Origin of the sequence: Rhodanobacter soli (assembly GCF_039523495.1) — a bacterium.
In the GTDB taxonomy this organism is placed as follows: domain Bacteria; phylum Pseudomonadota; class Gammaproteobacteria; order Xanthomonadales; family Rhodanobacteraceae; genus Rhodanobacter; species Rhodanobacter soli.
Window position 1 is genome coordinate 1,954,382 of record NZ_BAAAFK010000001.1, and the last position, 57,537, is coordinate 2,011,918.

Sequence of the window (57,537 nt, forward strand, 5' to 3'; positions counted from 1 at the left end):
ATCTCACTGAGGGCGCCATGGTACCGCGCGACGATTGACCCCGTTCGTGGCAAGCCTGCGTTTCATCTTCCACAACCGGAGGAGAACCGCCCCATGAACGTGAAAGCCCTGCTGCGCACCCTGCTGCTGGCCCTGCTGGTGATCCTGGCCGGCTGCGGCGTCTCGAAGAAACCCGTCGCGAACGTGCCGACGACGGGCGACGCGACACCGATCGGCCCGCCGCCGGTCGAACCGGTGCCTGTCAAACCAACGGCACCAGCCGACAAGATCGCAAACGAGGCGGCCACGCCGGCGCCGACGAATCTGCCGCCACCGGCGCCGCCGCAGCCCGCCTCCGCGATGCAGCGCATGGTGGCGAGCAAGGGCATGCTCGCCAACGCCTACCGGGCACGTCCGATGGCGATGCCGCCAATGCAACCGATGCCCGGCGACATCAACACCGAGAACTACACGCATCGCGACAGCAACCCGGTGCAGCTGGTAAGCGAGCAGCCGGTATCCACCTTCAGCATCGACGTCGACACCGGCTCGTACACCAACGTGCGGCGCATGCTGAGCGCAGGCCAGCTGCCGCCGGCCGACGCGGTGCGCGCCGAGGAGTTCATCAACTACTTCGACTACGGCTACCCGCCGCCAGCCGATCGCGAACAACCGTTCAGCGTCACCACCGAGCTGGCGCCGGCGCCGTGGAATGCAAGGCGGCAGCTGCTGCTGATCGGCATCCAGGGCTATCGCGTGCCGGCCGCGGAGATCCCCGCGTCGAACCTGGTGTTCCTGATCGACACCTCCGGTTCGATGGACGAACCGGACAAGCTGCCGCTGCTCAAGGCTTCGCTGAAACAGCTGGTGCGCGAACTGCGCAAACAGGATCGTGTGGCGATCGTCACCTATGCCGGCTCTGCCGGCGTCGCCCTGCCCTCCACCGCCGGCGACCGGCACGCCACCATCAATGCAGCCATCGACAGCCTCGGCGCCGGCGGCTCCACCAATGGCGGCGCCGGCATCGAGCTGGCCTACGCGCAGGCCGGGCAGGGTTTCATCAAGGGCGGCGTGAACCGGGTGATCCTGGCCACCGACGGCGACTTCAACGTGGGCACGGTCAACCAGGAAGCGTTGAAGACCACGATCGAGGATCACCGCAAGAACGGCGTGGCGCTGACCACGCTGGGCTTCGGCGAGGGCAACTACAACGACGCGATGGCGGTGATGCTGGCCGATGTGGGCAACGGCAGCCACCACTACATCGACAGCCTGCAGGAAGGCCGCCGCGTGCTGGTCGACGAGATGTCCGCCACCTTGCTGACGATCGCGAAGGACGTGAAGATCCAGATCGAATTCAATCCGGCACAAGTGCAGGAATACCGCCTGATCGGCTACGAGAAGCGCCTGCTCAAGCGCGAGGATTTCAACAACGACAGGATCGACGCCGGCGAGATCGGCGCGGGCGCCAACGTCACCGCGATCTACGAGATCACCCCGAAGGGTTCGGCGGCTGCACGCATCGACCCGCTGCGCTACGGCAACCCACCCGCACCGACCGGGAGCGGCAACGAACTGGCCTTCCTGCGCCTGCGCTACAAGCTGCCGGGACAGTCGGACAGCCAGCTGATCGAACGGCCGATCGCCGCCCAGACCGAAGCACAGGCCAGTGAGCGCCTGCGTTACGCCGCCGCCGTGGCCGCGTTCGCCGATGCCCTGCGCGGTGGCAAGTACCTGGACGGCTACGGCTACACGCAGATCGCGCAGCTCGCCAGCGGCGCACGCGGCGGCGATGCCGACGGCTATCGCGCCGGCTTCGTGCAACTGGTGAAGCTGGCCGATGGGCTGGTCACGCACGGCCATGACGACACCAGCGATACCGCAGCGCGTTGAGGTTTCCGGCCCGGCGGCGCGAAGGGTGGTCATGGGCAGACATTCCCCCGCTACCCTTCCCCGCCACCTCCGCGCCGCCGCGCCGGAACGGCCGCATCCCCCGGCCGCGACCCTCCCGAGCGGACGACGGCACGACGACCTATCCGCCGCCCGGCGATTTGGCTTACCCTCGCACCCCATGGATGCCGCGGTCGATCCCGATGCGATGCTGATGCTTGCCTACGCGCGCGGCGACCTGGCCGCGTTCGAGGCGCTGTATGCGCGCCATCGCGGCATGCTGTACCGGTTCCTGCTGCGCAGCGTGCGCGATCCGCACCGCACCGACGAGCTGTTCCAGGAAACCTGGAGCCGGGTGATCAGCGCACGGGCGCGTTACCAGCCGCAAGCGAAGTTCAGCACCTGGCTGCTGCAGATCGCGCACAACCTGATGATCGACAGCGTGCGTCGACAGCGGCCGATGGCCGACGGCGACGAGGCCGAAGCCGCGCTGGCCAACGTCGCCACGCCGGAGCAGGAACAACCGGACCACGCCCTGTCCGAGTTCGAGCGCCGGCGCGGCCTGCAGCGCGCGATCGAGCAGTTGCCGGACGAGCAGCGCATGGCAGTGCTGTTGCGGCTGGAACAGGAACTGAGCCTGGAGGAGATCGCCGCGGTGACCGGCGCCGGCCGCGAAACGGTGAAGTCGCGCCTGCGCTATGCCATGACCCGTCTACGCGAAGTGCTGTCCGAATGACCACGCCACTGCCACCACACGATCCACGCGAGCCGGACGAGACGCAGTCCGGCGAAGCCGAACTGGCCGCGCTGTATCGCCAGCTGCCGCAGAACGAGCCCGGCCCGGCGCTGGACGCGGCCGTGCTGCGCGCCGCGGCGCAGGCGCTGGAAACGGATGGAGCGCAGCGCGCAGTCGCGAGCGAGCGCCGCAAGGCGCCACGCGAACCTGGCGACTGGGTGCATCCGAAGCCCGTTGCTGCCACTTCCGCAACGTCCACTGGCTCCGCCAGGAAATCCCGGCCACGCTGGCTGGTCGGCTTGAGCAGTGCGGCCGCCCTCGTGCTCGCCGCCGGGCTTGCCTGGCGCATGCACGAATCGCCCCAGATCGAATCCGCGCCGGTAGCGAGCGGCAGCGTTGCGCCGGCGCAGGCCGAGGCAACGACGGCGGCATCGAACGCACCGATGCCACCCGCCCCGCTGCCTGCACCGCCGAAGCAACCACCGCCCCGGATCATCGCCGCAGCACCTCCCGCGCCCATGGCGGCCAAGTCACGCCAGGCCGTGGCCGACAAGCAGGCCGCAGCTGCCTCTCGCGATGAGCAGTTGGCAGGCGCGGCACTCCGCGCCCCAGCCGACGCGATGAGGCAAGCCCGCAACGAGGCCGCCACCACCGCGGCCAAGCCCGCAGTGGCTGAAGCCGCAGCCAGTGCGCCGTCCATGCAGGCCCCGATGGCCGCCGCACCGGCGCCGGTCGCGGCAAGGGTCGACGCGGACACCGCGGCGAACGTCAGCGATACGCCGACGCAGGAACTGGACAAGATCAGGCAACTGTTCGCGCAAGGCCACGACGACGAGGCACAGCAGCGACTGGCCGCATTCCGGCACGCGCATCCGCAATGGGAGCTGTCGCCGGAGCTGCAGGCAAAACTGCGCAAGCCATGAGCGAAACGTTGTCCACCCTGGCCCAGCCGTGTCGCCATCAGGAAGAGATCAAGAAAAGCCGCTTCCTCGCCCAGGCCGCCCCGGTCGAGTCCACCGAGCAGGCGCTCGCTTTCGTGCGTGATGTGGGCGACCCCACCGCCACGCACAACTGCTGGGCGTACCGCCTCGGCCAGGACTACCGCTTCAACGACGACGGCGAACCCGGCGGCACCGCCGGCCGCCCGATTCTGCAGGCGATCGAGGGCCAGCAGATGGACCGCATCGCGGTGGTGGTGACGCGCTGGTTCGGCGGCATCAAGCTGGGCGCCGGCGGCCTGGTGCGCGCCTACGGCGGCACCGCGGCGGAATGCCTGCGCCGCGCCGAGCGCGTGCCGATCGTGGCGATGGCGCGGCTGGGCCTGCGCTGCGACTTCGCCGAGCTGGCCCTGCTCAAGGCCCGCCTGAAGGACCTGCAGGCCGAGGTCGAACACGAGGCATTCGGCGCCGACGGCGTGGAACTGCAACTGCGCCTGCCGGACAGCCGCGTCGCCGAGGCCTGCCTGCGGATCAGCGACATCAGCCGTGGCCGCAGCGAGGCGCGGCGGCTGGATTGAGCCTCCATCACGCAGCCGTGGATTGAATCGGCGACAAGCCGCCCCACCTTGAACGGATCGCCCGTGCGCGGGCCGCGTGCATCCTTGATCCGCCTGCGAGAGCCCATGAGCGACCCCGCCCCCGACACCTCCCGCCCCGTCCACCGCCTCGGCGCGCTGCGCGAACTCTGGCCGTTCCTGAAGCCGCACCGTGCGCTCGCGCTGGGCTGGCTGCTGTTCCTGGCGATGTCCTCCGGCGCCTCGCTGGCTTTGCCGATGGCCTTCCGCCACATCATCGACCAGGGCTTCGGCCACTCCAGCCAGGCGGTGATCAACCAGACCTTCATCGTGCTGTTCGGCGTAGCGCTGGTGCTGGCCTTCGCCACCGCCGCGCGCTACTTCTGCATCACCCTGCTGAGCGAGCGCGCGCTGGCCGCGCTGCGGCAGACGCTGTACGCGCACGTGATCCGGCTCGACGTGGGCTTCTTCGAGAAAAGTCGCGTGGGCGAGCTGCTGTCGCGGCTAAGTGCCGACACCGAAGTGGTGCAGGCGCTGATCGGCTCGGGCGTGTCGGTGGCGCTGCGCAGCGCGGTGATGCTGATCGGCGCCAGCGCCATGATGGTGTGGACCGCACCGTCGCTGGCCGGCCTCACCGCGCTGGTGATCCCGGCGGTGATGCTGCCGATCCTGCTGTTCGGCCGCCGCGTGCAGAAGCTGTCGCGCGCCAGCCAGGACCGCCTTGCCGACGCCGCCGCGATCGCCAACGAAACCCTGAACGCCTCCACCGCGGTGAAGGCGTATGCGCGCGAGCGCATCGAGAGCACCCGCTACGGCAGTGCGATCGCCCGCGCGCTGGCCACCGCGCGCCGGCGCATCGGCATGCGCTCGCTGCTGACCATGGCGGTGATCGTGCTGGTGTTCGGCGCGATCACCCTGGTGCTGTGGGTCGGTGCACGCCACGTGCTGGCCGGCACCCTCGGCGTCGGCGTGCTGGGCCAGTTCGTGCTGTACGCGGTATTCGCCGCCGGCTCGGTGGCCGGCCTGTCCGAAGTATGGGGCGACGTGCTGCGTGCGGCCGGTGCGATGGAACGCATCGGCGAACTGCTGGCCGAACGCGCCGACATCGTCGACCCGGCGCAGCCGCAGGCGCTGCCGCAACCGATGCACGGCGAGCTGCGCTTCGACGGCGTGACCTTCCACTACCCCACCCGCCCCGATGCGGCGGCGCTGCGCGACTTCACCCTCACGGTTCGCCCCGGCGAAACGGTGGCCTTGGTCGGCCCCTCCGGCGCCGGCAAGAGCACGGTGTTCGCCCTGCTGCTGCGCTTCTACGATCCGCAGAGCGGCAGCATCCGCATCGACGGCATCGACCTGCGCGCCACCACTCTGGCCGGCCTGCGCGGCGCGATCGCGCTGGTGCCGCAGGAAACCGTGATCTTCGCCGGTAGCGCCGCGGACAACATCCGCTTCGGCCGCCAGGACGCCGGCGACGACGAGGTGCGCGAAGCCGCCCGTGCCGCCGAGGCGCACGAGTTCATCAGCGCGCTGGAGCATGGCTACGACGCCGAACTGGGCGAGCGCGGCGTGCGCCTGTCCGGCGGCCAGCGCCAGCGCATCGCGATTGCCCGCGCGATCCTGCGCGATGCGCCGCTGCTGTTGCTGGACGAGGCCACCTCGTCACTCGATGCGCAATCGGAAGCCGCGATCCAGCAGGCGCTGGCGCGTCTGGAACAAGGCCGCACCACCCTGGTGATCGCCCATCGCCTCGCCACCGTGCAGCGCGCCGACCGCATCGTGGTGATGGACGGCGGCCGCATCGTGGCCCAGGGCACGCACGAGAGCCTGCTGGCCGAGGGTGGGCTGTATGCGGAGCTGGCGCGGCTGCAGTTCGTGGCCTGACCCCCGCTTTTCCGTAGGAGCCCGCTCGCGGGCGATGCTTTGAAAGCCGGGATGACCAGATGTTCGTCTGTTGAGAGCCGGGATTCGGGATTCGCGAAAGCCAGGAGCATCGCCCGCGAGCGGGCTCCTACAGGGTGTGATTCATCAGCCCGCCAGCGTCGCGTTGTCGATGACGAAGCGGTATTTCACGTCGCCCTTCACCATGCGATCGTAGGCCTCGTCGATCTTCTGCACCGGGATCATCTCGATGTCGGAGACGATGCCCTTCTCGGCGCAAAAATCCAGCATCTCCTGCGTCTCGGCGATGCCGCCGATCAGCGAGCCGGCGATCGCGCGGCGCTTGAAGATCAGGTTGGCCACGTTCGGCGAGGGATGCGGGTGCGACGGTACGCCGACCAGCACCATGGTGCCGTCGCGCTTGAGCAGGCCGGTGAAGGCATCCAGCGAATGGCTGGCGGCCACGGTGTTGAGCATGAAGTCAAAGCTGTTGGCGTGCGCCTTCATCTCACTCTCGTTGCGCGACACCACCACTTCGTTTGCGCCCAGATCCAGCGCCGCCTGGCGTTTGCCTTCCGACGTGGTAAACGCCACCACGTGCGCGCCCATCGCATGCGCAAGCTTCACGCCCATGTGGCCGAGCCCGCCGATGCCGACCACACCGACCTTGCTGCCGGGGCCGATGTTCCAGTGCCGCAGCGGCGAATACGTGGTGATGCCGGCGCACAGCAGCGGCGCGACCGCGGCGAGCTGCGCTTCGGGGTGGCGGATTTTCAGCACGAACTTTTTGTCGACCACGATGCGCTGCGCGTAGCCGCCCAGCGTGTGCCCGGGCGCGTCCGGCGTCGGGCCGTTGTAGGTGCCGACAAAGCCGTTCTCGCAATACTGCTCCAGTCCTTCGTCGCAGGCCGCGCAATGCTGGCAGCTGCCGACCAGGCAGCCCACGCCCACGGTGTCGCCGACCTTGAAGCCGGTGACCTCGCGGCCCATGGCGCTGACGTGGCCGACGATCTCGTGGCCGGGCACGCAGGGATACAGCGTGCCACCCCATTCGGAGCGCACGGTATGCAGGTCGGAGTGGCAGACACCGCAATAGGCGATCTCGATCTGCACATCGTGCGGGCCGGGCGCGCGGCGTTCGATGTCGAGGGACTGCAGCGGCTTGTCGGCGGCGTGCGCGCCGTAGGCTTTGGTGGTCATGCGATGTTCCTCGCTGGGGGATGGTCGAACGGGATCTGGGGCTGGGTCCCACAAGATATGCCTCATCGGCCACCTTCACCATCCGGTCGCACCACGCCGCCGCCAGCCCAGTGGTGGACGCCGGCCGCCGAATACGCGATGCCCAAGGCGCTGGCCGACTAGGAGGCCGGCGAGGATTATTCCTTCATCAAATTCGTGGGCATGCACGGCGACGGCATGTTCTCGCAGGTCGACCTGCCCCGACTGGGCACCGATTTCGCGATCCCGATGTTTTTCGTCGAAGGCGCGCACGATCTGCTGGCCACGCCCGACGTGGCCAAGCGCTACTACGACAGCATGAAGGCGCCATAGAAGGACATGGTGGTACTACACGCCGGCCACGACCCCAACCAGGATGTCGTGGACGCCGAGTACAGGATGCTCAAGGAGCGCATTCTGCCGTTGGCGAAGTAGGCTGTATCGGAGATAACCACTGCGCGTGGGTTGGCGCACAAGCGCTTTTTTTCACGCCGTCGTTCCGGACAGGGTGGTCCTATCGGGCTTCATGAGCCGGCGCTGAGTTTCAGCCGCCGGGTCATGCCGGTTCGAGCGACGCCGGCGCAAGCCAGTGACGCATGCCGTGCCACCCCAGAAGGAGCTCTCCATGATCAAGCACGTACTTCCCCTACTGATCGGACTGTCGTTTTGCAGCGTGGCCCTCGCGCAGGATCTGCCTGCCGCCGCACAGTCGGCCACAACGACCACCCAGACCACCACCACGGTTTCCACCTGGACGGCCCAGCCGCCGACTGGCGCGTTGAGCGAGGAGGCCATCAAGACCGCGATCGCCAACGCCGGCTACAAAGAGGTCAAGGGCCTGAAATTCAAGGACGGCGTATGGCGCAGCAAGGCCCGTGGCGGCAACAAGCAATGGGTCGAGCTCGCGGTGGGACCAGTGAACGGCAAGGTCTACGTCAACGATGCGCCGTCCAAACTCAACAAGGACGAGGTCACGGCCAAACTGGTCGCGGCCGGCTACCAGAACGTGCATGAGGTGGAGTACGAGCACGGCCTGTGGAGCGCCGACGCCAAGACCATGCGCGGTACCGACGTCGACCTTCTGGTCGATCCCGGCGACGGTAGTGTGGTAGCCAAGTCACGCGATTGATGCGTGGCGCTTGCGATGGCCACTGAGGAGCCCGGTGTGGGGACTGCACCGGGCTTTTTCTGGCGAGGCACGGATTGCGTCCGGACCTGGCAAGGTTCGGAAATGCCGCACCGAAACCGTGGCGACCTCAACATCGATGCATTGACCTGCTGAACAGGCCGGCCGGGTTGCCCCCGCTTCTTCGCAACACCACCCGATTCAGTGCGCCGGCTTCTGCGGCTCCGCATCCACCGCGCGTTTGACCGCGGCCACAAACCCGCGCCGCGCAGCGACCAATGCGTCACTGGTTGCATGCGGCCACGCCCCCACCTGGGCGATCACCAGCTCGCGCGACGGATCGACGTAGACCATCTGGCCGAAGATACCGATGGCGGCATAGCTGCCATCGGTATCGGTCCACCACAGGTAGCCGTAGCCACGGTCCGGCTCATCGACGCTGGCCTGGCGGCGCAGCGCGCCGTCGAGCCAAGCTTTGGCGATTACCGGCTTGCCCGCGATACGCCCGCCGTCGAGCATGAACTGCCCCAGCCGCGCGTAGTCGCCCAGCGTGGCCGACAAGCCGCTGCCACCGGTGTCGCTGCCATCGCACTCGTCCTTGATCCAGGTCGCGTCGGCGGCCATGCCGTACGGCTGCCAGATCGTCTGCGACAGATAGGCGGCCAGCGAACGACGTGTGGCACGTTGCACCAGGATGCCGAGCAGATCGGTCTCGGCGGTGTTGTAGTTGAAGTGCGTGCCGGCAGGCCACTGGCGCGGCTGCTTCGCCAGGTACGAGAGGATGTGTGCGCGGCCATCGACGCAGGCGCCGCGATACATCTGCGCCACATCCGAGTTGGCGTCGGCGTAGTCCTCGTTCCACTGCACGCCGGAGGTCATCGTCAACAGCTGATGCACCGTGACTTCGGCATAGGCGCTGTCGCGCAACTCCGGGATGTAGGCGCCCAGCGTGTCGTCCAGGCTGCGGATGTCACCCCGCTGCAATGCGATCCCCAGCAAGACGGAAGTCACCGACTTGGCCACCGAGAACGACTCCCAGCGCTGCTCCGGCCCGAAGCCCAGCGCATAGCGCTGCAGGCGGACGCGGCCGTGTTGCAGCACCATCACGCCGGCGAGGTGGTGCTGGCCCATGTAGCTGGCCAGCACCCCGGAAGCACCCTGCCCACCCAACATCAGCGGCTGGGCCTGCGGCAATGCGCGGACATGCGTACCGTGCGCAGCGCGGTCACTGGGGAACAACTTGCCCATCTGCCGGAACTGCACCTCACGCTGTGCCTGCGGCCAGAACAGCACCGCCTCGCGTTGCTGGCCGATGGTCGGGGCGCGCTGCTCGCTCGCTGCCGACGGCAGCGAGACGAACAGGCAGACCACGGCGGCGAGCAGGCGGACGCAGATAGTTGGACACATGGCGATGCGTGCCGATGGCTGTGGCGGGACCACCATTTTACCCATCGGTACGGCGCGTATCGTTATCGGTTATCGGGCGAGCGCGGCGACGTCCTTTCGCCGCGCTCGCCACCGTTCCCGCTTTCAGTCCGAACTGACCACATGGGCAGGCATCCGTGCACCCGTGCACTCAGTTCGAGTCGGGTGTCAGACGCCGTGCCGAGACGTTGCCGTTGATGTGTGCCAACACCGTCGTGCCGTCGGGGGCAAACTGGGTGATTGCGACGCTACCCGTGTAGGCGTTGCCGCTGCGGTTCAGTTGAAGCTGCTCGCGGATATTGGTCGGCCCGACGAATACTGTTCCGGTGGGGTCCCAGGACAACGCGTAGTGATTGAGCTTGTAGCCATACACACTGGTGTGCCTGAAAACTCCCATGCAAAAACTGCCGGTCTGCGGCGCCCGTCCGGAATTCATGAGTTCGGTGCCGTCGGCGTGCCAGGTCACGAAACCCGCATCCAGTTGGGCGCCGTCCGGGATTCCGGGATTGTTTTTCGATGTGAAAGTGAATTGCCACAAGCCGGTGATCGGCTCGAGCTGCTGCAGCAGGTTTCCGGCACTTGCCGCGGCACTATTGGCGGCTGCGGAGGCCTGGGAAGCCGCCGAGATCTCGACCGCCGCCGCCGCCGCGCTGTTCGGCAAGGTACGTGGCAACGACCAATGGAACGAGCTGGCACTGCGGTAGTCAGTGATGTTGCAGGCATTCGCCTTGGGGGAAAGCGCGGTGGCGGATACTCCCAAGGCAGCGATGACGATGGCTGTTTGCAGACGGGTATTCATGACAGGCCTCCTCTTGGCTATTGACGACCCGTCGCTGGCCTCCCTGGACCGGCAGCGGCTCGCTGGGAGAATGCTCTTCATCGAACCGGGAATCATGAGGGCGCGATAGGGAAATCGTGAGAAATTCCGCCAAAACCGCTTGAGTGGACGATACTGATCGGCGTGATAATGCGGCGATGGGCACCGGCAAACCTCCAGGGCGTGCGGCACCAGCAGGCGTGGTCTCCTTCGCCGACGTGCAGGTGGATGTCGGTGCGCATCGCTTGACCCGCGCAGGGACGGAAGTTGGTCTCGAGCCCAAGGCGTTCGCGGTGCTGCTCGAATTCCTGGCCCATCCGGATCAGATGCTCAGCCGCGACCACCTGCTCGATGCGGTCTGGGGCCACGCCTATATCACCCAGGCAACGCTCAATCGCCTCATCGTCCAGTTGCGACGCGCGCTGGGTGACGACATCAAGTCGCCACGCTGCATCCAGACCGTGCGCGGCCTGGGCTACCGTTTCATCGCGCCACTGACCAGCACGCCTGGCGCGACACCGCTCGCATTGAGTTTTGCTCCGCCCCTGCACGCACGCTTGCCCGAGCGCACCGGCGCGCTGATCGGGCGCGAGCGTGCCATCGTCGAACTCGGGGAATTGCTCGGCAGTGCGCGGCTGGTGACGGTCACCGGACCGGGCGGCATCGGCAAGACGCAAGCCGCACTGGAAACGGCGCGTGTATGCGCGCAAGCATTTCCGGATGGGGTGTGGTTGTTCGACCTCATCCCCTGTACGAATGGCGAAAGGCTGGCGCGCACGCTGGCGGATGCATTCGGTATCCGCGATGTCCATGGCGCCGACAATCTCCTCGAAAGGCTGGTCGAGGTGCTGCGGACACGCCGCGTTCTGCTGCTGCTCGACAACTGTGAGCGGGTGGCCGAACCTCTCGGCCATCTCGTTGCGTCCTTGCTGTCCCTGTGTGCGGAGTTGCGCGTACTGGCGACCAGTCAGCAGTGCCTGCATTGCGCGGGCGAAACGATTTACTCGCTGCCTCCTCTGGAAGCGCCCGAGTCGGGGAGCTGGGCAACCGCCGACGAAGTCGCGCGTCTGGCCATGGTGCCTGCCGTGCAACTGTTATTGGTACGGTCGCGTTCGCTAGCTTCAGGGTTCACGCTGACAGTGACGAATGCCAGCGCCGTAGCCGAGCTGTGCCGCCGTCTGGATGGGCTGCCGTTCGCGCTGGAGCTGGCCGCGGCGCGGCTGCGCTTGTTGAGCCCCGAGCAATTGCTGCTGCGCATGCAGCATCGTTCCCAGTGGCTGGCGGATACGCCCGTCGAACAACCGGCCCACCACCAGACACTGGGCGCACTGATCGACTGGAGTTTCGCGCTGCTATCGGACATGGAGCAGGCGCTGCTGTGCGCCCTGGGAGTGTTCGCCGGCGGCTGGACGCTGCATGGCGCCATGGCGATCGGCGCGGTTTTCGAACTCGGCGACGAGCAGACGCTGGACCTGCTGGGCGGACTCGTCGACAAGTCGCTGATCGCGGTCGATGCCAGCATCAGCCCACCGCGCTACAGCCTGCTCGACAGCGTACGGTCGTTTGCACTGGGACGCCTCGACAAAAGCGATGACGAGGCGCGCATCAGGCGGGCACACCTGGCGCACTGCATCGACTTCACCGCGCGCGTGGATGCGGAAGTACGCGGTGAGCGTCAGCGATTGTGGGTCGAGCGCGTGTTGCGCGAACAGGCCAACCTGCAGGCGGCATTCGATTACGCACTGGCGCAGACGGATCTCGCCGATGGCGCGATCATGCTCTGCGCCAATCTGTGCTGGTACTTCAGGGTACAAGGTGAGTACTACCAGGCATGCCACTGGCTGGACATGGCGCTGCGTGTGTCGCACACACAAACCTTGCATCGCGCACGTGCGCTGATCGCCGATGGCATCGCCTATCACCACCGCCAGATACACGCGCGCGCAGTCTCGCTGCTTCGGGAAGGCATCGTGCTGGCCGCGCAGCTTGGCGACGACGTGCTCGCCGCATCAGGCCAGGGCGTGCTTGCGTTCGAACTTGCGGGCTGCGGTGACTTCGATGGCTCGGAACGCTGCGTGGAAGCCGCGCTGGCCGTCGCCGAAAAACACCACTCGGGCTGGTTGCGCTCGGTAGCCCTGCTGGGCCGTGGCATTGCCTGTGCGATGCGCGGTCAGCACTGCGAAGCGGAAGCATGGTTGAGCGAAGCCGCCGGACTGATGTCGTCGCGCGGCGACGATATCTTCCAGCGCGGTTACGTGTTGATCAATCGGGCCCTGCAGAGGTTCCAGCTCGATGACGTGCGCGGCGCAGCCCGGGACTGGTTGCGCATGCTCGACCTGACCATCGGGTTGCAGAACCGGCGCGGCATTGCCGGTTGTATCGAAGGCACGGCTTATCTGGTGCTCAGGCAAGGCGATGCCGGGCGCGCTGCGGAGCTGCTCGCAGCTGCCGCACGCGTGCGCAAATTGACCGGTGCGCCACTGCTCCCGCAATGGCACGCTGCTCATGCCGCGGCCGAAGCCGGTGCGCGCGAAATGCTCGGTACGGCGTTCAAGGCTGTCCAGAAACAAGGTGCCGCTGCGCGGCTCGAAGATGTGGTCGAGCAGACGCGAACGTTATTGGCCGAACTCGCCGCCTAGTCGCTGCGTGCGGGCAGCAGCAACCCGGTCGGGTCGTACTTCCGGCGCAAGTTCTCCAGCCGCGCGCGCGTGGCGGCATCGTGCGTTCGCACATGCCAGTCGCTGGTTTCACCGGCAAAATTCGCCTGCACTCCGTCGCGTGCCCAGGGTGCAAGCGAAGAGCGCAGTCCTCGCGCCCACTCGCGTACCTCCGTGAATTTTTCCGCTGCCTGTGCATGGCCCATCGTGTCGATGAAAAAGGGCGCATCACGATGCACGAACGCAGTGGCATCGGCCGGCATGACGGCGACCGCACCTCCCAGATCGTGCACATGCACTTCGCACAGGGGATCGGGCGGCGTGGCGGCGTTCGGGACGAGTGCATCGATCTGGGCATCATCGAGCGCATCGAAGATCGACGTCGTCCAGTAGTAGTGATCGCCGGCCGGTGCATGCCGCCAGAGGGACGGGCATGGTTGATTCGACTTGACCCCCTCCGCCCTGGTTTCCTGGCAGGCTCGACTTCAGGCTCACTTGATCTTGACGACAACCTTGCCCTTCGCGTGGCCAGCTTCAACGTACGTCAGGGCTTCGTTGGTCGACTCGAAGGGAAAGACGCGATCGATCACCGGGCGGATGGCCCCGGCCTCGATGAGCCGGGTGATCTCGCGCAACTGGTGCCCATTGGCCAACATGAAGAGGAACGAGTACTTCAGATCGCGACGGGCCGCTTTTTTCCTGACGCCTGCACTCAGCAGGCGGACGATGAGCCTCACGAACCACGGCGCTCCGATTCCTTGTGCGAATGCAGGATCAGGAGGGCCGGAAATCGAGACGAGAGTTCCGCCGGGTTTCAACACGCGCAGGGATTTCTCAAGCGCCGCCGTATCCTGGCTATGCAGGACCACATCGTAGTCCTGCAGAACCTTCTCGAAATCGTCCTTCCTGTAATCGACGACGATGTCTGCGCCGAGGCCCTTCACCAGGCCGGTGTTGGCGCTGCTCGTGGTGGTGGCTACCGTGGCCCCGATATGCCTGGCCAGTTGAATGGCGAAGGTGCCGACGCCGCCCGACCCCGCCTGGATGAAGACCTTCTGCCCCTTCTGCAGACGGGCTCGTTCAACCAAAGCCTGCCAGACAGTCAAGCCGACCAGCGGGATCGATGCCGCTTCTTCCATGGTGAGGTTCCCGGGTTTGGGCGCGACATCGTTTTCATTCACGGCAATGAACTGCGCAAACGTGCCGATGCGGCGATCAGGCACCCGCGAATAGACTTCGTCGCCCACCTTGAACTGCCGAACCCGCGATCCAACGCGAGTCACGACGCCGGCCACGTCATGACCCAGCACAAGCGGCGTGCCGTAAGGCAGGATCAGCTTGAGTGCGCCGCTCTTGATTTTGGAATCCAGCACGTTCAGACCTGCGGCGTGAACCTCGATCAGCACATCGTCGTCGCGAAGCCCGGGTTCCGGCATGTCGCCAAGCCGCATCGGGTGCTTCTTGCCGTACCGATCAACGATGAATGCCTTCATGATGCTTTCTCTCTCGTAGATGTATCGGCAGAACATTCCTGATCATCCGATTTCCTGCAACCCCTATCGGCCCGCCGCGGGGATCATCCCGATGGTGCTCAGCCAGGTCTCGGCCAGGGCTGGCCAACGGGTGATCGGGTCTGCCGTCGGCCGCAACCCGAACGCATGCCCGCCGTGGGCGTACAGGTGCATCTCGGCCGGCACCTTGGCGTTCTTCAGCGCGATGTAATAGGCCAGCGACTGGTTGACGCCATCCACGTAGTCGTCTTCCGCCTGCACCAGGAACGTCGGCGGCGTCTCGCGGGAGACCGGGACATTGGCATTGAACTTGTCGTCATCGGTCGCGAGATGTCCCGGGTAGATCGGCATGGCGAAATCCGGACGGGCACTTTCCCTGTCGGCAGCGTCCACGGGTGCATACAGGCGCCGCGCAAAGTTCGTGCTGATCTCCGCTGCCAGAAAGCCGCCCGCCGAAAACCCGAGCACGCCCACCTTGTGCGGGTCGATGTGCCATGGCGCGGCGTGGGAACGCACCAGCCGCATCGTTCGCTGGGCGTCCTCCAGTGACGGCACCGACAAGGCGAAATTGTGCGGGCGGCAATCGCACTGCCATTCATAGGGCGCACTCGGAACGCGATACTTCAACAGCACGCAGGTGATGCCCCTGGACGTCAGCCAGTCACAGGCTTCGGTGCCTTCGAGATCCATGGCCAGAATATGGAAACCGCCGCCAGGAAACACCACGACCGCAACTCCCGTGTTCTTCCCCTTGGGCGCATAGACCGTCATCGTGGGGCGGGTCACATTGGTCACCGCAGTCACCGGCTTGCCAGCCAGCAACTTGTCGCTCACCTTCGCCGTTTCCGGACCGGGAACCTGGTGTGCATCAGGCGTTGCTCCCGGCCAGATCGATATTTGAGTGTTTCCAGCGGCGGGTTGCCAAACCGTCGTCGCCGCATGCGTGCTTGCGCATACGGCCAGCAGGCCCAGGGTAATTAGCCAAAGCTTCATGACGCTCCTCCGTGTTGGTGCTCGTCAAAGTTGTGCGATCGAGGCAGGAAACCGGGCCCGATGCTGCATGCCGCATCGGGCCCGCCGCAGCCGCTTCCATGGATTTCTTCGGGCAAGCGCGTCAATGTCATCATGGCGGGAAGCCATGCCGATCCCGGCAAGCCACTTGAGAACTGCGGAGTTTCCCGTGAACGCAACGATGGATTTCGCCGACCACGAAGTCGGCTACGACATCCCCGCCCTGCCGGGCATGGACGAGGCGGATATCCAGACGCCCTGCCTGATCCTCGACCTCGACGCGCTGGAGCGCAACATCATCAAGATGGGCAACTACGCGAAGGCGCACGGCATGCGCCATCGCAGCCACGGCAAGATGCACAAGTCGGTCGATGTGCAGAAGCTGCAGGAGCGCCTGGGCGGCGCGGCCGGCGTCTGCTGCCAGAAGGTGTCCGAAGCCGAGGTGTTTGCGCGTGGCGGCATCAGGGACATCCTCGTGTCGAACCAGGTGCGCGATCCGGCCAAGATCGACCGGCTCGCGCGCCTGCCGAAACACGGCGCGCGCATCACCGTCTGCGTCGACGACCTGGCGAACGTGAGCGAACTTTCGGCCGCCGCGCAAAAGCACGGCACCACGCTGGAGTGCCTGGTCGAGATCGACTGCGGCGCAGGCCGCTGCGGTGTGGCCACGACCGGCGAAGCGGTCGCGATTGCCCAAGCCATCGACGCCGCACCGGGCCTGGTATTCACCGGCATCCAGGCCTACCAGGGCGCCATGCAACACCTGGAAAACTATGCGGACCGCAAGGCGAAACTCGACGACGCCATCGCACGGGCGAAGACCGTCGTCGACAGTCTGCGAGCGGCCGGGCTGACACCCGGACTCGTCTCGGGCGGCGGCACGGGCTCGTATCATTTCGAATCCAATTCGGGCGTCTACAACGAACTGCAATGCGGCAGCTACGCGTTCATGGACGCGGACTACGGACGCATCCGGGACGAGCACGGCCAGCGCATCGACCAGGGCGAATGGGAGAACGCGCTGTTCATCCTGACCTCGGTGATGAGCCGCGCGATACCCGGCCAGGCGGTCTGCGACGCGGGCCTCAAGGTGCAATCGCTCGACAGCGGCCTGCCCGTCATCCACGGCCGCGACGACGTCACCTACCTCAGCGCCTCGGACGAACACGGCGTGATCGAGGACAGGCGCGGCGTGCTGCGCATCAACGAAAAGCTGAAGCTCGTTCCCGGCCATTGCGACCCGACATGCAACCTGCACGACTGGTACGTCGGCGTGCGCAACGGCAAGGTCGAAGTGGTCTGGCCGGTGTCGGCGCGCGGGAAGAGCTATTGATGCGCGTCTGAGCTTCGCGCGCGACGGTTCATGCCGGCTGGTAGACGGCTGCCACGGCGCCGGAGGCGAACGGGGTCATGCTTACCAGGCGCAGGTCAACCGGGCTGCGCAGCGCGGAGAACAGCGGCTGGCCTCGGCCCAGTACCACCGGGTGAATGCCCAGTCGATATTCGTCAATCAGGCCGGAGGCAGCCAGGCTCCGGGCGAACCGGGCGCCGCCATGCGCAAGGATGTAATCGCCCGGCTGTGCCTTCAGCCGGAGAATTTCCTCCGCGAGATCGCCGCCTGCCACCGTGGGTTCGGCCCAGGATTGCAGCACCGCCGCGGTCGGCGTGATGCCATGCCGCTGCGCATTGCGCGCCTTGGCTTCGGCGAGCGCCGGCGACGGATCCACTTGTGTGTTCTTCAGCCCTGTTCTCGAAAAGATGACCTTGGGGATGTCGTTCATCGGCACTGCGATCGGCATGTCCGAATAGGGCCAGAACGCCGCCATGTCGTGATAGCTGCGGCTCCCCATGATATGCACCCCGGCTCCGCGGAGCGTATCGAGCACCCACGCCGTGGAGTCGTCGCCGCCCGACGTCCGGAATATCCAGTCAACCTCGCCGTTCGGTCCGGCGACAAAGCCGTCCAGGGAGACGGACATCTTCAACACGAGCTTTCTTTTTGTCGCCGTTGAGCTGGCCATGATTCCTCCGTAGCCTTGCGCGGGTTCGTGGAGCCAGGAGGCGAATGTCGAATTCAGCCCCTTCGCAGAGCAACGACGAACGGCGAAGGCACGAATCGACATGGTCCGAGGTACGGGCCAATCATTACCGTCGTAGGGGCAACAACCAGGGCAAATGCCGAAAGGTGAGCTTTGGTTGTATTTGTGGCAACCTGCGCCAACGCTCCTTGATACCAACGTGAAAAGTCGCTGGTCGGGATTTCCCTTGACGCCCTGTTTCGCCGGTGATCGTGGTCCACCGGCGACTGCGAAAGTGCGCCAGGCCGGCGGCTCAGACCGATCGGGATAACGGCCTCATGCCGGTAGCCGCAAGGCTGGCTGAGTGCGGGACCTTCGCAGCTTGCTGTCGCAATGCCGTCCGTCCAGTTTGCACGTTCGCCAGGGGAATCACATGTTCAAGAGCGTCTTCGCTATTGCGTTGCTTCTGTTGTCTTCCCATGCCTGCGCCCAGGCGCAAGGCGTTCCGGCTCAAGCCGGTCCGACCAGCTCGGAAATCGCCCTGCGGGTTGTCGAGGCGTTGGACTCGGCGAACTGGGAGCTGGCGGCACAATCCATGGACGGTGTACCGCCGGAGCGGCTGCAGGAGTTCTGGACTAAGTGGGGGCGCGCTCGCGGGAGCGAAAAAGCCTGGGCCGGTCCAGTCAGGGTGGAGCCCCGGCACTACGAGAATGGGCAGTTTGCCTACGACCTTGTCATCCTCCCCATCGTCAGGACGCGGGGTCACATTGAGATAAGGTTCCGGGTGGCCAAGGGCAAGGTGAAGGTCGAAATTGCCCCCAGTTATGCCGTTTTCGGTCCCTATACTGCACTGGCAGGCAAGACCCATGTCTGGCCCGATGGAACGCGATGGAACTGGTACGTGTCGCCTTCCGGCAGCTCCGTGGTCAGCGAAGTGCGCGGCCCGGCGGGCCAGTTGCAACAGATGGACCTGATCAAGGCCGTGGGCGACGGGTCATTGGTCATGCTGCGCTGGCCCTACTGCCCCGATGGCGTGTGCGGCCAGACCGGCACGCTGCAGAAGGGCGTGGTCAGCTGGAAGGAGCCCAAGGCCAGTGGCGGCCACTCCGGCAACTACATGGATGCCAAGGTGTGGATGGAGCGCAACGCGCTGGTCACTTACACCACGGACCCGGCACCGTACGGCGGGGTCCAGTTTTACGACCAGTATCCGGAGTTGGCGCACATGCGGCCGAAGCCCATCCGCATCGAACTGGAAAGGATCTCGCCATACACGCCGGAGCAGAGAGCCGAGTCCCATAAAAAGATCGCCGAGCTCGAGCCGCTGATCGAGATCGAGGTGGCCAAGGCAGTAGCGAAGCAGGCGTCGATCGGTCAGGCGATCGCGGACGCGCAGGCTGAAAAGCAGCGAAGTTCGGAGCGCGTGCGCAGCTTCAATCAGATGATGGGCAGCCTCAACGAGGTACTGACCGACGCCAATGTCGTGGCGACCGCGAACGAGGCGCAGTCGCGCGCCAACCTGGATGCAACCATTGCGGCAATGAACGCCCAGGCGGAAGCGCAACGCGCGATGCCCGCGCCGGTGCAGCAGCCCACCGTGACCAGCCAGGTCGAACCGACCGCACCAGCCACCGCCCCGCCGCCAACAGAAGATGCCGGCTCGGCGGCCGGGTCCGTCAACGATGCGGGACGCCGGCTGTCCGAAGCCGGTCGACCGGCCACCCTCAATCCGACCGACGGGAACTCCACCTGTCCCATGGTGCCGCGCACGCAGAGCGGTACCTCGGGCATCCACGAATCCAAAGCCGATGCCGAGGCGCAGGCCAAGGCCTATGTCCGCTGTGGCGAGGGCGGCATCGCCAGCATGAATGAGCCGACCTGCACGACGCACATGAAGACCCTCGTCACGATGGTGGGCGGCAAGACCACGTCGAGCCAAAGTCCGCGTTGGGTCTGTGGCGTGGTAGCAACCTGCACGATCGGGCGCCCCGTGTGCGCGGAAGGGGCAACCAAGGGTTCGTCGGCGCAGTGAGCCCGAATTGCCGGCGGCTTGCGTGGCGGGGGTATGCCGCGCCGCCGGCGATGCGCCTGCGTCGTTCATCCCTCGGCCTGGAGGTCCACCCAGTGCCCCGGCGCCGTCGGTTGGATCGCGATCGGCAGCCCGCGCGCGGCCTTGCGCAGCTGGCCGACCGGATCGTCGACCTCCACGTACTCGTCCATGCCCGAGACGCCGTAGTGGATGGGGACCAGGCGGCGCGCGCCGAGGATGGTCGCCGCGGCGACCGCCTGTTCCGGCGTCAACACGCCCGGCAGCCCGCTGACCGGCTTGCGCCATCCGAAGCGTGCGCCGTTGACCGGCAGGAAGGCGGCGTCGAACGGGCCGAACTGGCGACCGATGCGCCACCAGTGCCCGTGCCAGAGCGTGTCGCCGCCGTGGAAGATGCGGCGACCGCCCGCCGACACCACCCACGACACCTGCAGGTCGCCATAGCCGTCCGACGCGGGCACCGCGGTGGCGGTGAAATCGCCGAGCAATTGCGGCTCCCACGGCGTGCTCGGCCGTGCCCTGGCGCCATCAGGCACCTTCGGGGTCATCCCGGCGGGATAGGCCAGGACGCCTCCCCCGCCGAGCGCGGCCGCGACCGCGCCGGCGTCGAAATGGTCGCCGTGCGCGTGGGTGACCAGGACGTAGGCGTCTCCAATCGCATCGTCGACAGGGATCAGCGGGTCCGCGAGCGCGGTTCCCCACTCGTTAGCGTTGACCAGCGGGTCGATGAACAAGGTCGCGCCCGGGAGTTGCAGGCGGATCCCCGCCCACGCCAATCGCTGGATGCGCAGGCTGTCTGACCGCGCCGCCGCAAAGGCGCGCCCGCCCGGCAGCAATGCCGCGGCCGCGAGACCGGCGCAGCCGACGAGGAAGCTGCGCCGCGGAAGGGAACAGCCGATGGGACGACGATCGGTGTTCATACTCGCGCCTCCCGCGAAGCGAGCGCGGCGTCGAGCGCGAAGGTCGACTGCGCGACGACGGCCGCCAGGGTGTGCCGGTGCCATGCGCGCTCGAACGCCACCGGGTCGACCCCCGGCGCCAGGCAGGCTTCGATGGGGATCGCGTCGATGCGCTCGTCGACCTCCTCCGCCGGCGCCGTGGTACGGATGCCTACGACGGCATCCCGCAGCCGGTCGAGGTAATGGATCGCGTTGTCGAGTACGGCGGCGGGAAACCGGCCGATGTGCCCGCCGACGACCACGCCGCGGCCGAACTGGCGCATGCGTCCGATCGCGGTCCGGAGCTGCGCGGGGTCCGCCTTCGAGAGGTAGGCGATGTTGCCGACAATGTTGTCGCCGGCGCAGACCAGGTCGGCGCTCGGTGCGTCGACGCTGACGTGGTCCATGGTCTTGCCGGGGTTGTGCAGGAAGCGCAGCTCGTGGCGGCCCCAGCGGATCCGCATCGCGCTGTCGAACACCACCCGCGGTTCGCGGTAGGACGCGTCGTCGCGCCGGTTCTGCGACAGGAAGGCGTGACGGTGATTGCGGTGCGCGATGGTCAAGGCATCCGGGAACACCGCCATACCGGCGATGTGGTCGCCCATGAAGTGGGTGGACGCGATGATGCGTACCGTCGCCCCCATGTCCACGCAGAGCACGCGCTGCAGCCACCGCGCGTCTTCCATGCTGCCGAGCGAGTCGACCAGCAATACGTCGCCGCCGTCGAGAAAAGCGGTGGCGACCGACTCATGGTCGTCGCCGACGAACATCAGCACGCCCGAAGCCAACTCTTCGATTCTCATGGTGCACGACCCGTGGTTGCGATGACCCCATGGTTGCCAGCGCCACGGACGGCGACAAACGAAACGTTTTGGCGGACGGGTTAGGAAAAATAACTTGATAGGATGCAACCCGGCATCCGCACGCCCGAGGCGACCATAAAGCACCGTCACCCCGTCCCGCTCAACGCCCTGCGGGCCTTCGAAGCAGCCGCGCGTTGCCAGAGCTTCCAGGTGGCGGCCGGGCAGCTGTTCGTCACCCCGGCGGCGGTCAGCCACCAGGTGAAGCGCCTGGAGGCGTACCTCGGGGTGACGCTGTTCCAGCGTGGCCACCGCACGGTCGAACTGACCCGCGAGGGCGCGGCACTTGCGGCCTCGCTCGGTGAGCTGTTCGAGCGCCTCGACCTCGCCCTCGACCGGGCCACCGCCGCCACGACCGCGGACCTGCGCGTCAGCACCGTGGAATCGTTCGCCGCGAAGTGGCTGGCGCCCCGGCTCCACCGCTTCCATCGCACGTGCCCCGCGCTGAAGGTCCGCGTCGAGACCGGCAACGCGCACGCGGATTTCGCGAACGACGGCGTCGACGTCGCGATCCGTTACGGGCCGGGCGCCTACGCCGGCGTGGCCGCGGCGCGGCTCATGGAGGCGCCGGTATTCCCGGTGTGCGCGCCGGCCCTGTTGGCCCCGGGCGCGAAACCACTGGCGGCCCCCGACGACCTGCGGCACCACACGCTGCTGCATGACGAAAGCGCCGCCGGCCACGCCGGTGTGCCGGACTGGCCTGCCTGGCTCGCGGCCGCCAGCGCAACGCGGGTGGACGCCAGCCGGGGGCCGGTCTTCGCCAGCATCTACCTGGCTCAGGAGGCGGCGGTCGCCGGGCATGGCGTCGCGCTGGGCGTGGCGCCGCTGGTCGAGGAAGACCTGCGCCTCGGCCGCCTGGCCAGGCCCTTCCAGCACGCGCTGGACAACCCGCACGCGTTCTGGCTCGTGCATCGGCATGGTGCCGACGCCAACCCGGCGATCGACGCCTTCTGCCGCTGGCTGCGGCAGGAAGCGTCCGGAGATGCGCGGGCCGCCGCAGCGGGGCCGTGATGCCTCAGTTGGCGGCAGTGCTGCCTCCGCTTTGCGCGATGACACGCGGCTGAAGCAACGAGCGGAGTCGTCCCATGAAACACCGCAAACTCGGCAGCAACCCGGAAGTCTCGGCGCTGGGCCTTGGCTGCATGAGCATGACCGCGGCGTAGGGCCCATCTGCCGACAAGCGGGAGACGGTCAAGCTGATTCGTTTCGAGCCTTGCTCGCCGATCACTTCGCCCCGGCAACAGTTAGGATACTTTTTACCCTACGAAGCCGGGAGCGCCATGAGCGACACCCTTACCATCCATGAGTTCAGCGATGATCTCGCCGTGCACTTCCGAGACATCAATGCGGAATGGATCCATGCCATGTTCCGCCTCGAAGAAACCGATCGGGACGTGCTGGAGAACCCGCGAGCGAAGATTATCGACGCCGGTGGCGTCATTCTCTTTGTCGAGGCAAGCGGACTCGGTATCGTCGGCGCATGCGCCCTGCAGAAGACGGGGGCCACCAGCTACGAGCTCACCAAGATGGGCGTGCGCGAGTCGGCACGCGGCATGAAGGCCGGGGAGTTCCTGCTCTCCGCGATCATCGACCGGGCAAGCTCGCTGGGCGCCGAGCCGCTGTACCTGCTCACCAACGCCAAATGCGCCGCTGCCATTCATCTGTACGAGAAGCTTGGCTTCCAACACGATGCTGAAATCATGGCGCGGTATGGAGCACGCTATGAAAGGTGCGACGTAGCCATGCGCTACCACGCGGAAACCTTGCGGTAAGCAACCTGTGGCTTCCTGCCATGGCCTGCATGCCGCCTTGGGTCGCGAAAGCGGCACTCCTAACTTGCCGTTCATTGTTATGGCGCCATTCCCACCCGCGCATGGCGCCGACCATAGGCGAAGTAAATCACGATGCCCACGACCAGCCAGACCACGAAGCGCACCCAAGTGAGCGTGGTCAGGTTGAGCATCAGGTACAGGCACAGCAGCGTAGACGCCACCGGCAGCAACGGCGAGAACGGCACCCGGTAGCCGCGCTTGAGGTCAGGCCGCGTGCGCCGCAGGACCACCACGCCGATGCTCACCAGCACGAACGCCGACAGCGTGCCGATGTTGATCATCTCCTCGAGAATCTCGACGCGGGTCAAACCTGCCATCAAGCCCACCACTACACCGCAAATCAATTGCAGGCGCACCGGCGTCTTGCGGCTTTCAGAGGTGACGCTGAGCCAGCGCGGCAGCAGGCCGTCGCGGCTCATTGCCAGCAGCACCCGTGACATTCCCATCAGCAACACCATGATCACCGTGGTCAGGCCGATCAGAATGCCCACCGAAATCAGCTGCGCCGCCCAGTTCGCCCCGACGGCGATGAAGGCGGTGGCCAGCGATGGATTCGTCGCCTCGGCCAGCACCGTGTACGGCACCATCCCGGTCAGTGCCAGCGCGACCAGCAGATACAGGATCGTCACCAGCGCCAAGCCGCCGAAGATGCCGCGCGGCAAGGTCTTCTGCGGGTCTTTGACCTCCTCGGCCGAGGTCGCGACCACGTCGAAGCCGATGAAGGCGAAGAACACCAGCGCGGCCCCGGACAGCACGCCGGCGATGCCGTATTTTGCCGGCGCATCGCCGGTGGCCCACGACAGCAACGACTGCGACCAGACGTCCGCACTGCTGCCCGCGCTCGGTACTGCCGGCGGAACGAACGGCACGAGGTTGGCGGCATCGAAGTAAGTGAAGCCGACCACGATCACGAACAGCACGATGCCGACCTTGATCATGGTGAACACGTTGTTGACCCGCGCCGACACCTTGGTGCCCAGGACCAGCAAGCTGGTGAACACCCCGACGATGAACAGAGGCCCCCACTCCACCGCCAGTCCGAACAGATGGAGCGTGGTCGGGATGTGCACGTCGAGCAGGGCGAACACCGTGCTGAGGTAGATGCCCCAGTACTTGGCGATCACCGCCGCCGCGGTCAGCAATTCCAGGAGCAGGTCCCAGCCGACAATCCAGGCCAGCAGCTCGCCGAGGGTGGCGTAGGTATAGGTATAGGCGCTGCCGGCCACGGGAATGGTCGAGGCGAACTCGGCATAGCACATGATCGCCAGTGCGCAAGCCAGCGCCGCCAACAGGAACGACACCGTGACCGCGGGCCCGGCAAAGCTGCCGGCAGCGCGCGCGCCGACCGAGAAGATCCCGGCTCCGACCGCCACTGCGACGCCCAGGATCATCAGGTCCCAGGCACTGAGCGAGCGCTTGAGCTGGTGGCCGGGCTCGGCGGCGTCGGCAATCGACTGCTCGATGGACTTGGTGCGGAACAGGCTCATACGGAGGGTTCGTTGCCGGAGGTGTCCAGCCTACTCGCACCGGGAGATCCTGCGGCCCTCAGGTTGAGTTATGGCAACGTTTGCTTGGGTCGGGGGAGCAGTCCTTCGCCGATAAAGCCTGCATGGTTTGAAACCCGCGCAGCGCGCCACCCGACCCACCTGCGCTCGCAAGGCGCGTCAACCCCGCCGCGCGGGCAAGAACCGGCTGTTGCGCAGCAGCCCCGCCGAGACCAGCGACACCAGCACGCCGACCGGGAAGATTTCCGCGAAGGTCATCGGCAGGCGGAACATCGGGTTCGCGTATTGCACCTTGAACGCCTCCATGTCGGCAGTCAGCTTCGCCAGCGCCTCGGCGCTCGCGCCCTTCGCCTGCTCGCTCGCGATGATCGCGTTCGAATAGGAGGTGGCGAAATCCATGTGCGTCATCGCCTGCAGCGCTTCCCACGCGACCACGTAGAGGATCCCGGCGATGAAGCTGACGCCCAGGCCGATCCCGAACGCCGGCCAGAACCCGATCACCCCGCCGCGGTCCACGTCGCGGTACCGCTTGATCCCCACGAACACCGCGCTCAGCGCGATCAGCATGGTCGTGTAGCCGATCAGCATGCCGTACTTCAGCGGCGGCATGCCGTCGAACCCGAGGAAGGTGGCGAACATCAACCCGCCGACGACCACGCCCGCGACGACGCCGTATTTCAAAATCGTGATCCACATGAGCCGTTCCCCTTTGATGGTTGGTGTCGCCATTGACCGCTGTCCCGCCCGCCCTGGCAATCGCCCGAACGGGTGAACTTGGCCGATTCCCCCGAATGCACCGCCCTCAGGGCACGATCCCCAGCTCGCGCGCCCGGCGGATCGCCTCGGTGCGCCGCTTCGCGCCCAGCTTCTCGAACAGCCGCGCCACGTGCGTCTTGACCGTGTTCGGCGACACGTGGAGGTGCGCTGCGATCTCCTTGTTGGAGTGGCCGGCGGCCAGTTCGTGCAGCACCTCCAGCTCACGCCCGCTCAGGCCCAGCGCCGCCTGCGCCTTCGGGTTGCCGTCGAAGGCGGTCGGCGCTGGCGCAGCGAACACCCGCACGCCCAGCACGATGCCGAGCACCAGGAACGCGGCCGCAACCAGGAACAGGTAGACGTCGCCCGCATGCATCCGCACCAGGCGCTGGTAGTCGAGCCACTGCAGGGCCAGCGTTCCCGCCGCCAGCAGCGCCCCGTAGCCGACCACCCGCTTCCACATCGCCGTCTCCGCTCGCCCCGCGCGCTGTCATCTTAGCGCCGGCCCGGCGGAACGCACCCGCACGGCCCTGCGCCGGCGGCGATAAAGACCGCCGGTAGGCCTATGATCGTCCCCACCGCCTGCCGGAGCCTGCGCGATGAAGACCGTCACTGCCCTGCTTCTGGCCAGCACGCTCGCCTGCGCGTCGGCCGCTTCCTCCCAGGAAATGCACTCGCATCCGGTGCCGGAAAAATTGGGCAGGGTCAGTTTCCCCACCTCCTGCGCGCCCGCGGTATCGCACGACTTCGAACGCGCCGTCGCCCTGCTCCACTCCTTTGCCTATACCGCCTCGGAGCAAGCCTTCCGTGGCGTCGCCGACGCCGACCCTTCCTGTGCCATGGCGCACTGGGGCATCGCGATGTCCCATTTCCATCCGTTGTGGAGCCCGCCCGCCCCGGACGAGTTGGCCAAGGGCGAAGCGGAAGCCCTCCGGGCGACCCGCCTGGGCGCGAAGACCGCGCGCGAACGCGCGTTGATCGCCGCGATCGCGGCGTATTACCACGATGCCGCGCAGGTACCGCCGCCCACCCGGGCCAAGGCCTATGCGGCGGCCATGGCGGTCGCGGCCAGCCGCTACCCGGCCGACACCGAAGTCCAGGTGCTGTACGCCTTGTCGCTGCTGGCCACGGCCTCCCCGCAGGACCAATCGCACGCCAACCAGAAACAGGCGAGCGCCATCCTGGAGCCGATCTACAAGACACATCCCGATCACCCCGGCGTGGCGCACTACCTCATCCACGCCTACGACAGTGCCGAACTGGCGCCCCGCGGTCTGGCGCCGGCGCGCGCCTACGCGAAAATCGCGCCTTCGGCACCGCACGCGCTGCACATGCCATCGCACATCTTCACGCGGTTGGGCCTGTGGGACGACTCCATCGCATCGAACCTGGCAGCGCGCGCCGCGGCGCACCGCCAGGGCGACCTTGGCGAGGAACTCCATGCGATGGACTACCTCACCTACGCGTATCTCCAGCGCGGCCGCCGCGCCGACGCGGAACAGGTGGTGCGTTCGCTTGACGGCATGGGCGTCCACGCCGGTGCCGACTTCAAGGTCGGCTACGCCGCCACGGCCATGCCGATCCGCCTCGCCATGGAAGGCCGCCAGTGGGCCGTTGCCTCGCGCCTGCAGGCCGGCGACGGCGCGGCGCCGGAGGTGGCGGCCATCGTCTACTGGGCCCGCGCGGTGGCCAACGCGCGCTCCGGGCATGCCAAGGCCGCCGATGCCGACATCGCGCGACTGGACGCCTGCCGGCAGCAGCTGCTGGCCAGCAAGAAAGATTACTGGGCGACCCAGGTCGACATCCTCGGGAAGGAAGCGAGGGCCTGGCAGTCAGCGGCCGGCGCGCACCCCGACGATGGCATCGCAATGCTCCGGCTGGCGGCCGACCAGGAAGACGCCATCGAGAAACTGCCGGTGACGCCAGGCCCGATCATCCCCGCACGCGAGCAGCTGGGCGACCTGTACCTGCAACTGCACAAGCCCCAGGAAGCCCTCGATGCCTACAAGATCGCCCTGACAGCGGCGCCGGGCCGGCGGGGCGCACTCCACGGCGCGGCCTTGGCCGCCGATGCGGCTGGCGATACCCGCACGGCCAGCCAGATGCGGGAGCTTTTGTCGCGCTAGTGTCGAAGTGTCGGTAATGGATCCGGGCGTCTGCGCAGTTGCGCTTTTGAAAGTAGGTGCCAGGGGCCATTCAAGTGTTGCTGCGACCGCCTCTGAATTGTCCCTGACACCATTTCGCTATAGCACGTGTTTCAGTTGTGCGAGAAACGCGACGACATGACCAGGGGCAAATCCTGCCTCGTTCAACCCATGCTTCTGCCACAGCTCCAGGACGGCCCTCTCTCTTGCATTGGGCGGGCGGCCCCCGCGAGCGCTGCCAGCACACTCCGGCGTTGACAGATGCATGTTGAGATCGGCTGTTCTGATGCTCACCACGACGCACACGGCGATACCATCACGACGGCGCCGTTCGATCTGTTGAGTGATCCAGCCAGTCGAGACGTCATCCAAAGACTTTTCGTCGTTTCCAACCTTCACGCTTATCATGGGTACGTTCCCCTTTGCGCACATGCGCGGCATTGGGACGGTGCGCCACCACAGTCGCAGGAGCTGCGACAACAGACGTCCACGGCAAACAACGTGTCAGGGACAACTTGGCCGCTACGTCCAGTCAGGTTGTCCCTGACACCTTTTTCCCCGCGCGCGGCCAGCCAGATGCGGGAGCTTTTGTCGCGCTAGGGTCGAGGGGCCGGTGATGAACCCGGGCGTCTGCGCTGTTGCGCTTTTGAAAGAAGGTGCCGGGGACCATTGAAGTACAGCCGCAACCGCCTCTGAATGGTCCTTGACGCCATCTCGCAATAAAGCAAAGCCCCGCGATGCGAGGCTTTGCTTGTGCAACGTCTTGCCGGGCGCGACGGGTGATCAGTTCACCGTCGGATCGGTCGGCGTGACGGGCGCCGAAGGCGCACGCGGGCCGCGGGCGAAGCGAGTGGCGAGCATCTTGCGCAGATCGTCCACGCCCTGCCCCTTGCCGGTGACCTTGAGCACGGCATAACCCTCCAGCGCGTTGCTCATCAGGTCGCTGCCCACCGCCATCTGCGTGTCGTCGCCGCGCTGGCTCAACTTGGACAGCCGCGCCAGGCGCGGGCGCAGCGCATCCATCGTGGCCAGATCGCGGCGGTAGGCCGGCAGATCGAAATTGGCGGGCAGGATGGCGAGGTTCTCGCCGAACACCGCATCCGCCTTGCGGCAGAACGCCTCGGACTTGTCGCCCATCTTGGTAAGCATCTGACGCTGATCCGGCGTCAGCGCCAGCAGACCGGCGAAGCCAGCCTCCAGCGCGGCAAGGGCGGCGTCGATGGCAGCGAGCGCATCGGGGGTGTAGTCGAGATCGACCAGATTCTGGGCCATGTGGTGACTTCCTTGATAAGCCGGCCGCTTGCCGGCCCGCGCAGGCTACTGGTCCGCATCGCCCGGCCGTGTCGCTTCCAACCGCACCTGCCTGTCGGACTATTCCGAAATACCCCGTGGAATGCGCGGACACGACGGCCAACACCCCACTCGCCACCCCGCCACTTCCGCCCGCGACGTTCTCTACTCTCGCCGGCGACGGTCTGGACACCGCCCGCAACGGTTTCCCCTTTGCGCGCAACCCGGCGACTTTCGCGCGCAACCGGTCCACCCATGCCCGCAAGCGAAAAACTCCGAAGCGCAAGGCTGAAAGCCTTGGAGTGCGAAGGTCCTCGACGGCGAGCGCGAGGGTCAAACGGTTGCGCGCGACTGAAAAACCTTCGCGGCCAACCCGGAAAGCGTCGCACGCGATGCTTCGAACCATGTCGCTGCAAGCTCGCGAGGGGTGGACGCGAAGGTTTGGAGGTTGGACACAAAGCAAGAAGCCTTGCGTGCAACGGTTTGGGCGTTGCGGGCAAGGCTTGGGAGGTTTGGGGTTGGAGGTTTTGGGGTCGCGGGTGAGTCGGCGCACCTTGGCTCCCGCCTCGATGAGCTCGGAGTCAGGGATAAGGGAAGGTCGGTGCACCAAAATTTATCTTTGGTACTTTTCCACATCGCGCGAAAACAGCGATCCGTTTCGAGTTGAGATTCCATCCAGTTTGATCCGCAGACGCGGGGATCCACATGCCTAATAATGGGTTCAGGCCTTTATTTGGATTGCACGTTCCCGATGACTACCCCCACTTCGAACATACATCGCACTTTCTTCGATCTGCCAACAGATGAAAGCTCCGACATCGATCAGGTTGAATTTCTCGCCAACTTTTCCAGCGAAGGTCGCCTGACATGGGCGCAATTGTTGGAGTCCGATCGGGTTCTGATCGTGTCGGAGGCTGGCGTAGGGAAGAGCTATGAATGTCAACGTCAGCAGCAGCAACTCTGGCACGAAGGTGAGTCCGCCTTTTTCGTCGAGCTGGCGGTGCTGGCGACCGATCCCTTGGAGAGTCAGTTTTCTGCGGAGGAAAAGTGCCGATTCGACAGCTGGCTGTCGGCGCAAACCGAGCGCGCCACTTTCTTTCTTGACTCGGTGGACGAATTAAAACTGACGCAGGGCTCCTTCGAACTGACACTCAAACGATTCGCGAAGGCCTTGGCCGGACATCTGGCTCGGACGCGTATCGTGCTCACGACTCGCCCAATCGCGGTCGATCGCGACTTGGTCTATAGGTGGCTACCAATGCCACCGCCGGTTGAGGTCTTCGTTCCTGAAACCTATTTCGCCAATGTAGCGATGCGGGTTGACTCGCGCAAAGACCAAGCGAATGCATCAAAGGTGCCGCAATGGCGTTTCGTCGCCCTATCACCTCTTAACGAGCAGCAGATGCGCACCCTTGCCACTATCGAAGGGATCGCCGAGCCCGCGCCATTGCTCCAAGCCATTGAGTCGCAAAATGCACATGACTTCGCCAAGCGACCATTGGATTTCATCGAGCTGTGCGGTGACTGGAAGGCTTATAGCCGTATCCGATCGCATCGAGAGCAAGTCAGCCACAACATTGAGGTGAAACTGCGGCCGAGGGGCGATCGCAGGGAACGTCTGGCTTTGGCTCCGGAACGAGCGCGAGAGGGAACCGAGCGACTCGCATTAGCGGCGTTGCTCACTCGGCGGTTCACGATTTGGCGCGGCCAAGACCGTGATCGAGCGCGCGGCGATAGCGCCCTCGACCCCAGCAAAATTCTGGCCGATTGGACGGACGACGAACTCAAGACGCTGCTTGAGCGCCCGCTCTTCGGCTTCGCCACTTACGGTCGTGTCCGATTCCATAATCGTTCGGTCATCGAATTTCTGGCTGCTGAACGATTGCGGGGGTTGCTGCACAAGGGTATGTCCACCCTAACTCTAAAACGTCTCCTATTCGTCACCACGCCGGTCGGTCTACCCATCGTCAAGCCTACTATGCAGCCAGTCGCTGCTTGGCTGGCTCCCCACTACCCCGCCATTCGTGCCGAGGTCCTCCAACGCGATCCCAGCATCTTGCTGCGATACGCCGACCCGGGCTCTCTCGACTTGGCAATGCGGACGGAGGCGCTGCAGCAGTACGTCGTGGTCTACGGCACAGGAGGTTGGCGTGGACAACACGTGCCAGCGCTCCAGATCCGACGACTGGCGTCACCGGACCTTGCGCCGGTGATCGAACGCCTGTGGGCGCAGGGGATCGAGAATCCGGAAGTTAGTGAAACCCTTCTGGAATTGATCGGCGCGGGCAAGCTGACGACGTGTGCTGACATTGCCCACGCAATCGCTATCGACACCGATATTGATGTTCGCGGTCGCATGGATGGCCTTCTTGCGCTTAGCGAATTGGGCGATGCAAGGCTTCCGCATATATTCAATCAGTTTTCAGTCGCGCCGGCCGCGTGGCCCGCCGAACTGGTCAGTGCCACCATTGCTCATTTGTTCCCGAGCCATATGTCGGTGACGCAACTTCTGGAGGCTCTCACCCGACTGCAACCCAAGCCAAGAGAGATTGGTGGCATCCCCACGCTTTTGCCTCTTGCTATTGCCAAGGCGCGGCTTGGGGAAGGTCAGCTCGCATTGCTGCGGACCGGTTTGATGGCGCTGATCGAACCGTCGTGCAGCTGGCATGACCAGCACTATCGCATCGCCGCACAGCGGCAAGATCTCGTCCCGGCGTTGCTTGTGGCATCCCGCTTACAGTTGGCTGCGCACATGGCCGGCCCGGAGCTATTCGACTCGATTGTTCTTGCCTGGCACCTGGCGGAACATGACGTGCACGGAAGCGAGGATGCGAAAACATTGAGGAGTGCGCTCTCGGGCGCGGAGGCAAAGGAGCGCGAGGCCGTCTTCTGGGCACAAGATCGACTGATACAGCGGTGGCACCCGAGCAAAAATCAGGTTGCCTGGCACCGGTTGTCCCACTTTCAAGACCACCCGCCTTTCGACATCAGTGTGGCGCGGGATTCTGCTTGGGTACTGGCGGGGCTTGCCACCACTACGCGCCCTGTTGACGAGCGCGGCGTCCTGTTTGAACTCGGCATGCAGTTCGCCCATGCCGGTGCTGATCGGCTGGACGAGCTGAAGGCCTTGGTTCCCTTAGTGGCTGATGCGCCGGAACTTGCCGAGCGCTTGGGTCAGACGATAGTCGCGATCGAGCGCCCAGCGCCCGAACCAGCGTGGATGCGTGAACAGCAATTGCGGTCCGAAACGTGGCGCCGCAAGCAGGCCAAACACCTCGCGAGTTGGCAACTGCTCTGGCGTGAGTTGATCGAGGATCCGGATTCGGCATTTGCACCGGATCGAATCAACAACACCACATGGAATCTCTGGCGCGTCATGAGCAACGAGATTCGAGACCAGGACGTAATCGGCTGGAATCGAGGGTTTATCGAACGGGTTTTCAATCGAGAAACGGCCGATCGGCTGCGTGGGGCGATGAAGGACGTATGGCGCCAAGATCGACCGACGGTCAAATCAGAGCGGTCGCTGGAAGGACGCAATAGTTACCTAATGCGCTGGTCTATGGGATTGGCCGGTATCTATGCAGAAGCCGAAGACCCCGATTGGGCTACGACGCTCAGCGCGGAAGAAGTGGACTTGGCAGCGCGCTACGCACTCCTGGAACTCAATGATCTTCCTGTCTGGATAGATGCCTTGATCCAAGTCCGGCCAGCTGTCGTGGAAACTCTCATTGGGAGAGAACTGCTGGATGAACTAAACGATGAGAACGATCGATATTCGATGCTGTTGCAGCACATCGAGCGCTCCTCACCGCGGGTCATCCAATTGTTCTTGGATCGTATTAGGGCCTGGCTTCAGGGCGTTCTGTCCGGGCGTGCGGACACCACGCTCCTGCTCGGAAAATTGGGGCGCGTCGCACAACTGCTGCTGGATTATGGAACCGTAGAGGATGGTGAACACCTGAGGGCCAGTGCCTTGGCGCGGCTGCAAGGCGAGATTCAACAAAACGAAGTGTTGTTTTGGCTGCCCATCCTGCTGAACCTCGACCTCGCCACCGGAGTTGATGTAATGGAACGGCTTGCCGAACCAGTGTCCCCTGCGCCCCACACTGCGATGACGGAATGGTTTGCCGCGATGTTCGGCGATCGCGGCAGCCGAAATATAGGCGACCTCTATGCCCTTGGATCAAATCCGTCGTTGCTGTTGCGGCTTGCACGCCTCGCCTACCAACACGTCCGGTTCGAGCACGATGTGGAACACTCTGGGGTGTATTCCCCGAGCGCCCGTGACCATGCCGAGCACGCACGTAGTGCACTTGGCAATGCACTTTTGAATGCCAAGGGTGCGGAGGCATGGGCTGCGAAGCTTCAGTTTTCCAAGGATCCGTTGGTCGCCGACTTCCGGGATCGCGCTCTGGCCATAGCCAAGGAGAAACTAGCCGAAGAGTGGGACGCGGCGCTGTTTGACGAGGCCGGCGTTGTGCGGCTGGAGCGCGAGTGCGACTTTGCACCAGTGACGCGGGTGGAGATGGCGGCACTGCTTGAGGATCGGCTCGCCGATCTAGACGACTTGCTCCTGCAAGACACCTCTCCACGCGAGCTGTGGCGGTCAATATCCCAAGAGCGAGTGGTTCGCCGTGAAGTTGCACGGGCACTTCAACACATGGCCAGAACCGCCTACATCGTCAACCAAGAGGCAGTCACCGGGGATGAGAAGGAAACGGACATCCGGCTGTGCTCCACGGCCTCGCCACAAGAAGGAGTCATCGAGTTAAAGCTCGCGGAGACAGAATATTCCGTGAAGGATCTGAGTGAAGCGCTGGAGGTTCAGCTACTGCAAAAGTACTTGGCGCCGGAGCACCGTCGAGTCGGGTGCCTTCTGATCTCGATCGCCACCAACCGGCAATGGCGGCATCCTAGTGATGGACACCTGATGGATATCACCGAGGTGGTGGCACTCCTAAACACCCAGGCTAAGCGGCTCGTCGACGCCGTGAATGGCGACGTCTGCCTGTTCGTGAAGGCATTGGATCTTCGAGCTCGCCTCTAGCTACCTCCGAGTTGCGATCGGCAGGCACCACTAGGACATGGATTGTTTGATCTTTGAATTCTATTAATCCACTCGTTGCCAAAGATCTATTGTTCAGTTCATGTCAGCAACCAGTTGGGAGAGTGCCTCAGCCGGTTGAGGCCGTCGATGAAAGCAGACACTTCAGCCATGCAGCGACTTGCACAACATCACAGCTCGACGCAATCAAACCGCCGATCCGCCCCCACCTCCGCCTCATAATCCACATCCGCCCGATCAAACCCGAACAGCTGCAAAAACTCGTGCTTGTAGCCGGCGTAGTCGGTGATCTGCTTGAGGTTCTCGGTGGTGACGGTGGGCCATAGCGTCTTGCAGGGGATCTGCACGTCGTCGCGCAGTTCCCAGTCGTCCAGCCGCAGGCGGCCTTCGTCGTCGGTGGGTGCAGCTTTTCCATCAGCACGGTAGAGGCGGTCGTGGAACAGGCGGTTGGCCTGCTCGATCGGGTTTTCGTGGATGCCCTTCTCCTTCATGATCTTGAAGGCGATGGACACGTACAGCGGGATCACCGGGATGGCGGCGCTGGCCTGGGTGACGACGGACTTCATCACGCCGACGTAGGCGTCGAGGCCGGGGTGGCGGCTGCGCAATTGCTTCGCGGTGTTGTCCAGGTGCTGCTTGGCCCGGCCCAGGGTGCCGTGCCAGTACATCGGCCAGGTGATCTCGGTGCCGATGTAGCTGTAGGCGACGGTCTTGGCGTGTTCGGCCAGCACGCCGGCGGCGCTCAGCGCGTCGATCCACAGCGCCCAGTCCTCGCCGCCCATGACGGTGACGGTGTCCTTGATTTCCTGCTCGGTGGCCGGCTCGACGGTGGCCTCGATGACGGTGTCCTTGTTGGTGTCGACCGAGGTGTTGTGGAACGGCTCGCCGATGGTCTTGAGCGCCGAGCGCACCACTTCGCCGGTGTCCGGCAGCTTGCGCACCGGCGAGGCCAGCGAATAGACCACCAGGTCGATCGGGCCGCCCATCTCGTTCTTGATGATCTCGATCGCGCGCGTGCGGGTTTCGTTGGCGAACGCGTCGGCGTTGATCGACTTGCTGTACAGGCCGGCGGCTTTGGCGGCCTTGTCAAATGCGGCGGAGTTGTACCAGCCGGCGGTGCCGGTTTTCTCGTGGCTGCTGGGCTTCTCGAAGAACACGCCGAGGGTGGCGGCGCCGTAGCCGAACGCGGCGGTGATGCGCGAGGCCAGCCCGTAGCCGGTAGACGCGCCGATCACCAGCACGCGCTTCGGCCCCTTGCTGGCATCGTGGCCCGCGGCCTGGGTGACCTTGATCTGGTCGAGCACGTTGCGCTCGCAACCGACCGGGTGGGCGGTGATGCAGATGAAACCGCGGACTTTGGGCTTGATGATCACTCGGGTGGCTCCTGCTGGTATTCGGCTGCCGGTATCAGGCATTCCGCCATATTAACCAAGCGGGGCAGCCATGCGCTGCCGTAGGGAGCGCCGGGCGCATGCGCGCCCACAAAAAAACCCCGCACAGGATGCGGGGTTTTCCATCGCGGAAGCATCACGCCTGAAGGATCAGGCCACTTCGACTGCCGATGCCTGGGCGCCCTTCGGGCCCTGGGTCACTTCGAACTGCACGCGCTGACCTTCCTGCAGGCTGCGGAAGCCCTTGGAATTGATCGCGGAAAAATGGACGAAGACGTCCGCACTGCCATCCTCGGGCGCGATGAACCCGAACCCCTTGGCATCGTTGAACCATTTGACGGTACCGAAACTCATTGCGAGAACCTCTGGATACATGGAGTGAGTACGCCAGGATCTGCGCTGAACCACTGTTCCCCCCTCGGTTCGCCGACCCGGCCGGGGGAAAGTATCAATATGTGAAGGCCGAGTGCAATACGAAAATATCCGGACGGCCGGCCGATTCGCGGCGGCGCTCAGCTTTGCAGCAGCGCGGCGAGGATGCGTGGCACGTCGGCGGTAGCCGCCGCCAGATGCGCGAAGATTTCCTCGATGCTGATTTCATCCTCGTCGCCGCAGCCGGCAGCGAAGTTCGCCACCAGCGCCAGGCAGGCGTACTCCAGCTCCAGCTCGCGCGCCAGCACCGCCTCGGGCATGCCGGTCATGCCGACCAGGTCGCAGCCATCGCGCTTCATCCGCGCGATCTCGGCGCGGGTTTCCAGTCGCGGCCCTTGCGTGGCGCCGTAGCAGCCGCCGCCGATCACCTCGACGTTCGCCGCGCGCGCCGCTGCCAGCAGCTGCAGGCGCAGCGCTTCGGTGTACGGCTCGCTGAAGTCGATGTGCTTCACCTCGGCACCCTCGACATCGCAGTAGCTGGTGTAGCGGCCGTGGGTGTAGTCGATCAGCTGGTCGGGCACCACGATCACCCGCGGCCCCATGTCGCCACGGATGCCGCCCACCGCGTTGACCCCGATCACCCTGCGCGCACCCAGGCTGTGCAGCGCCCACAGGTTCGCGCGGTAGTTGACCCGGTGCGGCGGCAGCGTGTGGCTCTCGCCGTGGCGCGCGAGGAACGCCACGCGCTTGCCGGCAAAATCGCCGAGCACGACGTCACCCGAAGCCGCGCCGTACGGTGTATCCACCACCCGCCGCGTGGCGTTTTCCAGGCCCGGAAACTTGTACAGGCCGCTGCCGCCGATGACGGCGAGGTCGATGGTGGCGTGATCAGGATGAGGCATCGTGGTGATCCATGGGCAGGCTGAAGCTAACGGCATGAGTCGCCGGCTTTGCTCCCTCCCCTGCATCGCAGGGGAGGGTTGGGGAGGGGTGGCTCTTTGTCAGGAGGTCAAAAGCTGGTCAAGAGCTTTACCCCCTCCCTGCCTCCCCCTGCAAGCAGGGGGAGGAGCCAATCGATTCCCTATTCCCCGCTTCCGGCTCTCAACGCATAGATCGCCGGCAAATTGCGGCCCTGCTCGTAATAGTCCAGGCCGTAGCCGAACACGTAGCGGTCCGGCAATTCGACGCCGTTGAAATCGGAAGCGATGCCTTCGACCAGGCGGTCATGCCGCTTGGTGCACAAGCTGGCGATCAGCACGCGCTTGGCGCCGCGCCGGTAGCAGTCCTCGCGCACCGCCTTCAGCGTGTGGCCTTCATCGAGAATGTCGTCGACCAGCAGCACCACGCGGTCGACTAGCGACACCGCCGGCTCGCGCAGCCAGTGCAGGTCGCTGCCGGAAGTGGCGCCGCGGTAGCGGGTGGCGTGCACGTAGTCGAATTCCAGATCGGTGCGGATCGCCAGCGCCAGTTGCCCGGCAAAGATCAGCGCGCCGTTCATCACGGGGAGGAACACCGCACGCTCGCCGTCCAGCGCGGCGTCGATCTTCCGGCCCATGTCGGCGATCACGCTTTCCAGCGTGCTGCGTTCGTACAGCAGCTCGGCCTGCGCCAGCGCATCGGCCAGGAGTGGGGTTGGAGTATTCATGCGATTCCTTGGTCGGCGTTCAGTGCCGTGATGCGCGCGACGAAACGCTCGCGCTGCGGATTGTTGATGAGGCCGTCCCAGCTGGAGCCCAGCGCCCCGCGCATGGCGGCCAGCTGCGGTGGCATCGGCGAGGCATCACCCGGCAGCGCGGCGATCGCCTCGTCCGCCACGTCGGGGAAGCAGGCCAGCACGAGGTCGCAGCCGGCGTCCAGGTGCGCGCGCACGCGCTCGCCCACGCTGCCGGCCGCACCCGCGGCGGCCATGCTGATGTCGTCGCTGATCACGCCGCCGGCGAAACCGAGTTCGCCGCGCAGGATCTGTTCGATCCACACCTTTGAGTAGCCCGCCGGCTGGCTGTCCACCGCCGGATAGGTGACGTGCGCCATCATCACCGCCTCGACCCGCGCCTCGATACACTCGGCAAACGGCAGCAGGTCGTCGCGGCGGATCTCATCGAGACCACGCGGGTCGATCGCCCGCGCCTTGTGCGTGTCGGTGGCGACGGAGCCGTGCCCCGGAAAATGCTTGAGCACCGCCGCCATGCCGCCCAGGTGCATGCCGCGCACGTAGGCCTGGCCCAGTTCGGCGGCCACCGCCGGATCGGCGTGGAACGCGCGCAGGCCGATCGCCGCGTTGCCGCGAGCCAGGTCCACCACCGGCGCGAAACTGAAATCGACGCCGCTGGCGCGCAGCTCGCTGGCCATCACCCAGGCGTGTTCCTCGGCCAGGCGGATCGCCTCGTCGGGGTCGCGTTGATACACCGCGCCGATCGCCGCCAGCGGCGGCAGGCGGGTGAAGCCGTCGCGGAAGCGCTGCACCGGGCCGCCTTCCTGGTCGACCGCGATCAGCAAGTCGTCGCCGCCGACGTCGCGGATCGCCTCGCACAGCGCGATCAGCTGCTCGCGCGAGGCGTAGTTGCGCGCGAACAGCAGCACCCCGGCCACGCCCGGCGCGGTGAGCCAGCGCTTCTCGTGTTCGGCCAGTTCCAGCGCGGCCACGCCGATCATCAACATGCGGCATCCTCGGCAGCGCGCTCCGCCGGCGACCACTGCCGGTACGGATGCGCGATCAGATTCACGTTGTAATAGCGCGTCAGCGTGCTCACCTCGCGGCCCAGCCACGACGGCCGCGGAAACGGCGCATCGACCGCCGGCAGCTCGACCTCGGCGACGATCAGTCCGCGGTTGTCGCCCTCGAATTCGTCGACCTCGAACAGCACGCCGTCGACCCGCACGTGGTGGCGCATCTTCTCCAGCACGCCGTCGCACAAGGTGGCCAGCAGGTCCCTGGCGTCGTCGACCGGGATCGGGTACTCGAACTCGGCCCGCTCGATGCCGAGGCGAGCCGCCTTGATGTTGAGCCACCCCTGCGCACCGGCGAGCCGGGCACGAACGGAAGCGCGTGCCGTACCGTCGCGCAGCGCCTGTGCGCCGACCAGATAACCCTGCGCGATCGGCTCGCTGCGCTCGATGCCGGCGCGCCAGCCATCGTTGGCCAACAGGAATTTCCTTTCGATCTCTATCGCCATCTCATCGCTCGAACAAGGCTATCGATTCGACGTGCGAGGTGTGCGGAAACATGTCCATCACGCCGGCCGAAGCCAGCTTGAAGCCATGCTGGTTGACCAGGATGCCGGCGTCGCGCGCCAGCGAGGCGGGATGGCAGGAGACGTAGACGATGCGGCGGGTCTGCTTGTGCGGCAGGTAGGCAAGCACCTGGTCCGCACCGGCGCGCGGCGGGTCGAGCAGCAGCTTGTCCCACGGCGCCCGCGCCCAGTCGGCGGTGCGCTGGTCCTCGAACAGGTTCGCCACGTGGAAGCGTGCGTTCGCGATGCCGTTGCGCGCAGCGTTTTGCGCGGCGCGCTCGACCAAGCCGTGCTCGCCTTCCACGCCCGCCACTTCGGCCACGCAGCGGGCGATCGGCAAGGTGAAGTTGCCGAGGCCGCAGAACAGGTCCAGCACGCGGTCGCTCGGCTGCGGGTCGAGCAGTTCCAGCGCACGCGCCATCATCAGCTGGTTCATGCCGGCGTTGACCTGCACGAAGTCGAGTGGCTCGAACTCCAGCTCGACATCCGCGAAGCGGGCGTCGCCACCGCCGACGCGGAACGCCAGCCGCGGGTTCTCCGGCCACAGCGGGTGCACGCTGCTGGTGCCGCCCGGCTGCAGGTAGATCGCGAGGGCGTGCTGCTGGCCGAACGCGGTCAGCGCGGCCAGGTCGCGTTCGCTCAGCGGCTGCATGTGGCGGAATACCAGCGCCATCAGGTCGTCGCCGGCCGCGAACTCGATCTGCGGGATGTCGTTGACCGCATCCATCCCGCTGAGCAGGTCGGCGAGCAGGCCGACCTTGGGGCCCAGCGCCGGATGCATCACCTCGCACTGCTGGATCTCGGTGACGAAGCGCGGGTTCTGTTCCTCGCGGAAACCCACCAGCACGCGGCCCTTCTTCGCCACGTTGCGCACCGACAGCCGGCCCTTGCGGCGATAGCCCCACGGCTCGGCGGTAAGCGGCGGCAGCCATGCCTGCGGCGTGACCTTGCCGATGCGTTCGAAATTCTCCGCCAGCACGCGCTGCTTGGCGGCGATCTGCGAGGCGGCGTCCAGGTGTTGCAGCGAGCAGCCGCTGCACTGCGCGAAATGCCGGCAGCGCGGCTCCACCCGGTGCGGCGAGCGGGTGATCAGTTCGACGACTTCGGCTTCGTCGAAGTGGCGATGACGCTTGCGCAGGCGGGCCAGCACGTGTTCGCCCAGCAGCGCGCCGCTGACGAACACGGCCTTGCCGTCGACCCGGGCCACGCCGCGGCCATCATGGCCGAGGTCGGTGATGTGGGCTTCGAAAGGCGTCGACGGAACGGAGTTGGATCGGGACATGGTGCCTAAACGGATGGGGCCATGCTGGCTGGCCCCCGATTATCCCAGATCGGCCCGGATGACGCCTGCGACCTACTTCTTCTGCCAGGCGCCCGACGCATCCTGGTAGTACCAGCCCGCGCGCGCCTTCTCGATCCAGGTCTTGGCGAAGGTGGTGCGGATCTGCGCTTCCCACTCCGGATGGTTGTTGGCGTTGGCGATTTCGCGATACAGCGCGGTGCGGTCGCGGTTCTCGTCGGCCACCGTGGCATTCGCCTGCGCGCGCTGGCTCAGCGGCACCTTGGCGGCGTCGCGCATGGCCACCATGCCGTCGCGGGTGAAGCCCACCGCGCCGCTGTCGAGCAGGTCGCCCAGCGCGCCCTGGAAACGGCCCTGCATGCGGCCGCGGATCGCCTCGGTGGCGGCGGTCTGGATGCGGATGTTCGGCGTATCGGCGGCGTAAGCGGCCGGCACCAGCAGGTCGAGCAGCATCGCCGACGGCTGGTCGCCGTCCTTCACCGCCGGCTTCTGCACCTTCGGTGCCGGCGCGGCAGGCGCGGCATGGTCCAACACGTTGCCGATGAACTGGTCGGCGGCTTTCTGCGCGGCCGCCTCGGGGAAATACACGTTGATGGTGACGCAGCCGACCAGCGCCACGGCCAACGAGGTCAGGACGACGTAGACGAGCTTGCGCATGACGAACTCCAGCAGTTGAAAGAGGTGGAAGAGCCGACAACCCGCGCTCCGCTCAGCGGATTTGCGGCGTCTCTCCGTGGATCGCGTCCTGCAGGCGCCGCACCAGGGTCGGCCAGTCCACCTGGGTCTGGTGGCCGATCACCTGCAACCGCGGCAAGCCACTGCCTTCGACGATAGTGTAGCCGCCGTCGGTAGTCTCCAGACCGCTCATCTGGCAAAGCGTGCCCTGCAGCGTGCAATTGAGGCCGATGCGTTTGTAGCCGAAGGTCTTGAACAATTTCAGCACGGCGCCCTGCAGGCCCGCGGCAATGCCGCCGCCACCGACCGTGGTGAGGTTGTTCACCGCGCGCTGGCTGATCCGGCCGCCATTGCCCGCGAGCAGGCTGGCCTTGAACGCGACCGGACTCCAGTTGACCAGGCGCAGGTCCTCGATCGAGCCATCCAGCGGCCCGGTGATGCCGCCGAAGTCGAACACGCTGGTGATCGCGGCCAGGTCCAGCTGCTTCAGGGCGATGTCGCCATTCAGTACCGGGGTGGTGCCGAACGGCTGCTGCAGCGAGAGCCGGGTGATGTCGACGAAACCGCCGAACAGGCTTGCCGACAGGCCGCCGGCCAGTTCGAAACGATCGTCGACCCAGCGCAGCGAAGGGATCGCGCCGCCGAGCGTGCCGGGAAACGCCGGCCAGCCCATCGCCTGGCTGAAGGCGGTCATGTCGACGCCGGTCAGCGCCAACGAGGCCGCCAGCCGTTGTCCCTTGGCCGCTGCCGGGCGCCAGTCCAGCTGGCCAATGCGCAACTGGCCCTGCAGGACCGGCACCAGCAACGGTTGCTGCAGGCTGAGCATGCCGGCGCGGCTCTGCCACTGCGACTGGGCGGCGCCGTTCGCTATCCGGTAGAACTGCAGCTTGCGCCAGCCCAGGGTCGTGGCCGGCCGCTCGCCGTCGATCGCCCAGTCCAGCCCGCCTTGCAGGCCGTCGATCGCCAACCGGCCATCCGCATCGGCCAGGTTCAACCCGTCGGTATCGAACGCGAAACCGTGTGGACCGTCCGCGCGCAGGTCCAGGCTGCCGCTCAGCTGGCCGGCGATGCGCATGTCGTGCAGACCCAGCGTGCTCAGCCAGGCTTCGCCGTAGCGCTGGTAGGCCGCCGGGAAACTCGCGTGCAGGTGATCCAGCCGCAAGGTCTTCAGCGTGCCCTTCGCGTCGAAGGCCATGGCGCCGTCGAGCTGCAACGCATCGGCATCGTTCAGCCGCAGACGGCTCAACTCGAAGGCGCCGTTCTGCGCATTCGCATGTAGGGCCAGTTGCACCGGATGGTCCGGCAGCTTGGCGTAGATCGGCCCCAGCAGCAGTTCGCCGCCACGCAGGCTGGCATCCAGGTCGATCCGGGCCGGGCCAGTGGTGGTATCGAGGCTGAAACGCCCGTTGCCGCCCAACCCCTGCCCCGCCAAGGTGCCGCTCGGGGTGTCAAAGCCCAGGTTGCCGAGGGTGAACTGTCCGGACGATTGCAGGCCCGGATCGCGCAGGTCCAGCGCCAGTTCGGCGTCCAGCCGGCCGCTGGTGGGACGCCCCGACCACATCGTGCCGAGCAGACCCTGCAGCCAGCCGACGGGAAGGTTGTCCAGGCTGATCTGCGCGTGGGTGGGCTGGTCCAGCGGCAGCGCGGTGCTGGCGTGCGCCTTGCCCTGCAGGATATCGATCTGCAAGGTGTTGGCGGCCTCGCTGAGCAGAATGTTCACGTGGGCGTCGCTGAGGGCCCCGCCCGGCGCGCCAGCCAGGCGCACGTTGCCGTCGAGGATCCAGCGCAGGCGGGCATCCCGCTGCAGGTTGCCGTCGAGGGTCAGGCCCAGCCGCCGCCAACCCATCGCCGCAACGTCGGCCTGCGCGGCGCTCAGCTGCAGCCGGAGTCCGCCGGCGGCGTCCTCGCCGAGGCGCAGGGTTACCGTCTGCAGGTGGACGCCCGGAACGCTGATCGACTTCGCCGTGAGCAGCACCTCTGCCCGCGCAGGCAGCGCCCAGCCGATCCCCAGCAGCAGGCAGCAACACAGCAACAAGTGGCTTGAAGTCGGACGCATGTCAGGCCATTCTGCCAAATCAAGATGAACGATATGGATTTCGTCATGAACAGCCCGCTCCCCAACGCAGATTTCGCCCCGACCCACGCCAGCCGTGCCCGCGTTCTGGTGGCCGATGACGACCCTGGCAGCTGTCGTTTCCTGTGCGACGGGCTGGACTCGATGGGCGCCCAGGCGGAAGCCTGCATGGATGGCGCGACGGCCCTGCAACGGGCGCGCACCGAACCCTTCGACCTGCTGCTGCTGGACTGCCGCATGCCCGGCGCCGGCGCGCTGCAGGTTCTGGTCGCGCTGCGCGAGGACGCACAGGCGTGCTCGATGGACAGCATCGCGGTAGCCACCACGGCCGAGCTGGAACCGCGCGACCGCCAGTCGCTGCTCGACGCCGGCTTCAGCGAGATCCTGCTGAAACCCTGCGGGCTGGCCGAACTGCGGCGCGTATTGGCACTGGTGCAACCGGACCGCCACGATGCCTGCGTGCTGGACGACCAGGCCGCACTGACCACCACCGGCGACGCCACCACCATGCGCGCGTTGCGCCTGCTGCTGCGCGAGGAGTTGGCCCTGCTGCTGCAGGAGCTGGAGGCCCTGAGCCGCGACCACGCCGGCTTCAGCGAACGCCTGCACCGGCTGCGCTCATCCTGCGGATTCTGCGGAGCGACCGCACTGTCGACGCAAACCGTGCTGCTGCAACAGCAACTGCTGCAACGCGGCGCCACGCCGGCCGCGTTGGCGCGCTTCCGCAAGGCCCTGCTGGCGACGTTGCAGGCGCTGGACAGCTAATCGGCTGTTTTCGGGCGACCCGAAACCGCCATCGCCAGCACCCGCCAGGCACGCAGCTCGCCGCCGCCCAGATGGAAGCGGATCACCTCGCGCATCATGTCGCGCAGCGACTTCAGGCCGCTGTTGCCGGGCATCCGATCCTGCCCCAACGCCAGCAGATCACTGCCGCGCAGCGCATGCGGTCTGTTGGCGGCGCAGCGCACGGCGCCCTGCTCGACCTGGTAGTGGTAGGACGCCTCCGCTTCCAGCGGCTCGCCGGAATCCGCTTCGTGTTGCAGTTGCAGGCCGTAACCGATCACTTCCAGCAGGTCGCGCTCGAAGCGGCGCAGGCTCCACGCCAGCGATTCACCGGCGGCCAGCCGCGCCAGGGTCCGGGCGTAGGCATCGAACAGTCGCGGGTAGGGATCCTGCCGGCCGGTCAGGCGCACCACCAGCTCGTTGAGATACAGCCCGGCCAGGCCGGCGTCGCCAGGCAGCCGCGTCGGCGTGCCCACCGCTTCGACCGCGGTCAGCGTGGCCATCTCGCCGCGCAGCAGCAGGTCCATCGTCAACGGCTGGAACGGCTCCAGCTGCGCCCGCCGCAAGCGTGCCCGCTCGCCGCGCACGCCACGCGCTACCACCCCGAGCCGACCGTGTTCGCGGGTCAGGCATTCGAGCAGCAGCGACGTCTCGCGATACGCACGCGCGTGCAGGACGTAGGCGGGTTGCTGTTCGATGCGCATGGGTCAGACGGGGAACGGGGAACGGCCAGAGCATCGCAGCTTACGCTTTTGTTCCCGGCTCACCGTTCCCTGTCGCCGGCCTCAATCTGTGTAGCCGAACTTCTTCAGCATGTTCTCGTCGTCGACCCAGCCTTCGCGCACCTTCACCCACAGCTTCAGGAACACCTTGCGCTCGAACATGCGTTCCATGTGACGCCGCGCGCTCGTGCCGATCGCCTTGAGTTGGGCACCGCCGTTGCCGATCACGATGGCCTTCTGGCCGGCGCGCTCGACCCAGATGATCGCGTGGATTTCGGCGATGCCGTCGGGACGGTCGTTGAACTGCTCGATCTCCACCGTGGTGGCGTACGGCAGTTCCTGGTCGAGCCGCAGCATCAGCTGCTCGCGCACCATCTCAGCGGCGAGGAAACGTTCGCTGCGGTCGGTGACCTCGTCTTCGCCGAACACCGGCGGCTGCACCGGCAGGCGCTTGAGGATCGCCTGCTCCAGTTCCTTCAGGCCCTGTCCCTTGAGCGCACTGACGTAGTGGATCTCGTCGTAGCTGTGTTTCGCCACCAGCTCGGCCACGAACGGCAGCATCACCGTCTTGTCCTTGTTGAGGTCGACCTTGTTGATCACCAGCAGGCGCGGCGACGACTGCTCGACCAGGGCGGCGTACAGCGCCTCGTCCTCATCGGTGAAGCGGCCGGCCTCGATCACCTGCACCACCAGGTCGACGTCGCTGATCGCCGAACGCGCGGCACGGTTCAGGCTGCGATTCATCGCGCGCTTGGCGCCGCGATGCAGGCCCGGCGTGTCGACGTACATGATCTGCCCGGCCTCGCTGGTATTGATGCCGAGGATGCGGTGGCGGGTGGTCTGCGGCCGCGGGCTGATGATCGACAGGCGAAAACCGATCAACGCATTGAGCAGGGTGGACTTGCCCACGTTGGGGCGTCCGGCCAGCGCGACCGTGCCGCAGCGAAAATTCTCATGCGGCAAGGTGCCGCCGGCGGGGTCCAGTTCGTGGTTCATGACGTGGTGTGCTCGACGAGTCGGATGGCAAGTGTAGTGCTTCGCCGGAAAGGCAGGCCGGTCGGCCACGCGGCGGCGCCGCCGGACCGGCGGCAGTTTCGGCGGAAACGGGGAATCAGGGAGTGCGCTGCTGCTCCAGCAGCTGGTTCAGCACGATTTCGGCGGCGTCCTGTTCGGCGGCGCGGCGGTTGCCGGCATGGGCTTCGACGGTGAACGCCATCGGCTCGCTGATCGTGCAGCTGACATCGAAGGTCTTGGCGTGATCCTCGCCGTGGCTGGCGACCAGCTCGTACTGCGGCAGCGGCAGGCCCTTGGCCTGCAGCCATTCCTGCAAGCGCGTCTTGGCGTCCTTGGAGGAGCGGCGCAAGGCGGCGATGCGCTCGGCAAACAGCCCGCGCACGGTCTCGCGGCAGGCGTCGAAGCCGCCATCCAGGTACACCGCGGCGACCATCGCCTCGAACGCGTCGGCCAGGATCGAATCACGCCGGAAGCCGCCGCTCTTCAACTCGCCGGGGCCGAGCTTCAGCCCGTCGCCCAGATCCAGTTCGCGTGCCACCACGGCCAGGGCCAGGCCGTTGACCAGTTGCGCCCGCAGCCGCGACAACTCGCCTTCACTGGCCTTGGGATGGACCTCGTACAGCATCTCGGCGACGATCGCGCCGAGCAGCGCATCGCCGAGAAACTCCAGTCGCTCGTTGTTCGGCTTGCCGATGCTGCGGTGGGTCAGCGCCAGCTGCGCCAGCGCCGGGTCGCGAAAACGGTAGTTCAGTTCCAAAAGTTACTCGCCCACGTTGCCCTGCAGCGGCACGCTCTTGTCGAAGTGCAGCAGGAAGTCGATGTTGTACATGAACGGAATCTGCTTGTCGTAGGCCACGCGCAGCTGGCTGGCACCACCGCTGTTGCGCACGATGGTGATGTTTGCAGGCTTGATGGTGGCGTCGTCGACGTACTGGAAGCCCATCTTGAACATCAGGCCGCGACGGATCTCGTCCAGTGGCTTGCCGTTGGTGCCCTCGGTGGCGACCTGGTTCATCGCCTTCACCACGCCCATGTACTCCGAATACGACGGCAGCAGCTTCATGCCCATGTAGGCCAGGAAGGCCACGATGGCCATGATGACCAGGAACCCGATCAGGGTGACGCCCGACTGCTTCGATTTCATAGTCCCCTCGCTATGCCGCCTGTCTGGCGTGCCTTTCTGTGGATGGTGATCCGGGTCTGGCGGTCTCGCCGCCCGCGCCGGCGTGCCGATTATGCCTGCGGATTCTCGCACTGTTGGCGGCCGGGTGTGCGCGACGGTTCGATCCCGTCACGCTTTCGCCAACCGGGTCGGCCGTGGTCGACGACCTCAGTGGATCACCGTGCCGATCCGCGAGAAATCCACCCCGCCGGTGCCCCAACCCTTCCAGCTCATCCAGATCAGGAAGGCCTTGCCGGCCAGGTTCCGCTCCGGCATACAGCCCCACCAGCGGCTGTCCAGGCTGTCGTTGCGGTTGTCGCCCATCACCAGGTAGCAACCTGGCGGCACCTTCGAAGGCACCCGGTCGTTCGGAATCGAGTTCGGCGTGGTGTAGTCCGGCATCTGCGCAACCATGTGGCTGACCTTGCCCAGGTGCTCGGTCCAGACCGTGGCACCCATGTTCAGCATGATCTGGTCCACGCTGCGCTGCGGGTTGCCCACATAGGGGCCGATCTCGTCGGCCGTCACGCGCTGACCGTTGACCCGCAGCTCGGCGCCGCGCACCTCGATGCTGTCGCCCGGCAATCCGATCACGCGCTTGATCCAGTTCTGCGACGGCACCGGCGCATGCGGATCGTTGCAGCTCATATCGCCGCTGCGCACCAGCTCACCGCCGTCCTGGCACAGGTAGCCGGGGAAGCGAAATACCACCACGTCGCCGCGCTGCGGTTCGTTGAGGTCGACCAGCTTGTTGTTGAATGCCGGCATGCGCAGGCCGTAGGCAAACTTGTTGACCAGGATGAAATCGCCCACGTCCAGGGTCGGCATCATCGAGCCGGACGGGATGCGAAAGGGCTCTGCCACGAACGAGCGCAGCAGCAGCACCACCAGCACCACCGGGAACAGCGAGCGCGCCCAGTCCACCGGCATCGGGTCGCGGTATTCCTCGCCAGCGGCATCCAGGCGCGCCTTGCGTCGCTTGTACAGGAACAGCCGATCCAGTCCCCACACCACGCCGAACAGCACGGTGAGGCTTAGCAGAATCGCCGAGAAATCAAATTCCATATAGGGCTCCTGATGGAGCCGGGAATCGGGAATCGGGAATCGGGAATCGCAAAGGCACGAAGCCCCGGCTCCCGATTCCCGATTTTCGATTCCCGACCAAAACTATTTATCTACTTTCAGCACGGCCAGGAAGGCTTCCTGGGGGATCTCCACCCGACCCACCTGCTTCATGCGCTTCTTGCCTTCCTTCTGCTTCTCCAGCAACTTCTTCTTGCGGCTGACGTCGCCGCCGTAGCACTTGGCCAGCACGTTCTTGCGCAGCGCTTTCACGGTGGAGCGGGCGATGACCTGCGCGCCGATCGCCGCCTGGATCGCCACGTCGAACTGCTGCCGCGGGATCAGGTCCTTCATGCGCTCGACCAGGTCACGGCCACGGCGGTCGGCGTGGCTGCGATGCACGATCAGGCTCAGCGCATCGACCCGCTCGCCGTTGATCAGCACGTCGGTACGCACGAACGGGCCGGCCTCGAAGCGATCGAAGTGATAGTCCATCGAGGCGTAGCCGCGCGAGACCGATTTCAGCCGGTCGAAGAAATCCATCACGACTTCGGCCAGCGGCATCTCGTAGCTGATCTGCACCTGGGTCGCCAGGTACTGGATCGAGCGCTGCACGCCGCGCTTTTCCTCGCACAGGGTGATCACGTTGCCGATGTAGTCCGGCGGGGTGAGGATGTTGGCGATGATGATCGGCTCGCGGATCTCCTGCACCAGGCTGGAGTTGGTCGGCAGCTTGGCCGGGTTGTCCAGCATCAGGATCGAGCCGTCGGTCTTGAGTACTTCGTACACCACGGTGGGCGCGGTGGTGATCAGGTTCAGATCGTATTCGCGCTCCAGCCGCTCCTGCACGATTTCCATGTGCAGCATGCCGAGGAAGCCGCAACGGAAGCCGAAACCCATCGCCTCGGACGATTCCGGTTCGAAGAACAGCGCGGCGTCGTTGAGGCGCAGCTTGTCCAGCGCCTCGCGCATCGCCGGGAAGTCGTCGGACGACACCGGGAACAGGCCGGCGAACACGCGCGGCTGCATGGTCTGGAAGCCGGGCAGCGCCTTGTCGGCGGGCTTGCCGGCGTGGGTCAGCGTGTCGCCCACCGGTGCGCCGTGCACGTCCTTGATCGAGGCGTTGATCCAGCCCACTTCGCCGGCGCCCAGCTTGGCCGTCTTCTTGCGCTTGGGCGTGAACACGCCGACGTCGTCCACTTCGTGGGTGCGCCCGGTGGACATCACCAGCAGCTTGTCGCCGGGCTTGATCTCGCCCTGCATCACGCGCACCAGCGAGACCACGCCGAGGTAGTTGTCGAACCAGGAGTCGATGATCAGCGCCTGCAGCCGGTCGGTATCACGCGGCTTCGGCGGCGGGATGCGCGCGACGATCGCCTCCAGCACCTCGACCACGTTGAGGCCGGTCTTGGCGCTGATCGCCACTGCGTCGGTGGCGTCGATGCCGATCACCGCCTCGATCTCACCCTTCACCTTTTCGATGTCGGCGGTCGGCAGGTCGATCTTGTTCAGCACCGGCACCACTTCCAGGCCCATCTCCACCGCGGTGTAGCAGTTCGCGACGGACTGCGCCTCGACGCCCTGCGCCGCATCCACCACCAGCAGTGCGCCTTCGCAGGCCGCCAGCGAGCGGCTGACCTCGTAGGAGAAGTCGACGTGGCCGGGGGTGTCGATGAAGTTGAGCTGGTAGGTCTTGCCGTCGCGTGCCTTGTACGGCAGCGACACCGACTGCGCCTTGATGGTGATGCCGCGCTCGCGCTCGATCGGATTGTTGTCCAGCACCTGCGCCTCCATCTCGCGATCGGCCAAGCCGCCGCAGATCTGGATGATGCGGTCGGCCAACGTCGATTTGCCGTGATCGATATGGGCGATGATGGAGAAGTTGCGGATCAATTCCATGGAGCGCAGGCGGCCTGTCGGGCTTGGGTCTTGCCGCCACACACCATGCGTGGCAGCGCATCGCCGTGAAGCGACGCTAACCCGGCATTATCGCATGGAACCCGCCGCCGCCATGCACGGATTCGCGCGACGCAGGCGCCACCCGGCAAGGGTGAGCGCCTGCGCCGTTTTCCCGCCAACCGTGCGCCGCGACCGGCTTACTTGTCATCCGGAACCGTCAGGCCGACGAAGTTGCTCTGCTCGCCGCGGCGCACCAGCAGCAGCACCGTGCTGCCAGCCTTCACGCCCTTCGTCGCCGCCTCGAACTCGGCCACGCTGCCGATCTTCTGCTGGTTGACCATGGTGATCACGTCGCCGGCGCGCAGCCCGGCCTGCGCCGCCACCGGGCCGGTGATGTCGCCGATCACCACGCCCTGCCCCGGCTTCAGCCCCAATTGCTTGCGGGCGTCGCTGTCGATCGACTGCACGGTCAGCCCAAGCGCGGCCGAACCGCTGCGGCTCGACGAGGGCACGGCGCCCTGGTTGTTTACCGCACTCTTGTCGCGCGAGGCTTCGCTGATGGTGACTTCGAGCGTCTGCTTCTTGCCGTTGCGCAGGATCTCCACCGGCACCTTGCTGCCCGGTTTGGTCATGCCCACCAGTGGCGGCAAGTCCGCCGCCTGCTGCAGGGGCTGCCCGTTGTAAGCCAGGATGATGTCGCCGGGCTGGATGCCGGCCTTCGCCGCCCCGCTGTCCGCCGTGACGTCGACCACCGCCGCGCCCACGCCGTTGTCCAGATCGAATGCCTTGACCATGTCGTCGTCGACCGGCTGGACCATCACCCCGAGCATGCCGCGTGACACATAGCCCTTGCTCTTGATCTGTTGCACCGCGTTCATCGCCACGTCGATCGGGATCGAGAACGCCACGCCGGAGTAGGTGCCGGTGTTGGAATAGATCTGCGAATTGATGCCGACCACCCGGCCCTGCAGGTCGAACAGCGGGCCGCCGGAATTGCCGCGGTTGATCGGCACGTCGGTCTGGATGAAGGAGGTATAGGGTTGGTCGCGCTGACCAAGGTTGCGGCCCACCGCGCTGACGATGCCCTGGGTCACGGTGTAGTCGAAACCGAACGGCGAGCCGATCGCCAACACCCACTGGCCCGGCTTGAGATTGCGCGAATCGCCGAGGCTCACCGCCGGCAGGTTGCCGCCGGCGTCGACCTTGAGCAGGGCGATGTCATAGGTCGGATCGGTACCGATCACCTTGGCGGTCAGTGTGCGCCGATCCTGCAGGCGCACGGTCACCTTGTCGGCGTGGTCGACCACGTGGTTGTTGGTGAGAATGTAGCCATCACTGGAGATGATGAAGCCCGAGCCGAGCGAGGTCCGCTTCTGCTCCTGCGGCGACGGCATCATCGGCATGCCGAAGAAGCGCCGCAGGATCTCCGCCTGCGGGTCGTCCGGCATACCCTGCCCGGGCGTCATCTGCCCACGCATGCTGCGGTTGTCGCCCTGCCGCTCACCGTTGTAGCGGGCCTCGACATGCACCACGGCCGGTGCGTTCTTCTGCACGATCCCGGTGAAATCCGGCAGCGCCGCCACGGTCGGCGTCTGCGCCTGCAGCGCACCGGTACCGGCGATGCCGAGCAGCGCACAGCACGCCAGGCTGCGCAAGATGGAATGACTCATGACTCCTCCTTGGTTGATTTCGGCCGATAAGCTTCGAGCGGATTTACGACTTGGGTTGCTGCGTGGCTGGTCCGCACACGCGCCGCCCGTCGGTCCGTGCGACGGACCGGCAGAGGGCAAACAGCGAGGACGAGCCGCGGGCAATCACACGCGGTTCGCCTATTGCGCGACGGCGGAAGCCCGGCGCGAGATATTCGGCGCAGTCTGTTGCTCCGGCTCGAGCAGCAGCAGGTAGCTGCCGTCGTTGTTGTCGAGTGTCCGGTAACGGGGCATCGACGGATAGCCCGACAGGCGCCGCGCGTAAGCCGGCTGGCTCTGCCCAAACGACGCGCCGAAGGTAGCCGAGGCCTGCTGGCTGAGCAGCCCGGCGGAATTGCCGCTCAGCCATGGCGGCACGGCGGCCGGAGCGGCCGGAGCGGCCGGCTTGTTCACCGGCGCAGCAGTGGCGACCGCACTGGTCTGCTGGGTGGTCGAGGCGGTCAGGCGCTCGGCATCACCGGTCGGCTGACCGATCATCAGGGCAGCGGCGGCCACGCTGGCGGCAATGGCGCCGCCGGTGGACCAACGCAACCAGTGGTTGCGCCGGGGAGTTGCCGCGACCGACTTCGACTCCTGTTCGATCGCCAGCATCACCCGCGCGGCAAAATCGGGCTCCGCCATCGGCGGCAGCTCTTGTCGCAGGCTGTCGCGGGCGATGTGATAACCGGTCCAGGCCTGTTGCAGCGAGGCGTCGTGATCGAGCCGGCGCAGCAGGAAACGCAGCTGCTCCTTCGACAACTCGCCATCGATGCCGGCGGAAAGATTTTCCCGGGTGTCCTGATTCATGCCTGCCTGATTCATGTCTGATCCTCAGCGGTCCGACAACAGAGGCCGCAGTTTCTCGTCAATCGCTTCGCGTGCCCGGAAGATGCGCGAACGCACCGTACCGATCGGGCAGCCCATCGCTTCGGCGATTTCATCGTAGCTGAGGCCATCCACCTCGCGCAGCGTGATGGCTGTCCGAAGCTCTTCGGGCAACGCTTGGACAGTGGAAAACACGGATTGTTCAATTTCCTGGCGCATCAGCTCGCGCTCGGGCGTGGCGCTGTCGTGCATGCGTTCGGCGCCAGCCATGAACTCGGCGTCATCGGCGTCGATGTCACCGGACGGCGGGCGCCGGCCCATCGCCACCAAGTGGTTCTTGGCGGTATTCACCGCGATCTTGTACAGCCAGGTGTAGAACGCGCTGTCGCCGCGGAACGAGCCGATCGCCCGCCACGCGCGGATGAACGATTCCTGCGCGATATCCTCGCACTCGGCGTGGCTCCTCACATAGCGCGAGACCAGCCCGATCACCTTGTGCTGGTACTTGCGCACCAGCAGGTCGAAGGCCCGCTTGTCCCCCTGCTGGACACGCTCGACCAGCGCGCGATCCAGTTCGTTTTCGCCCATCCGGGCCGTATCCGTCGTCAATGCCGTCTTCCGCTGCGGGAGCTTGTTTTGAACTGAACGCGGCGCTCAGACCACAGTCTGGCGCCCGAGTTCAGCATGCACAGGGTATCGCTTCCACCATAACGCAAGGCCCGTTGGCTGGTTGTCATGTCGGGCCGGGCACCCCTGAACCCGTGACGGGCCGGGATCAGTTATGGGGACGCCCGCCACCGGCTCAAGCCGGCTCGGCCACCCGCCCCTCCAGCAGGCGCTGACGTTCGGCCAGCAGCTTGTCGAAGCTGATCGGTTGCAGCGGACGGCAGAACAGGTAGCCCTGCAATTCGTCGCAGTCGTGCTGGCGCAGGAACTGCAGATGCTGCTCGATCTCCACGCCCTCCGCCACCACGGCACGTTTCAGTCGGTGCGCCATCTCGATGGTGGCGCGCACGATCGCCTCGTCGTCGGGGTCCACGCCGATGTTGCGCACGAAGCTCTGGTCGATCTTGATGCGGTCGGCCGGCAACCGGCGCAGGTAATCCAGCGAGGCCGCGCCGGTGCCGAAATCGTCGATCGCGATATGGCAACCCAGCTTGTGCAGCGCGTGCAGGTTCTCGACCAGGTTCGGCGCCTCCTTGATGCTGATGCTCTCGGTGACCTCCATCTCCAGCAAGGTGGGATCCAGCCCGGTTTCGCGCAGCACCGCCGCCACGGTCTCCAGCAGTTGTGGCTCCATCAGCTGCACCGCGGACAGGTTCACGCCCAGGCGCAGGCGCAGTCCGTAGCGCTGCTCCCACTCCTTCGCCTGGCGGCAGGCGGTGCGCATCACCCATTCGCCGATCGAGACGATCAGGCCGCTCTCCTCGGCCAGCGGGATGAACACCGCCGGGCTGATCATGCCCAGCTCGGGATGCTCCCACCGCACCAGCGCCTCCATGCCCACGATGTCCTCGGTCTCGGTATTGACCTGCGGCTGGTAGACCACGCGCAGTTCGCCATTGCCCTCGGCATGGCGCAGACGCGTCTTCAGCGCCATGCCGTGTTGCTGGGCATACTCCGGGCTCACTTCGTAGATCTGGAAGGTGTTGCGGCCCTGATGCTTGGCCGCGTACATCGCTTCATCGGCATGCTTGAGCAGGGTCTGCGCGTCGCCGGCGTCGTCGGGGAAGAAGCTCAGGCCCATCGACGCGGTCACCTGCAGCTCGGTGCCGTCCTCGAGGTATAGCGGCGTCTCCATCACCTGCACGATTTTCTCGGCCACGCGCATCACGTCGTCGTTCTTCACGATGTGGCGCAGCACGATGGTGAACTCGTCACCGGCGTAACGCGCCACCGTATCGGAAGCGCGGATGCTGCCGCACAGGCGCTGGGTGACCGTGCGCAACACCTGGTCGCCGGCGGCATGGCCGTAGGTGTCGTTGATCGCCTTGAAACGGTCGAGGTCGACGAACAGCACGGCGAAGCACTCGCCGTTGCGGGTCGCCTCGCGGATGATCGTGTCCAGCCGGTCGTTGAACAGCAGCCGGTTCGGCAAGCCGGTCAGGGCGTCGACCAGACCCTCGGCGCGGCCCTGTTCACGGGTGCGGCCCAGTTCCAGCATCTGCGCGAAGCGGGCCGCAGCGCAGCGCAGCACCGGTTCGATGATGCCCATCTCGCCGAAGCCGCGGCGGCTGCCGGCCAGCATCGCGCCAAGCACGGTGTGGCGCTCGTCGTACAGCGGCAGGCCGGCAAAACCGGCCAGGTCGAGCTGCTGCAGCAATGGGTCGATCGACGCCAGCCGCTTCGCGTCGGTGCGGTACAGGATCGGCTTGCCGCCCAATACCAGTTGCAGCGAGCTCTGCAGTTGCGCCGGCGGCCACTGCGGGTCGTCGCCACTCCATAACTGCAGCATCTGGGTAGGCGCATCAGCGCCGTCCTGGCGTGCCGACCAGACGGCAAGGTAATCCAGGCCCAGTTCGTCGAACAGCAGGCGGCCGGATGCGGTCTGCGCATCGACCCCGCTGGTCGAGGCGAAGATGCGCGACAGTAGCGACAATGCGGCCTCGGCTCGCAGGTCGGCGCGGTCGCTGCGGAACATCAGCGCCAGCGCCTCGTGCCCGGCATGCCGGATGCGTCGCACGCTGGCCTGGCCGGTGTCGGCGCCCTGCGCCGATTTGCGCTGGCAGGGGTACCAGCTGCGATTGGCCTCGGCCAGCACCTGGCTGATCGCAATGCCCTCGAAACGCAGCACGTCGGCCAGCGGCAACCCTTCCCATTGACTGGCATGCATGCGGCTGTGCCTGGCCACCGTGGGACTGACTTCGAGCAGGCGACCGGTCTGTGCGTCGGCAATCAGCCACTCGCTGTCGCCTTCCTCGAACACATAGCGGTAATCCTCATGCGCACCGCTGTCCGGCGCGGCAACCGCCTTGCGCGGGCGTTGGCCGTTGCCGGCTTGCGAGCGCCGCCAGCGCGGCACCAGTTCGCTGCCGATCTGGGCAGCGGAAAGCCAGTCGGCGATTCCAGCCGGCAGGTCGGCGGGACCGAGCGTGGCCTCCCCGGCCAGTACCACGATCAGCGGCGTGTCGGCGCCGCCGGGCAAGCGGCGCACCTGCTCGCAACTGGCGCGCGCCTGCTGCTCGTCGCCGGCCAGCACCACCACGATCAGCTGCAGCGGAGGCAGCGATGCGCGCCCCTCCAGCAGGATCGCCGCGTGCGATACGTCGCGCGCGCTGTGGATCTGCGGATAGCCCGCCTGGTCGAGCGCATCGAACAGGCTGCGGCGCAATTCGCGCTGGGCTGCGATCACCAGGATGCCGGAATTCATGTGCATGCCTTTTTCAGACCAGCCAGCGGCCATCGCGCAGGCGCAAGCGCCGCGGCTGGCTGTCCTCGCTGCCCAGGTGCGCCGCCAGCTCGCCAAGGTGTTCGGCCAGCGCCACCGGCGCGTCGATCAGCACCACACGGCGCAGATGCCCCTTGGGCGCGCGGGCAAGCTGGCGCAGCAAGGTGGCATCCATCGCCGACAACGGCAGTTCCAGCCCGAGCAGGAAATACACGCCGAAATGCATGCTCTGCTGCATGTAGCGCAGCGCGTTGCCCAGGCGCTGGCAGTCCGGCACGCGCACCTGGGCGTCGCGCAGGCTGCCCAGGCCGGTATCGGGTTGCCACAGGTACACCGCCTGCCCGGTATGCCGGGCAATCGCGCGGAACTGGTCGATCAGGGCGTGGACGTCCTTGCTGTCCAGCACCACGAGGCCACTCGGAGCTGCCAGGATCCGCTCGAAAATCTCGGCGCCGGCTTGCGGTGGAACAGGGGCTATTGCTGAAGTCATTGCGTCCCCGTCCTGCTGCGTCGGCGGTGGTGCCTTGGTGAAGTCGACCCGCCCGCGACTGACCGGGTGGTTGACCGGACGATATCCGGCCGCTGCGAGGCCATTGAACCGCGGTGGATCGTTCCCTTGTCCCGCACAAGCAACCCGTGCCGTAAAGCTGGCTGCGTGCACTTGATGCCACGCCCGACCAGCCTCGGCCGGCAGTTTCCCGACGAAGGCCCGATTTCACACCGGCACCGCCGCACGGTCAAGCAGCTGCGTCACATCTCGCAATCAAGGCGACAGAACGGTATGGTTCAGACCTCCGCCACCACGTCTGTACTCCCATGTTCGAAGGATTGCGTTTCAACCACTGGAAGACCAGCGAAGGCGACGATGGCGTTGTCACGCTGACCCTCGACCGCGCCAGCAGCAGCGTCAATGCGATCTCCCGTGCGGTGCTGGACGAACTCGAGCAGATCGTCGAGCGGCTGGCGATCGAGAAGCCGGCCGGCGTCATTGTCCACTCGGCCAAATCCTCGGGGTTCGCCGTGGGTGCCGACGTCAAGGAATTCATCGAGTACGCGAAGCACGATACCGTGCTGGAGAACATCGAGCACGGCCAGCGCGTCTACGAGGCGCTGGCGCGGCTGCCTTGCCCCACCGTGGCCGCCGTGCATGGCGCCTGCATGGGCGGCGGTACCGAGCTGATCCTGGCCTGTCGCCAACGCATTGCCGCCGACGATGACAAGACCCGGATCGCGTTGCCCGAGGTGATGCTGGGCATCCACCCCGGCTGGGGCGGCACCGCACGCCTGCCGCGCCTGATCGGCGCCACCGAGGCGCTGCCGCTGATGCTGACCGGCAAGTCGCTGTCGGCGAAACGCGCGCTGAGCCTGGGCGTGGTCGATCGGCTGGCCCGCCCCGACGAACTGCTGGCCGAGGCACGGCTGCTGTTGCGCCACGCGGCGCCACGCCCGTTCGCGCGGCGCGCCAAGGCCTGGGCCAGCAATACCTGGCTGGTGCGGCAGATCCTGGCGCCAATGGTGTTCAAGCAGACCGCCGCGAAGGTGCGCAAGGAGCATTATCCGGCCCCGTTCGCGATGATCGACGTGTGGAAGCGCGGTGGCTCCGGCATCCAGCAGCGGCTGAAGATCGAGGCACGCTCGGTGGCCAAGCTGGCGAAGACGCCGACCGCACAGAACCTGATCCGTATCTTCTTTCTGCAGGAGCGGCTGAAGGGCCAGGGCGGCGGCACCGACCCGGC

General features: G+C 66.0%; 50 protein-coding genes (1 of these 50 running past the window's edge). 16 read left to right on the forward strand and 34 right to left on the reverse strand.

The annotated features are described in order from the left end of the window. Positions 1-93: 93 nt before the first annotated feature. The 5 genes from ABD024_RS08845 (at position 94) to ABD024_RS08865 (ending at position 5,999) form a co-directional block, all read left to right on the forward strand. Positions 94-1,872, forward strand: a complete 1,779-nt coding sequence (locus ABD024_RS08845) for a vWA domain-containing protein (RefSeq protein ID WP_343851712.1) — start codon at positions 94-96, stop codon at positions 1,870-1,872. A 178-nt stretch (positions 1,873-2,050) separates the two neighbouring features. Then, on the forward strand, positions 2,051-2,605 hold the full coding sequence (locus tag ABD024_RS08850) for an RNA polymerase sigma factor (protein ID WP_343851714.1): 555 nt from the start codon (positions 2,051-2,053) through the stop codon (positions 2,603-2,605). Continuing rightward, entirely contained in the window at positions 2,602-3,528 is a 927-nt protein-coding gene (locus tag ABD024_RS08855; protein ID WP_343851716.1) for a hypothetical protein, read from the forward strand. Before ABD024_RS08850 ends, ABD024_RS08855 begins: the two co-directional genes overlap by 4 nt. Continuing rightward, entirely contained in the window at positions 3,525-4,121 is a 597-nt protein-coding gene (locus tag ABD024_RS08860) for an IMPACT family protein (protein ID WP_343851718.1), read from the forward strand. Before ABD024_RS08855 ends, ABD024_RS08860 begins: the two co-directional genes overlap by 4 nt. 105 nt (positions 4,122-4,226) lie before the next feature. Then, complete coding sequence (locus ABD024_RS08865) at positions 4,227-5,999, forward strand: ABC transporter transmembrane domain-containing protein (protein ID WP_343851720.1); 1,773 nt, start codon at positions 4,227-4,229, stop codon at positions 5,997-5,999. A 144-nt stretch (positions 6,000-6,143) separates the two neighbouring features. On the opposite strand, the gene ABD024_RS08870 is transcribed toward ABD024_RS08865, so the two are convergent. Then, complete coding sequence (locus ABD024_RS08870; RefSeq protein WP_343851722.1) at positions 6,144-7,196, reverse strand: NAD(P)-dependent alcohol dehydrogenase; 1,053 nt, start codon at positions 7,194-7,196, stop codon at positions 6,144-6,146. 216 nt (positions 7,197-7,412) lie between these two features. On the opposite strand from ABD024_RS08870, the gene ABD024_RS08875 reads away from it, so the two are divergent. After that, the gene (locus ABD024_RS08875) at positions 7,413-7,547 is read left to right on the forward strand and encodes a hypothetical protein (protein WP_343851724.1); all 135 of its coding nucleotides are present in this window, start codon (positions 7,413-7,415) and stop codon (positions 7,545-7,547) included. Positions 7,548-7,839: 292 nt separating this feature from the next. After that, on the forward strand, positions 7,840-8,343 hold the full coding sequence (locus ABD024_RS08880) for a PepSY domain-containing protein (protein ID WP_343851726.1): 504 nt from the start codon (positions 7,840-7,842) through the stop codon (positions 8,341-8,343). Between the two features lie 198 nt (positions 8,344-8,541). Here the strand turns inward: ABD024_RS08880 and ABD024_RS08885 are convergent, their stop codons facing one another. Both ABD024_RS08885 and ABD024_RS08890 read right to left on the reverse strand, forming a co-directional pair. Continuing rightward, a complete protein-coding gene (locus ABD024_RS08885; protein WP_343851728.1) occupies positions 8,542-9,747 on the reverse strand; it encodes a serine hydrolase domain-containing protein in 1,206 nt (401 codons plus the stop codon). 169 nt (positions 9,748-9,916) lie between these two features. Then, a complete protein-coding gene (locus ABD024_RS08890; protein ID WP_343851730.1) occupies positions 9,917-10,564 on the reverse strand; it encodes a hypothetical protein in 648 nt (215 codons plus the stop codon). Positions 10,565-10,740: 176 nt separating this feature from the next. Here ABD024_RS08890 and ABD024_RS08895 point away from each other — a divergent pair, with 176 nt between their 5' ends. Beyond that, the gene (locus tag ABD024_RS08895; RefSeq protein WP_343851732.1) at positions 10,741-13,221 is read left to right on the forward strand and encodes an ATP-binding protein; all 2,481 of its coding nucleotides are present in this window, start codon (positions 10,741-10,743) and stop codon (positions 13,219-13,221) included. Here ABD024_RS08895 and ABD024_RS08900 read toward each other — a convergent pair. From ABD024_RS08900 to ABD024_RS08910, 3 genes are all read right to left on the reverse strand, one after another. Continuing rightward, on the reverse strand, positions 13,218-13,532 hold the full coding sequence (locus ABD024_RS08900; RefSeq protein WP_343851734.1) for a hypothetical protein: 315 nt from the start codon (positions 13,530-13,532) through the stop codon (positions 13,218-13,220). The two genes, ABD024_RS08895 and ABD024_RS08900, sit on opposite strands and share 4 nt — an antisense overlap. 198 nt (positions 13,533-13,730) lie before the next feature. Further along, complete coding sequence (locus ABD024_RS08905) at positions 13,731-14,732, reverse strand: NADP-dependent oxidoreductase (RefSeq protein ID WP_343851736.1); 1,002 nt, start codon at positions 14,730-14,732, stop codon at positions 13,731-13,733. A gap of 63 nt (positions 14,733-14,795) precedes the next feature. After that, positions 14,796-15,743: an alpha/beta hydrolase gene (locus ABD024_RS08910; RefSeq protein ID WP_343851738.1), complete on the reverse strand. Its 948-nt coding sequence runs from the start codon at positions 15,741-15,743 to the stop codon at positions 14,796-14,798. Positions 15,744-15,930: 187 nt separating this feature from the next. Here ABD024_RS08910 and bhcC point away from each other — a divergent pair, with 187 nt between their 5' ends. After that, positions 15,931-17,094, forward strand: a complete 1,164-nt coding sequence (bhcC, locus tag ABD024_RS08915; protein ID WP_343851740.1) for a 3-hydroxy-D-aspartate aldolase BhcC — start codon at positions 15,931-15,933, stop codon at positions 17,092-17,094. A 28-nt stretch (positions 17,095-17,122) separates the two neighbouring features. Here the strand turns inward: bhcC and ABD024_RS08920 are convergent, their stop codons facing one another. Further along, positions 17,123-17,782, reverse strand: a complete 660-nt coding sequence (locus ABD024_RS08920) for a dihydrofolate reductase family protein (RefSeq protein WP_343851742.1) — start codon at positions 17,780-17,782, stop codon at positions 17,123-17,125. Positions 17,783-18,212: 430 nt separating this feature from the next. On the opposite strand from ABD024_RS08920, the gene ABD024_RS08925 reads away from it, so the two are divergent. Further along, positions 18,213-19,811 (forward strand): flotillin family protein, encoded by a 1,599-nt coding sequence (locus ABD024_RS08925; RefSeq protein WP_343851744.1) that lies wholly within the window; start codon positions 18,213-18,215, stop codon positions 19,809-19,811. Positions 19,812-19,876: 65 nt separating this feature from the next. On the opposite strand, the gene ABD024_RS08930 is transcribed toward ABD024_RS08925, so the two are convergent. Continuing rightward, entirely contained in the window at positions 19,877-20,746 is an 870-nt protein-coding gene (locus ABD024_RS08930) for an MBL fold metallo-hydrolase (RefSeq protein ID WP_343851746.1), read from the reverse strand. Beyond that, positions 20,743-21,534, reverse strand: a complete 792-nt coding sequence (locus ABD024_RS08935) for an MBL fold metallo-hydrolase (protein ID WP_343854574.1) — start codon at positions 21,532-21,534, stop codon at positions 20,743-20,745. Before ABD024_RS08935 ends, ABD024_RS08930 begins: the two co-directional genes overlap by 4 nt. A 135-nt stretch (positions 21,535-21,669) precedes the next feature. Between ABD024_RS08935 and gcvA the strand changes: the two genes are divergently transcribed. Both gcvA and ABD024_RS08945 read left to right on the forward strand, forming a co-directional pair. Continuing rightward, on the forward strand, positions 21,670-22,635 hold the full coding sequence (gcvA, locus tag ABD024_RS08940) for a transcriptional regulator GcvA (RefSeq protein ID WP_343851748.1): 966 nt from the start codon (positions 21,670-21,672) through the stop codon (positions 22,633-22,635). A gap of 269 nt (positions 22,636-22,904) precedes the next feature. After that, the gene (locus ABD024_RS08945; RefSeq protein WP_343851750.1) at positions 22,905-23,396 is read left to right on the forward strand and encodes a GNAT family N-acetyltransferase; all 492 of its coding nucleotides are present in this window, start codon (positions 22,905-22,907) and stop codon (positions 23,394-23,396) included. A gap of 77 nt (positions 23,397-23,473) precedes the next feature. On the opposite strand, the gene ABD024_RS08950 is transcribed toward ABD024_RS08945, so the two are convergent. The 3 genes from ABD024_RS08950 to ABD024_RS08960 form a co-directional block, all read right to left on the reverse strand. Further along, the gene (locus ABD024_RS08950) at positions 23,474-24,943 is read right to left on the reverse strand and encodes an amino acid permease (RefSeq protein ID WP_343851752.1); all 1,470 of its coding nucleotides are present in this window, start codon (positions 24,941-24,943) and stop codon (positions 23,474-23,476) included. Positions 24,944-25,120: 177 nt separating this feature from the next. After that, on the reverse strand, positions 25,121-25,690 hold the full coding sequence (locus ABD024_RS08955) for a DUF4199 domain-containing protein (protein ID WP_343851756.1): 570 nt from the start codon (positions 25,688-25,690) through the stop codon (positions 25,121-25,123). Positions 25,691-25,763: 73 nt separating this feature from the next. Then, on the reverse strand, positions 25,764-26,177 hold the full coding sequence (locus ABD024_RS08960; RefSeq protein WP_343851758.1) for a response regulator transcription factor: 414 nt from the start codon (positions 26,175-26,177) through the stop codon (positions 25,764-25,766). 136 nt (positions 26,178-26,313) lie between these two features. Between ABD024_RS08960 and ABD024_RS08965 the strand changes: the two genes are divergently transcribed. Beyond that, positions 26,314-27,840 carry a hypothetical protein gene (locus tag ABD024_RS08965; protein ID WP_343851760.1) on the forward strand — a complete coding sequence of 509 codons (1,527 nt, stop codon included), beginning with the start codon at positions 26,314-26,316 and terminating at the stop codon, positions 27,838-27,840. A gap of 117 nt (positions 27,841-27,957) precedes the next feature. On the opposite strand, the gene ABD024_RS08970 is transcribed toward ABD024_RS08965, so the two are convergent. Continuing rightward, positions 27,958-28,266, reverse strand: a complete 309-nt coding sequence (locus tag ABD024_RS08970) for a hypothetical protein (RefSeq protein WP_343851762.1) — start codon at positions 28,264-28,266, stop codon at positions 27,958-27,960. A gap of 375 nt (positions 28,267-28,641) precedes the next feature. Then, positions 28,642-29,130: a hypothetical protein gene (locus ABD024_RS08975; protein ID WP_343851764.1), complete on the reverse strand. Its 489-nt coding sequence runs from the start codon at positions 29,128-29,130 to the stop codon at positions 28,642-28,644. A gap of 769 nt (positions 29,131-29,899) precedes the next feature. Here ABD024_RS08975 and ABD024_RS08980 point away from each other — a divergent pair. Further along, entirely contained in the window at positions 29,900-34,198 is a 4,299-nt protein-coding gene (locus tag ABD024_RS08980) for an NACHT domain-containing antiphage protein HyoA (RefSeq protein WP_343851766.1), read from the forward strand. Between the two features lie 188 nt (positions 34,199-34,386). Here ABD024_RS08980 and fabV read toward each other — a convergent pair whose 3' ends face one another. The 9 genes from fabV to ABD024_RS09025 all read right to left on the reverse strand — a co-directional run bounded on the left by fabV (position 34,387) and on the right by ABD024_RS09025 (position 43,240). Further along, positions 34,387-35,589 (reverse strand): enoyl-ACP reductase FabV, encoded by a 1,203-nt coding sequence (gene fabV, locus ABD024_RS08985; protein WP_343851768.1) that lies wholly within the window; start codon positions 35,587-35,589, stop codon positions 34,387-34,389. Positions 35,590-35,757: 168 nt separating this feature from the next. Continuing rightward, complete coding sequence (locus ABD024_RS08990; RefSeq protein WP_343851772.1) at positions 35,758-35,961, reverse strand: cold-shock protein; 204 nt, start codon at positions 35,959-35,961, stop codon at positions 35,758-35,760. A gap of 158 nt (positions 35,962-36,119) precedes the next feature. After that, the gene (locus ABD024_RS08995; RefSeq protein ID WP_343851774.1) at positions 36,120-36,881 is read right to left on the reverse strand and encodes an S-methyl-5'-thioinosine phosphorylase; all 762 of its coding nucleotides are present in this window, start codon (positions 36,879-36,881) and stop codon (positions 36,120-36,122) included. Between the two features lie 179 nt (positions 36,882-37,060). Next, positions 37,061-37,624 (reverse strand): hypoxanthine-guanine phosphoribosyltransferase, encoded by a 564-nt coding sequence (locus tag ABD024_RS09000; RefSeq protein ID WP_343851776.1) that lies wholly within the window; start codon positions 37,622-37,624, stop codon positions 37,061-37,063. After that, positions 37,621-38,637, reverse strand: a complete 1,017-nt coding sequence (nagZ, locus tag ABD024_RS09005) for a beta-N-acetylhexosaminidase (protein WP_343851779.1) — start codon at positions 38,635-38,637, stop codon at positions 37,621-37,623. Before nagZ ends, ABD024_RS09000 begins: the two co-directional genes overlap by 4 nt. Then, positions 38,631-39,152: a CYTH domain-containing protein gene (locus ABD024_RS09010; RefSeq protein ID WP_343851781.1), complete on the reverse strand. Its 522-nt coding sequence runs from the start codon at positions 39,150-39,152 to the stop codon at positions 38,631-38,633. Before ABD024_RS09010 ends, nagZ begins: the two co-directional genes overlap by 7 nt. A 1-nt stretch (position 39,153) precedes the next feature. After that, on the reverse strand, positions 39,154-40,491 hold the full coding sequence (rlmD, locus tag ABD024_RS09015; protein WP_343851783.1) for a 23S rRNA (uracil(1939)-C(5))-methyltransferase RlmD: 1,338 nt from the start codon (positions 40,489-40,491) through the stop codon (positions 39,154-39,156). A 72-nt stretch (positions 40,492-40,563) separates the two neighbouring features. Further along, a complete protein-coding gene (locus tag ABD024_RS09020) occupies positions 40,564-41,166 on the reverse strand; it encodes a YdbL family probable chaperone protein (RefSeq protein WP_343851786.1) in 603 nt (200 codons plus the stop codon). 52 nt (positions 41,167-41,218) lie between these two features. Continuing rightward, positions 41,219-43,240: a translocation/assembly module TamB domain-containing protein gene (locus ABD024_RS09025; RefSeq protein ID WP_343851788.1), complete on the reverse strand. Its 2,022-nt coding sequence runs from the start codon at positions 43,238-43,240 to the stop codon at positions 41,219-41,221. Positions 43,241-43,285: 45 nt separating this feature from the next. Between ABD024_RS09025 and ABD024_RS09030 the strand changes: the two genes are divergently transcribed. Then, positions 43,286-44,023, forward strand: a complete 738-nt coding sequence (locus ABD024_RS09030; RefSeq protein WP_343851790.1) for a response regulator — start codon at positions 43,286-43,288, stop codon at positions 44,021-44,023. Here the strand turns inward: ABD024_RS09030 and recO are convergent. From recO to ABD024_RS09085, 11 genes are all read right to left on the reverse strand, one after another. Then, a complete protein-coding gene (gene recO, locus ABD024_RS09035) occupies positions 44,020-44,745 on the reverse strand; it encodes a DNA repair protein RecO (RefSeq protein ID WP_343851792.1) in 726 nt (241 codons plus the stop codon). The genes ABD024_RS09030 and recO overlap by 4 nt on opposite strands. A gap of 81 nt (positions 44,746-44,826) precedes the next feature. After that, positions 44,827-45,759: a GTPase Era gene (era, locus tag ABD024_RS09040; protein ID WP_343851795.1), complete on the reverse strand. Its 933-nt coding sequence runs from the start codon at positions 45,757-45,759 to the stop codon at positions 44,827-44,829. Positions 45,760-45,874: 115 nt separating this feature from the next. Continuing rightward, a complete protein-coding gene (gene rnc / locus ABD024_RS09045) occupies positions 45,875-46,534 on the reverse strand; it encodes a ribonuclease III (RefSeq protein ID WP_343851797.1) in 660 nt (219 codons plus the stop codon). 3 nt (positions 46,535-46,537) lie between these two features. Continuing rightward, entirely contained in the window at positions 46,538-46,921 is a 384-nt protein-coding gene (locus ABD024_RS09050; protein ID WP_343851799.1) for a DUF4845 domain-containing protein, read from the reverse strand. A gap of 186 nt (positions 46,922-47,107) precedes the next feature. Beyond that, positions 47,108-48,004, reverse strand: coding sequence for a signal peptidase I (lepB, locus tag ABD024_RS09055; protein WP_343851801.1), 897 nt, complete (start codon positions 48,002-48,004; stop codon positions 47,108-47,110). 102 nt (positions 48,005-48,106) lie between these two features. Then, entirely contained in the window at positions 48,107-49,900 is a 1,794-nt protein-coding gene (gene lepA, locus ABD024_RS09060) for a translation elongation factor 4 (protein ID WP_343851803.1), read from the reverse strand. A gap of 197 nt (positions 49,901-50,097) precedes the next feature. Next, positions 50,098-51,570 carry a Do family serine endopeptidase gene (locus tag ABD024_RS09065; protein ID WP_343851805.1) on the reverse strand — a complete coding sequence of 491 codons (1,473 nt, stop codon included), beginning with the start codon at positions 51,568-51,570 and terminating at the stop codon, positions 50,098-50,100. Positions 51,571-51,729: 159 nt separating this feature from the next. Continuing rightward, entirely contained in the window at positions 51,730-52,410 is a 681-nt protein-coding gene (locus ABD024_RS09070; protein WP_343851807.1) for a sigma-E factor negative regulatory protein, read from the reverse strand. A gap of 9 nt (positions 52,411-52,419) precedes the next feature. Beyond that, the gene (rpoE, locus tag ABD024_RS09075; RefSeq protein ID WP_343851809.1) at positions 52,420-53,001 is read right to left on the reverse strand and encodes an RNA polymerase sigma factor RpoE; all 582 of its coding nucleotides are present in this window, start codon (positions 52,999-53,001) and stop codon (positions 52,420-52,422) included. A 214-nt stretch (positions 53,002-53,215) separates the two neighbouring features. Beyond that, complete coding sequence (locus tag ABD024_RS09080; RefSeq protein ID WP_343851811.1) at positions 53,216-55,783, reverse strand: putative bifunctional diguanylate cyclase/phosphodiesterase; 2,568 nt, start codon at positions 55,781-55,783, stop codon at positions 53,216-53,218. A 13-nt stretch (positions 55,784-55,796) separates the two neighbouring features. Continuing rightward, on the reverse strand, positions 55,797-56,291 hold the full coding sequence (locus tag ABD024_RS09085; RefSeq protein WP_343851813.1) for a hypothetical protein: 495 nt from the start codon (positions 56,289-56,291) through the stop codon (positions 55,797-55,799). Between the two features lie 326 nt (positions 56,292-56,617). Between ABD024_RS09085 and ABD024_RS09090 the strand changes: the two genes are divergently transcribed. Beyond that, on the forward strand, positions 56,618-57,537 hold the start of the coding sequence (locus ABD024_RS09090; RefSeq protein ID WP_343851815.1) for a 3-hydroxyacyl-CoA dehydrogenase NAD-binding domain-containing protein. Its footprint extends 1,162 nt past the window's final position; the window shows 920 of its 2,082 coding nt (coding positions 1-920); the start codon lies at positions 56,618-56,620; its stop codon lies beyond the right edge, outside the window.

Coding starts and splice junctions, on each gene's coding strand:
- ABD024_RS08845 (WP_343851712.1), top strand. CDS start 94: ATGAACGTGAAAGCCCTGCTGCGCACCCTGCTGCTGGCCCTGCTGGTG.
- ABD024_RS08850 (WP_343851714.1), top strand. CDS start 2,051: ATGGATGCCGCGGTCGATCCCGATGCGATGCTGATGCTTGCCTACGCG.
- ABD024_RS08855 (WP_343851716.1), top strand. CDS start 2,602: ATGACCACGCCACTGCCACCACACGATCCACGCGAGCCGGACGAGACG.
- ABD024_RS08860 (WP_343851718.1), top strand. CDS start 3,525: ATGAGCGAAACGTTGTCCACCCTGGCCCAGCCGTGTCGCCATCAGGAA.
- ABD024_RS08865 (WP_343851720.1), top strand. CDS start 4,227: ATGAGCGACCCCGCCCCCGACACCTCCCGCCCCGTCCACCGCCTCGGC.
- ABD024_RS08870 (WP_343851722.1), bottom strand. CDS start 7,196: ATGACCACCAAAGCCTACGGCGCGCACGCCGCCGACAAGCCGCTGCAG.
- ABD024_RS08875 (WP_343851724.1), top strand. CDS start 7,413: ATGTTCTCGCAGGTCGACCTGCCCCGACTGGGCACCGATTTCGCGATC.
- ABD024_RS08880 (WP_343851726.1), top strand. CDS start 7,840: ATGATCAAGCACGTACTTCCCCTACTGATCGGACTGTCGTTTTGCAGC.
- ABD024_RS08885 (WP_343851728.1), bottom strand. CDS start 9,747: ATGTGTCCAACTATCTGCGTCCGCCTGCTCGCCGCCGTGGTCTGCCTG.
- ABD024_RS08890 (WP_343851730.1), bottom strand. CDS start 10,564: ATGAATACCCGTCTGCAAACAGCCATCGTCATCGCTGCCTTGGGAGTA.
- ABD024_RS08895 (WP_343851732.1), top strand. CDS start 10,741: ATGGGCACCGGCAAACCTCCAGGGCGTGCGGCACCAGCAGGCGTGGTC.
- ABD024_RS08905 (WP_343851736.1), bottom strand. CDS start 14,732: ATGAAGGCATTCATCGTTGATCGGTACGGCAAGAAGCACCCGATGCGG.
- ABD024_RS08910 (WP_343851738.1), bottom strand. CDS start 15,743: ATGAAGCTTTGGCTAATTACCCTGGGCCTGCTGGCCGTATGCGCAAGC.
- ABD024_RS08920 (WP_343851742.1), bottom strand. CDS start 17,782: ATGGCCAGCTCAACGGCGACAAAAAGAAAGCTCGTGTTGAAGATGTCC.
- ABD024_RS08925 (WP_343851744.1), top strand. CDS start 18,213: ATGTTCAAGAGCGTCTTCGCTATTGCGTTGCTTCTGTTGTCTTCCCAT.
- ABD024_RS08930 (WP_343851746.1), bottom strand. CDS start 20,746: ATGAACACCGATCGTCGTCCCATCGGCTGTTCCCTTCCGCGGCGCAGC.
- ABD024_RS08935 (WP_343854574.1), bottom strand. CDS start 21,534: ATGTTCGTCGGCGACGACCATGAGTCGGTCGCCACCGCTTTTCTCGAC.
- gcvA (WP_343851748.1), top strand. CDS start 21,670: ATGCAACCCGGCATCCGCACGCCCGAGGCGACCATAAAGCACCGTCAC.
- ABD024_RS08945 (WP_343851750.1), top strand. CDS start 22,905: ATGAGCGACACCCTTACCATCCATGAGTTCAGCGATGATCTCGCCGTG.
- ABD024_RS08950 (WP_343851752.1), bottom strand. CDS start 24,943: ATGAGCCTGTTCCGCACCAAGTCCATCGAGCAGTCGATTGCCGACGCC.
- ABD024_RS08955 (WP_343851756.1), bottom strand. CDS start 25,690: ATGGCGACACCAACCATCAAAGGGGAACGGCTCATGTGGATCACGATT.
- ABD024_RS08960 (WP_343851758.1), bottom strand. CDS start 26,177: ATGTGGAAGCGGGTGGTCGGCTACGGGGCGCTGCTGGCGGCGGGAACG.
- ABD024_RS08965 (WP_343851760.1), top strand. CDS start 26,314: ATGAAGACCGTCACTGCCCTGCTTCTGGCCAGCACGCTCGCCTGCGCG.
- ABD024_RS08970 (WP_343851762.1), bottom strand. CDS start 28,266: ATGATAAGCGTGAAGGTTGGAAACGACGAAAAGTCTTTGGATGACGTC.
- ABD024_RS08975 (WP_343851764.1), bottom strand. CDS start 29,130: ATGGCCCAGAATCTGGTCGATCTCGACTACACCCCCGATGCGCTCGCT.
- ABD024_RS08980 (WP_343851766.1), top strand. CDS start 29,900: ATGACTACCCCCACTTCGAACATACATCGCACTTTCTTCGATCTGCCA.
- ABD024_RS08990 (WP_343851772.1), bottom strand. CDS start 35,961: ATGAGTTTCGGTACCGTCAAATGGTTCAACGATGCCAAGGGGTTCGGG.
- ABD024_RS08995 (WP_343851774.1), bottom strand. CDS start 36,881: ATGCCTCATCCTGATCACGCCACCATCGACCTCGCCGTCATCGGCGGC.
- ABD024_RS09000 (WP_343851776.1), bottom strand. CDS start 37,624: ATGAATACTCCAACCCCACTCCTGGCCGATGCGCTGGCGCAGGCCGAG.
- nagZ (WP_343851779.1), bottom strand. CDS start 38,637: ATGTTGATGATCGGCGTGGCCGCGCTGGAACTGGCCGAACACGAGAAG.
- ABD024_RS09010 (WP_343851781.1), bottom strand. CDS start 39,152: ATGGCGATAGAGATCGAAAGGAAATTCCTGTTGGCCAACGATGGCTGG.
- rlmD (WP_343851783.1), bottom strand. CDS start 40,491: ATGTCCCGATCCAACTCCGTTCCGTCGACGCCTTTCGAAGCCCACATC.
- ABD024_RS09020 (WP_343851786.1), bottom strand. CDS start 41,166: ATGCGCAAGCTCGTCTACGTCGTCCTGACCTCGTTGGCCGTGGCGCTG.
- ABD024_RS09025 (WP_343851788.1), bottom strand. CDS start 43,240: ATGCGTCCGACTTCAAGCCACTTGTTGCTGTGTTGCTGCCTGCTGCTG.
- ABD024_RS09030 (WP_343851790.1), top strand. CDS start 43,286: ATGAACAGCCCGCTCCCCAACGCAGATTTCGCCCCGACCCACGCCAGC.
- recO (WP_343851792.1), bottom strand. CDS start 44,745: ATGCGCATCGAACAGCAACCCGCCTACGTCCTGCACGCGCGTGCGTAT.
- era (WP_343851795.1), bottom strand. CDS start 45,759: ATGAACCACGAACTGGACCCCGCCGGCGGCACCTTGCCGCATGAGAAT.
- ABD024_RS09050 (WP_343851799.1), bottom strand. CDS start 46,921: ATGAAATCGAAGCAGTCGGGCGTCACCCTGATCGGGTTCCTGGTCATC.
- lepB (WP_343851801.1), bottom strand. CDS start 48,004: ATGGAATTTGATTTCTCGGCGATTCTGCTAAGCCTCACCGTGCTGTTC.
- lepA (WP_343851803.1), bottom strand. CDS start 49,900: ATGGAATTGATCCGCAACTTCTCCATCATCGCCCATATCGATCACGGC.
- ABD024_RS09065 (WP_343851805.1), bottom strand. CDS start 51,570: ATGAGTCATTCCATCTTGCGCAGCCTGGCGTGCTGTGCGCTGCTCGGC.
- ABD024_RS09070 (WP_343851807.1), bottom strand. CDS start 52,410: ATGAATCAGGCAGGCATGAATCAGGACACCCGGGAAAATCTTTCCGCC.
- rpoE (WP_343851809.1), bottom strand. CDS start 53,001: ATGGGCGAAAACGAACTGGATCGCGCGCTGGTCGAGCGTGTCCAGCAG.
- ABD024_RS09080 (WP_343851811.1), bottom strand. CDS start 55,783: ATGAATTCCGGCATCCTGGTGATCGCAGCCCAGCGCGAATTGCGCCGC.
- ABD024_RS09085 (WP_343851813.1), bottom strand. CDS start 56,291: ATGACTTCAGCAATAGCCCCTGTTCCACCGCAAGCCGGCGCCGAGATT.